The sequence below is a fragment of the Mycolicibacterium pyrenivorans genome, from assembly GCF_025821625.1.
In the GTDB taxonomy this organism is placed as follows: domain Bacteria; phylum Actinomycetota; class Actinomycetes; order Mycobacteriales; family Mycobacteriaceae; genus Mycobacterium; species Mycobacterium pyrenivorans.
This window is the reverse complement of record NZ_JACKSH010000023.1, coordinates 1-56,904: the sequence shown is the minus strand read 5'-3', so window position 1 is coordinate 56,904 and position 56,904 is coordinate 1. Positions and strand designations below refer to the sequence as shown.

Sequence of the window (56,904 nt, the reverse complement as noted above, 5' to 3'; positions counted from 1 at the left end):
AGGCGACGGGCTCGGCGCCGGCTGCTGCGGGAACGGGCGCGGCTGGGGCGCGGCGGGCTCGTCGGCGGGAGGCGCCGCCGGAACCGCGTCGGGAGATGACCCCGGAACCGCGCCAGGAGGCATCCCCGGGATTGCACCGGGAGGCAATTCACCGGGCGGCATCCCCGGGATCGCTCCGGGCGGCAGTCCGGGAATCGCACCCGCAGGCCCGCCCGGCTGCGGCCCTTCCTCCGCAGGCGCAGCACCCTGGGCGGGGATCGCGTGGATCACCGGCCGGATGTACAGCCGCGCGGTCTGCCCGAGGTTGCGGGCCTCACTGCCGTCGTTGCCGGGGACGGTGATCACGAGGTTGTCGCCGTCGATGATGACCTCGGACCCCGAAACGCCCAGGCCGTCGACGCGGGCGCTGATGATCTGTTGAGCCTGGTTCAGCGCGTCCCTGGTAGGCGGGGTGCCGTCCGGTGTGCGCGCGGTCAGTGTGACGCGGGTGCCGCCCTGCAGGTCGATGCCGAGCTTGGGGTCGGGCTGCTTGTCCCCGGTGAGGAACACCAGCAAGAACGCGCCGGTGAGCAACACCAGGAACAGGGCCAGGTAGCGGGCAGGGTGCACCGGCGTCGAAGACGATGCCACGTGTCAGATTCTCCTCGAGATTTCAGTTCGTCAGTACCGCTCAGGGCGCAAAGGGTACGTGCTGTTGCTGAGATCTCAGCTGTCAGTCCTTGGTGTTGGGGCTGTCGGCGATCTCGGTGGCCTTCGAACGTGGCTCGGAGGCCTCGGACTGCGACTCCTCGAAGTCGGCGTCGTCGTCCTCGACCTCGACCCCGTCGACGTCGTCGACTACGCGGTCCCGCACCGCCAACTTCATCCACGTGGTGACCACGCCGGGCGCGATCTCCAGGTCGACGTAGTCGTCGCCGATGCCGGTGATCGTCCCCTGCAGACCCGATGTGGTGTGGATCCGGTCACCGACCTGCAGGGAGTTGTGCAGGTCGATGGTGGCCTGCATCGCTTTCTTCTGACGCCGCGATGCGAAGAACATGAACGCGCCCATGACGATGAGCAGTGGGAGGAAGATGACCAGATCCATGGCAGCAGTGTCTCTCTTGAATCATTCGTATCGGTTCGCGGTCACGGCTCCCGAACCCGCACGCGGGGGCCGCATCTGTGAAGAAGTTGATGACCAGTGTGCCATTGCGGCCGATCGTGACCGTCCCCCCGGGTGGGCTACCGCGGCGATCGGCCGGCCAAAGCCTCCGCTACCGGGCTCATTTCAACGGAATCCGTTGCCGCCACCGTCTGCCACCGATGATCCCGGCCCGAACTGCCCCGTTAGTCGAGCGGATCGGTGCTCTCAGCGGCTAGGCTCGAACCGCGGCGCCGGCAGTCGCATTCTCCGTCTCGTCACGGGCATGTAGGAGGTCTTTCGTTGAGCACCGTCGAGCAGAGCCGCCACCTCGCCACCGCCATCCCCGGCCCGCGGTCCTCGGAACTGATGGCGCGCAAGAACGCCGCGGTGGCGCGCGGGGTCGGCACCACCGTGCCCGCCTACGCGGTACGGGCATCCGGCGGCATCGTCGAGGACGCCGACGGCAACCGGCTCATCGACCTCGGATCGGGCATCGCCGTCACCACGATCGGCAACTCCGCGCCCAGGGTCGTCGAAGCGGTCGCCGCGCAGGCTGCCGAGTTCACCCACACCTGTTTCATGGTCACCCCGTACGAGAAGTACGTCGCCGTCGCCGAGGCGCTCAACAGGCTGACTCCCGGTACCGGGGAAAAACGTTCCGCACTGTTCAACTCCGGTTCGGAGGCCGTCGAGAACGCCGTCAAGATCGCCCGGTCCTACACCCACAAGCAGGCGGTCGTCTCGTTCGATCACGCCTACCACGGCCGCACCAACCTGACGATGGCGCTGACCGCGAAGTCGATGCCCTACAAGCACGGGTTCGGCCCCTTCGCGCCCGAGATCTACCGCGCACCGCTGTCCTACCCGTTCCGCGACGCCGAGTTCGGCGGCAAGGAGATGGCCACCGACGGTGAACTCGCCGCCCGACGGGCGATCACCGTGATCGACAAGCAGGTCGGCGCCGAGAACCTGGCCGCCGTCATCATCGAGCCGATCCAGGGAGAGGGCGGGTTCATCGTCCCCGCCGAGGGGTTCCTGCCCGCGCTGCTGGACTGGTGTCGCGCGAACGACGTGGTGTTCATCGCCGACGAGGTGCAGACGGGCTTCGCGCGCACCGGCGCGATGTTCGCCTGCGAGCACGAAGGGATCGTGCCGGACCTGATCGTCACCGCGAAGGGCATCGCAGGCGGCATGCCGTTGTCGGCGGTCACGGGCCGCGTCGAGATCATGGACGCCCCACACGTCAGCGGTCTGGGCGGCACCTACGGCGGCAACCCGACGGCGTGCGCCGCCGCGCTGGCGACCATCGAGACCATCGAGGCCGACGGGCTGGTCGAGCGCGCCGCGCACCTCGAGTCGCTGATGAAGAACAAGCTGGGCCGCATCCAGGCCGAGGACGACCGCGTGGGCGACGTCCGCGGGCGGGGCGCGATGATCGCCGTCGAGCTGGTCAAGTCCGGCACGACCGAACCCGATGCCGAACTGACGAAGGCGCTGTGTGCGGCCGCGCACCGGGCGGGCGTGATCGTGCTGTCCTGCGGCACTTTCGGCAACGTGCTGCGATTCCTGCCACCGCTGTCCATCAGCGACGAGCTTCTACTCGAGGGCCTCGACGTGATCGCCCGCATCCTGGCCGACCTGTGAGCCGACTCCGATCGACCCCGACCAACAAGGGAGCGCACTGATATGACCACCGTCCAGAACTTCATCGGGGGCGAGCTCGTCGACTCGGTGAGCGGAGCGACCATGCCGCTCGTCGACCCGAGCACCGGGGAGCGGTACGGCACCGCGCCGGTCTCCAACGAACAGGACATCGACAACGCGTACGAGGCGGCGGCCAAGGCATTCAAGGACTGGAAGCGCACCACTCCGTCGCACCGGCAGAAGGCCCTGCTCGGCTTCGCCGACGAGGTCGAGCAGGCCGCCGAGGATCTCGTCGCCGCCGAGGGTCGCAATACGGGCAAGCCGAATCACGTGACCATGGCCGAGGAAATCCCGCCGATGGTCGACCAGATCCGGTTCTTCGCCGGCGCGGCAAGGATTCTGGAGGGCAAGTCGGCCGGCGAGTACATGGCCGACCACACGTCGTGGATCCGCCGTGAGCCCGTCGGCGTGATCGGGCAGGTGGCACCGTGGAACTACCCGATGATGATGGCCATCTGGAAGATCTGCCCGGCCATCGCGGCGGGCAACACCGTGGTGATCAAGCCGAGCGACACCACACCCGTCACGACGGTGATGCTCGCCGAGTTGGCGGCCAGACACCTGCCGCCGGGCGTGCTCAACGTCGTCACCGGGGACCGCGTCACCGGCGCCAACCTGGTGGCCCACCCGACGCCCGAGATGGTGGCGATCACCGGATCGGTGGCGGCGGGCAAGGCCGTCGCGGTCAGCGCGGGCGGCAACCTCAAGCGCACCCACCTCGAACTGGGCGGCAAGGCGCCGGTAATCGTGTTCGACGACGCAGATGTGGCCGCGGCGGCCGAGGGCATCGCGACCGCCGGCTATTTCAACGCCGGACAGGACTGCACGGCGGCCACCCGTGTGCTGGCGTCGGCGTCGATCGCCGCGGACCTGACGGCCGCGCTCGCCGAGCAGGCCAAGGGGGCGACGACGACGTTCGGCCGGGCCGCCGACGACGAGGACGCCTGGGTGCCGCCGGTCAACAACGTCAACCAGATGGAGCGGGTGCTGTCGTTCTTCTCCGATGTGCCGTCGCACGCCACCGTCGCCGTCGGCGGTGGTCGCCAGGGCGACACGGGTTTCTACGTCGCGCCGACGGTGGTCGGCGGGCTGCGGCAGGACGACCGGCTGATTCAGCAGGAGGTCTTCGGACCGGTCATCACGGTGCAGTCGTTCTCCGACGAGGAGCAGGCGATCACCTGGGCCAACGGTGTCGAGTACGGGCTGGCCTCGTCGGTGTGGACCAAGGACGTGTCGCGGGCGCTGCGGGTGTCCAACGCGCTGGACTTCGGATGCGTCTGGATCAACACCCACATCCCACTGGTCGCCGAGATGCCGCACGGCGGGTTCAAGTCATCCGGGCACGGCAAGGACCTGTCGATGTACGGGCTCGAGGATTACACCCGCATCAAGCACGTGATGGCCTACACCGGCTGACGCGTTTCCCGTCAGCGGCTCAGCGGTGAGCCAACGTGTCGTGGCGTCCGCCACGACGGAACTTGTCGCGCCAGCTGCGTTTGGCGGGCTGCTGCGGCTCGATCTCCTCGGTGGGCGCATTGCCAGCCGGTGCGGCAACGGGCTGCGCGCCGGTATGCGCGGGAGCCACCGTCTGCTGCGGTCCCGTGTGCACTACCGTCGCGTGCTCGTCGACAGCCAGCGGGCGGGTGGCGTACTCGACGTCGCGGACACTGCGCACGGAGAGGCGACCCAGCGCCAGCGCGCCGAGGAAGACGATCAACGCGCCGAGGCCGTAGAAGTAGGTCAGCTCGAGCCACACCCGCTTCGTGTCCGTCGTCGCGACCGGTGATCCGGCGCTACCCAGTCCCAGCGGACCGGCCAGTGCGCGGCCCACCACGAACCATGCACCCGCGGCCACGGTCAACCAGCTTCCGAGCATTGCGGTCGCACGGTTGCGCGACGTCAGCAGCAGCAGTCCGCCGAGGACGGTGACCGCGCCGGGCAGCACTTCCAGCCAGCCTCTGGCGTTGGTCCACGTCCACGCTTGATCCGGACTGAACGCGAAGTCGAAATTGGGGCCGACGAACGGGATGAGCGCACCCCAGACGCCGAGCAGTATCAGCAGGAAACCGCTGGCCGCGCCGCGGCTGCGGGCAATTTTCATCCGGCCGCCACGAGGGCGTTCCGGGTGCTCCGATCCGATCATGTCGCCTCCTTGATGGTGCGCAGGGGGTACCCCGGCGGCGTACCGTCGTAACCCGAATCCCCTGGGTAGTTATGGGGTCGAGACCTACCGCCTCTCCGCCTTCCCTGCGCCGAACGTGCATTCCCTGTCGCTGCGCGGCGGCGTCAGCGACAGGGAATGCACGTTCGCGGTGGGTCAGCCGCGGTCAGCGCACCTGTTCGACGACACCGGAGACGTTGTCCGCCAACACTTTCGGCTGGTAGAGCATCATGTTGTGGCCGCTACCGGGAACCACGGTGTTGGTCGTGCCCAGCGCGGCGGCGAGCAGGTCGTTGGCGTGGTGGATCTGCGCCTGCGTGTAGTTGTCCGGGGTGAGCTGATCGGGTGGCGGGAACCGGTCGCCGCTGAGCACCAGAGCGGGAACTCGGGGAAGCGGCGGGGCCGACGTCACCGTCGCGAACGCGTCGCCGAACCACACGCCCTCGGCGCCCGGCCCCTTGCCGTCGCGGCCACTGGCGAAGAAGGCGGCGTTCTGCGCCGGGCTCCCGACCGACGGCAGGAACTCCGACGTCGGCTCCACGAACACCAGCCCCGCCACCAGCTCGGGGTGCCGCCGCGCCAGGAGGTCGAGGACGAGTCCGCCGTAGGAGTGCGCCACGAAGACCAACGGGCCGGTGAGCCCGGCCGCGGCGATCACCGCGACCACGTCATCGACGTCTTGTTCGATGTGGTGGGGTTGCGCCACCGGGGAGGATCGTTGCTCTCCGTCGGGTCGGGTATCGGGGCGGTCGTACGCGCACACCCGCGTCGTGCGCGCGATGGTCGGCTGGGCCGCCTCGGGGCTCGGTACGAGGTTGGCCTGGTCGATGACGTCGTAGGGCGACGACCAGATCGGGTCGTCGGGCGCGATGACGTAGTTCCACACCTCGGCGTAGCTCCCCAGACCGGGGATGACGAACACCGTCGGCGATCCGCTCCCCTGACAGTCCAGGAACAGCGTGCGCCCGGCGCCGATGTCGACGGCGCCCGGCGCGCCGGTCCCGGGACCGGCCGCACTTCGGGCGCACCCCGCCACGACGACCAGCACCGCCATCCACACGCCGACCCGGCGCCACCTCACCTCGGCGACGCTACAACGCCAGCCCGAGCACCAGAAGCACAACGGCGATCAGCGGGAGAAGTCCCTGGATGACCGCCGCGCGCGCCTTGTCCGGAGCCGAGGCGAGCAACACCACCGCGGCGGCCAGCATCGACCCCACCCCGGTGAACACCAGGGCAGCACCGACCGCCGTTGCGCCCCTGGCCATCACGGCCACCCCGACGACCGTGACGATCGCCAGGAACAGGTTGTAGAAACCCTGGTTGAAGGCCAGTAGCCTGGTGGTCTGGGCCTCCTCTTCGGTGGTACCGAACACCGCGCGGGTTCGCGGCGACGTCCAGGTGAGCGACTCCATCACGAAGATGTAGACGTGCAGCAGCGCCGCCAGCGCAGCGACGATCAGCCCGGCGGTCACCATCGCGCACAGCCCTTCGGCATCCCCGTCATTCGAACAGACCCGCCTGGCCCAGGCCGCCGACCCCGCTGGGTGGCGACATCCCCAGGTGCGTCCAGGCCAGGGCGGTGGCGACGCGCCCTCGCGGGGTGCGCGCGATCATCCCGGCACGTACCAGGAACGGCTCGCACACCTCCTCGACGGTGGCGGCTTCCTCCCCCACCGCCACGGCGAGCGTCGACACGCCGACCGGGCCGCCGGCGAAGCTGCGCGTCAGCGCCGAGAGCACCGCGCGGTCGAGCCGGTCCAGGCCGAATTCGTCGACGTCGTACACCGCAAGTGCGTACTTGGCGATGTCGCGGGTGATGACGCCGTCGGCGCGCACCTCGGCATAGTCGCGGACCCTGCGCAGCAGGCGATTGGCGATACGCGGGGTTCCCCGGGAGCGGCGGGCGATCTCGGCGCCGGCGTCGGCACCCAACTCGATGCCGAGGATGCCGGCCGAACGGGCCAGCACCCGCTCCAGTTCGGCGGGTTCGTAGAAGTCCATGTGCGCGGTGAAGCCGAAGCGGTCACGCAGCGGGCCGGTCAGCGCACCCGACCGGGTGGTCGCACCGACCAGGGTGAACGGCGCGACCTCCAACGGGATGGACGTGGCGCCGGGCCCTTTGCCGACGACGACGTCGACGCGGAAGTCCTCCATCGCCAGGTAGAGCATCTCCTCGGCGGGCCGCGCGATCCGGTGGATCTCGTCGATGAACAGGACGTCGTGCTCGACCAGGTTGGACAGCATCGCCGCGAGGTCGCCGGCACGCTCCAGCGCCGGTCCGGAGGTGACGCGAAGCGAGGTGCCCAGCTCCGCGGCGATGATCATGGCCAGCGACGTCTTGCCCAGACCCGGCGGACCGGACAGCAGGATGTGGTCGGGGGTGCCGCCACGGTTCTTGGCTCCCTCGAGCACCAGCTGAAGCTGCTCGCGGACGCGGGGCTGGCCGATGAACTCGCCGAGCGAACGCGGCCGCAGGCTCGCGTCGATGTCCCCCTCACCCACCGTCAACGCCGCCGACACCTCACGATCGGTGGTGTCCTCGTGGTCTTCCTCGTCGAACCGGCCCATCACTTCCTACCCAGCATCGACAGCGCGGCCCGCAGCGCACTCGACTGGTTGGCGTCGGGGTCGTCGGCGAGCACCTTGTCGGTGGCCTCCTCGGCCTGCTTGAGCGCGAAGCCGAGCCCGACGAGCGCTTCGACGACGGGTCCGCGCACGCTGTGGCCGCCGGTGGCGGCGAAGCCCGTCGAGGCCACCGCCCCCACCTTGTCCCGCAACGTCAGCACCAGCAGCTCGGCCGTCTTCTTGCCGACCTTGGGGATGCGGGTCAGCGCGGTCAGGTCGCCGTCGCCGATGGCCTGGCGCAGCGTCGGGCCGTCGTACATCGCCAGAGCACCGAGCGCGATGCTCGGCCCGATTCCGGAAACCCCGATCAGGGTCAGAAACAGGTTGCGGGCGTCGGAATCGGCGAAGCCGTACAGCGTCATCGAGTCCTCGCGCACGATCATCGCGGTGATCAGCCGGGCCTCGGCGCCACGCCGCAGCGTGGCCAGCGTCGCGGGGGTGGCCATCACCTTGTAGCCGACGCCGGCCGCGTCGATGACGGCGTGGTCGAGGGCGATGTCGAGGACCTCGCCCCGAACGGCGGCGATCACGGCGCGCTCCGCGACATCCGAGCCGGGGCCGACTTCGCCTTCGATTGCGCCTTGAGGGTGGCCTGATACTTGCGCCGCTGCTCGGCCGCCATGGCCTCCGCCGCCGCCATCCGGGCGATCATCGGCGCCCGCCAGCAGTGACAGATCGCCAGCGCAAGGGCGTCGGCCGCATCGGCGGGTGTCGGTTTCTGTTGCAGCGCAAGGATTCTCGTGACCATCTCGGTGACCTGCGCTTTGCCTGCGCGCCCGTTGCCGGTGACGGCGGCCTTGACCTCGCTCGGGGTGTGGAAGTGGACGTCGATGTCGCGACGCGCCGCGGCCAGCGCGATCACCCCGCCGGCCTGGGCGGTGCCCATCGCCGTGGACGCATTCTGGTGGGAGAACACCCGCTCGATCGCGATGACGTCGGGCAGGTGGGTGTCCATCCAGTGCTCGACGGCAGTGCTGATGGTCAGCAGTCGCTGACCCAGCGGCTCCTCAGCCGGGGTGCGCACCACATCGACGTCGAGCGCGATCACCCTGCGACCCTGAGCACTCTGGATGACGGACAGCCCGCATCTCGTCAGTCCGGGGTCGACTCCCATCACCCGCACGCCTGCCCCTTCTCCAGAACATTTGTTCGAGAGCTTAGCTTCTGCCGCTGACAGTCGAGGGCAGGGACACGCGGCGGGTTCCACTGGGACGGCCGTTCAGATGGCGTAGTGACCGGACTGCCAGCCCTGGGACAGTGCCAGCGCATTCTCGGCCATCCGCCCGCCGGACCGGCGCCAGTCGCGCACCCGTTCGCGCCGCACCTCTTTTTTGTCGTTGCGCTGGACGACGACGACCCGGCGCACGCCCAGCGGGTCCGTCACGACTGGCATGCGCAGAGCATAGGGGCCGGCACCGCGGTTCGGCGTCAGGTCATCGCGGGAGTCGCTGCCTGCGTGCGCAATTCGACCCCGCGGTACTGGGGCGCCAATGTCCGTCCCGCCGCGAGCAGTGGTTCTGTGCTGCGTAATGCCCGGGCGAGCAGGAATCCGCCCTCCAGCGCGCCGATCAGCGACAGTGTCACGTCACGCGCGAGGGAGGTGTCGAGCCCCCTTGCGATGAAGTAGGCGGTGCCGCCGACGATCCATCCGTCGAAGATCGACTGGACGACCTGCCTGAGTTCCTCGACGGTGTCCGCGACTTCCGCGGACACGCTGGCGACAGGACACATGTTGGCGAATCCGGTGGCCGTCATGTCCTCGGCGGCCTGGGTGAACACCCCATCGACCGCCGCCCCGAGGTCGCTGTGGCTGTCGACGATCGTCGGGATCAGCAGGCCGTACGCGGCGCCCGCGTTGACCAGCGCCTCACGCGCGATCTGGACCTTTCCGCCGCGGAAGTGGTGATAGAGCGAGCCGTTGGGGGCGCCCGAGGCGTCTGCGATGTCCTTCATGCTCACGCCGGCGTACCCCTTGTGCCGCATCAATTCGGCGGCCGCGGTGAGTATCGATTCCCTGGTGGACCTTGCCATCGTCGCCTCCTGATGTCAGGCTAGAGCATACATTCTAGAACGTTGATTCTAATGGGAGAGAACATGCAAACTGTCGACGTCACCGCGGGCACCCTCGAGTACCGCGAGGAGGGCGATCCCGCAGGGCCGCCGGTGGTCCTGCTGCACGGTCTGCTGATGAACGATGCGCAGTGGGACCTTGCGCTCTCCCACCTGCCACCGGGGTTCCGCTACCTGTTGCCGGTGCTGCCCATGGGTGGCCACCGCGTGCCGATGCGCCCCGACGCCGACCTGACGTTGTCGGCGATGGTCGAGATCGTCGCAGATTTTCTCGATGCGCTGGACCTGACCGACGTCGCCCTGGTCGTCACCGACTGGGGCGGTCCGTTGTTCCTCACCGACATCGGCCGCGACAAGCGGGTGTCGCGGCTGGTGATCTGCCCGTCCGAGGCTTTCGACAACTTTCCACCGGGCTTACCGGGAAAGGTCGCATGGCTGGCGAGCCGTACGACCGGCACGGTGTGGCTGGCGATGCGCCAGCTCAAGATCGGTTGGCTTCGCCGGCAACGGCTGATGTTCGGGATGATGTCGAAAAAGCCTGTTCCACAAGAGATCTTCGACAAGTGGGCGGCGGCGGGGCTGGCCGACAGGGCAGTTCGGCGCGATCTCGTCAAATACTGCCGCACCAGGTTCGACGCCGACGACCTGATCCGGGCGACCCACCGGCTCACCGAGTTCGACAGGCCCGCACTGGTGCTCTGGTCCGACAACCCGGTGATGCCCGCCGAACACGGTCGCCGGCTGGCCGAGCTGCTACCTCAGGGGCGGCTGCAGATCATCGACGACGCCTACGTTCTGGTGATGCTCGACCAGCCCGAGCGGACCGCGCAGGCGATCGGCGAGTTCCTGGCCGCTCACTGAGGCTCGGTCGGTTCCAGCGTCAGTCCTCGTCGAGCTGTGCGGCGACGTCGTCGGGGATGTCGATGTTGGTGTAGACGTCCTGCACGTCGTCGCTGTCTTCGAGCGCGTCGACGAGCTTGAGCACCTTGCGGGCGCCGTCGAGGTCGACGGGCACCGTCACCGAGGGCTGGAAGCTGGCCTCCGCGGAGTCGTAGTCGATGCCCGCGTCCTGCAACGCGGTACGCACCGCAACCAGATCCGTTGGCTCCGAGATGATCTCGAAGCTCTCACCCAGATCGGTGACGTCCTCTGCGCCCGCTTCGAGCACCGCGGTCAACACATCGTCCTCGGTGAGCCCGTTCTTCTCCAGGGTGATCACGCCCTTGCGGGAGAACAGGTAGGACACCGATCCGGGATCGGCCATGCTGCCGCCGTTGCGCGTCATCGCGACACGGACCTCACCCGCGGCGCGATTGCGGTTGTCGGTCAGGCACTCGACCAGCACGGCCACGCCGTTGGGTCCGTATCCCTCGTAGGTGATGTTCTGCCAGTCGGCGCCGCCGGCTTCCTCGCCGCTGCCGCGCTTGCGGGCCCGTTCGATGTTGTCGTTGGGCACCGAGCTCTTCTTGGCCTTCTGGATGGCGTCGTAAAGCGTCGGGTTGCCTGCCGGGTCACCGCCGCCGGTGCGTGCGGCAACCTCGATGTTCTTGATCAACTTCGCGAACATCTTGCCGCGACGCGCATCGACCACGGCCTTCTTGTGCTTGGTGGTGGCCCACTTGGAATGGCCGCTCATGCAGGTACTACCTTCTCTTTCGCTGACGACAGAGTCCGATCGCCCAGTTTACGTGGGAGTTCGACGAGCCCTGAACCGCGTCGGCGCACCGAGGTCACCGAGGGGCCGGCGTCGGAAACGGCCGCTCTGCACCCCGACGGGTGTTAGGTGAGCCACAAAGCGATCCTGTAGATATTACTCCAAAGTAAGATCGCTGCTCATGACGTTTTCCCTCGAGCTGTCCCCGGACCTGATCCACGTCCGGGACTGGGTTCATGAGTTCGCCGCCGACGTGGTCCGCCCCGCAGCTGCCGAATGGGACGAACGCGAAGAGACGCCGTGGCCGATCATCCAGGAGGCGGCCAAGGTGGGCCTCTACTCCATGGAGCTCTTCGCCGAGCAGGTCGCCGAACCCTCCGGCCTCGGCATGATCGTCGTGTTCGAGGAGATGTTCTGGGGTGACGCCGGCATCGCCCTGGCGATCCTCGGCACCGGCCTGGCCGCAGCGTCGCTCGCCGCCAACGGGACCCCCGAACAGGTCGGCGAATGGGTGCCGCAGATGTTCGGCACCATCGATGAACCCAAGGTGGCGGCGTTCTGCTCGTCCGAACCGGGCGCCGGGTCTGATGTCGGGGCGATCCTCACCAGGGCCCGCTACGACGAGGCGACCGACGAGTGGGTGCTCAGCGGGACCAAGACATGGGCCACCAACGGCGGCATCGCCAACGTCCACGTCGTCGTCGCATCGGTGTACCCGGACCTCGGCACCCGCGGCCAGGCGTCGTTCATCATCCCGCCGGGCACTCCCGGGCTGAGCCAGGGCCAGAAGTTCCTCAAGCACGGCATCCGTGCGTCTCACACCGCCGAGGTGGTACTCCAGGACGTACGCATCCCGGGCCGCATGATCGTCGGCGGCAAGGAGAAGTTCGACGCGCGAATCGCGAAGGTGCGCGAAGGCAAGCGAGCCGCCGGGCAGGCCGCGATGGCGACGTTCGAGCGCACCCGGCCCACCGTAGGCGCGATGGCCGTCGGGGTGGCCAGGGCCGCATATGAATACGCCCGGGACTACGCCTGCGAGCGCGAACAATTCGGGCGCAAGATCGGCGAGTTCCAGGCCGTCGCGTTCAAGCTGGCCGACATGAAGGCACGCATCGACGCCGCCCGGCTGCTCGTCTATCGCGCCGGGTGGATGGCCCGCAACGGCAAGGAATTCACCTCCGCCGAGGGGTCGATGGCCAAGCTGGTGGCCAGCGAGACCGCCGTCTACGTCACCGACGAGGCGATCCAGATCCTCGGCGGCAACGGCTATACCCGCGACTACCCCGTGGAGCGCATGCACCGCGACGCCAAGATCTTCACGATCTTCGAGGGCACCAGCGAGATCCAGCGCCTGGTGATGGGACGAGCCATCACCGGCCTTCCCATCCGCTGACTCCTCCGCGGGGGCGCCGGGTTCAGGCGCGGCCGGACACCATGTCGACGAACAGCGCGTGCACCCGGCGGTCGCCGGTCATCTCCGGATGGAACGCCGTCGCGAGGGTGCGGCCCTGCCGGACGGCGACGACGTGATCTGCTGCCCGCGCCAACACCTGCACCTCGGGTCCCACCCGCTCGACCCAGGGCGCGCGGATGAACACGGCGTGGACCGGACCGTCGAGCCCATCGAACACGACGTCCTCCTCGAACGAATCGATCTGACGCCCGAAAGCGTTGCGGCGCACGGTCATATCGATCGCCTTCAGCGGTGTGGCATCGCGGCCGGGCACGCCGGCGTCGAGGATTTCGGTGGCCAGCAGGATCATCCCCGCACACGACCCGTAGGCCGGCATGCCGTCGGCCAGGCGCGCCCGAAGCGGGTCGAGGAGTTCGAACTCACGCAGCAGGTGGCTCATCGTGGTGGACTCGCCGCCAGGGATCACCAGCGCGTCCACGGAGTCCAGTTCACCCACCCGGCGCACGGTGATCGCCTCGGCGCCGGCCGACCGCAGCGCGGCGAGGTGCTCGCGCGTGTCCCCCTGCAGCGCGAGGACGCCGATGCGGACGCTCACTTGCGCCCGGGCGTGAAGTCGCGGGCGTAGCGCGTCAGACCTTCCTGCATCACCGCTGCGACCATCTCGCCGTACCGGTTGTAGATCTTGCCCTGGGTCAGCGATCGGGCCCCGCAGGCCGACGGCGACGACTGGTCATAGAGCAGCCATTCGTCGGCGCGGAACGCCCGCATGAACCACATCGCGTGATCCAGCGACGCCACCATCAGGTGTTTGCGCTCCTCGACATGGTTGACCTGGGCAGAACCCAGCAGCGTCAGGTCGCTCATGTAGGCCAGCGCGCAGATGTGCAGTACGTGGTCGTCGGGCAGCGGATCGCGGTGCCGGAACCAGACCTGCTGCTGGGAGGCTTTGCCCTCGCGGACACCGAGGTGTTCGCGCGGCACGATCCGCACGTCCCACTCGTCGAACTGCCGGAAGCTGGCGTCGTCGAACACCTTGCTGACCGACTTGAAGTCCGGGATGTCGTCGGGCGGGACGGCGTGCGGCATGGCGTCCTGGTGTTCGATGCCGCTCTGGTCGGTCTGGAACGACGCCGACATCGAGAAGATCGTCTCGCCGTGCTGGATGGCGCTGACCCGTCGCGTGCAGAACGAGCCGCCGTCGCGCAGCCGCTCGACCGTGTAGACCGACGGCGACCGGGCGTCACCGGCGCGCAGGAAATAGCCGTGCAGCGAATGCACCTGGAACTTCGGGTCGACGGTGCGCACCGCAGACACCAGTGACTGGCCGGCCACGTGGCCGCCGAAGGTGCGCTGCAGGAAGCCGGACTCCGGGCTGAACACGCCACCGCGATAGATGTTGACCTCGATCTGCTCCAGATCGAGGATCTCTTCGATCGCCACTAGTCAGTCTGCTCTTCGCGCAAGCGGCTCATCATCACCAGCCGCGTTCGGCGAGGCGGTGAGGCTGTGCGATGTCCTCCACGTTGATGCCGACCATCGCCTCGCCGAGCCCGCGGGACACCTTCGCCAGCACGTCGGGGTCGTCGTAGAAGGTGGTGGCCTTGACGATCGCCGCGGCACGGTCGGCCGGGTTGCCCGCCTTGAAGATGCCCGAGCCGACGAACACACCCTCCGCGCCGAGCTGCATCATCATGGCCGCGTCGGCCGGCGTGGCGATGCCGCCCGCGGTGAACAGCGTTACCGGCAACTTACCGGCCCGCGCGACCTCGGCGACCAGATCGTAGGGAGCCTGCAATTCCTTTGCGGCAACGTACAGTTCGTCTTCCGACAGTGAGGTGAGGCGACGGATCTCGCCTCCGATCTTGCGCATGTGGGTGGTGGCGTTGGACACGTCTCCGGTGCCGGCCTCGCCCTTGGAGCGGATCATCGCCGCGCCCTCGGTGATGCGGCGCAGTGCCTCGCCCAGGTTGGTGGCCCCGCACACGAACGGGACGGTGAACTTCCACTTGTCGATGTGGTGGGCGTAGTCGGCCGGGGTGAGCACCTCTGACTCGTCGACGTAGTCGACGCCGAGGCTCTGCAGGATCTGCGCCTCGACGAAGTGCCCGATACGCGCCTTGGCCATCACGGGGATCGTGACGGCGTCGATGATGCCTTCGATCATGTCGGGATCGCTCATCCGCGACACCCCGCCCTGCGCCCTGATGTCCGCCGGGACGCGTTCGAGCGCCATCACGGCCACCGCACCCGCGGCTTCGGCGATGCGGGCCTGCTCGGGGGTGACGACGTCCATGATGACGCCGCCCTTGAGCATCTCGGCCATGCCGCGCTTGACCCGCGCGGTCCCGCGAGCGGGCGACGCCCCCAGGCCTGCCCCAGGCGTATCGGATTCCACCGTAATCTCCTTCAATCGCTACTGATCCAGTCTAGGGGCGGCGGCAAATCCTATTGAATTCGCACGTCACCTGATCGACTGCAGCGGCCGCTGGGATGCCGCATCCGGTGCGTCGGCCAGCGCGTTCGCCTCTTCGAGGAGCTCGCCCAACTGCAGCGGATAAACGGTCTCTCCGTTGGCGACCAGCTCGTCGATCATTGTCGCATCGCACCATCGGTGACCGTGAATGTAGGTCCGCTCCAGGCCGGTGCGGCCCGAGTCCGAGGGTTCGAAACGCTCGGTCCGGTGCACGAAGTACATCTCGTCGCTGCGGATCACCGATCCGTTGAAGTCGATGACTGAGTCCCGGTGCCAGATCGGTCCGACCACCGCATCGGGATCCACCCGCAGCCCGGTCTCCTCTTCCAGCTCGCGCACGGCGGTCTGCGTCAGCGACTCCCCCACCTGGGCTGCGCCGCCGATCGTGAACCACCAGTGCGGAGCGGACGCCGCTCCGCCCGACGCCGCCGGATCCGAACCACACAGCAACAGCACGGCGCCGTCGTGGTCGAGCAGGACGACGCGCGCCGACGTGCGTCGCCGCGCCGGGACCTCCTCGCGAGCGGAGACCTCTCCGCCTTCGGCGATCTCGAAATAGGTTGGCAGAGCCGCTGTTCCACCCAGCCGCAGGATGCGCACCGACGGACGTTCCCGCAGCGCGAGGGTGTCGCGGACCGCGTCGTTGTGGAAGCGGCGCGCCAGCAGCACACGCGCTTCCGCGTCGGCCAGCTCGGCGACCAGGGCCAGCGGCAGCGATGCCGGGTCCACCTGGGCCAGCGCCGCCGACAGTTCGTTCTCGGCGGCCTCGCGGCCCGATCGCGGCGCCCGCTCGGCCGCGCCCGCCACGGCGGCCAACCGCTTACCCTCGGGCCCTCCGCCATAGGCCTCGACAGCCACGGCGCGCGCTACCACCGCTCGCCTGGCCAGCGCACCGTCGAGAGCCTGCCAGGACAGGTCGTAGCGCACGTGCAACCGGTCCAGACGATTGGCGGTCTGATACGCCCACGCGGCCACCAGCAGGATCGTCGCGACGACCACGGTGATCGCCGCCGCGGTGACCCAAGGGATCACGAATCCACCCGCACCTTCACGCCCGCCCCCGCGACGGTCTCGTACACCCGCATGATCTGCTTGGCGACCACCGACCAGTCATAGCGCTGTACCGACTCCGTCCCGCAGTCGATGTAGCGCTGACGCAGGGCGTCGTCGGCGAGCACCTCGATCAGGCCCGTCGCCAGCGCGGCCGGGTCGTCGACGGGCACCAGCCGCCCGGCATTGCCGTCGTCGAGTACCCGCCGGAACGCGTCGAGGTCGCTGGCCACGACCGCGGTGCACGAGGCCATCGCCTCGACGAGCACGATGCCGAAACTCTCCCCACCGGTGTTGGGGGCGCAGTAGACATCGGCGCTGCGCATCGCGGCGGCCTTCTCGGTGTCGTCGACCTGGCCCAGGAGCCGCAGATGCCGGGCCAGCGGTCCGGCGGTGGCGCGCAGCTGGTCCTCGTCACCGCGGCCCACGACCAGGACCTCGAGGTCGGGAAACCGATCCACGAGGGCGGGCAGCGCGCCCAGCAGCACCGCCATGCCCTTTCGGGGTTCGTCGAAGCGACCGAGGAACAGCACTGTCTTGCCGGGTCGCGGGTAGCCGTCGAGTGGCCGCGCCGAGGCGAACGACGGGACGTCGACGCCGTTGGGTATCTCCACGGCATCGCTGCCCAGCGCCTCCATCTGCCAGCGCCGGGCCAGGTCGGACACCGCGATCCGCCCCACGATCTTCTCGTGCATCGGCCGCAGGATGGGCTCGAACACCGACAGGGTCAGCGATTTCGTCGTCGACGTGTGGAAGGTCGCGACGATCGGGCCCTCGGCGATGTTCAGCGCCAACATGGACAGGCTGGGGGCGTTCGGCTCGTGCAGATGCAGCACATCGAAGTCGCCCTGCTGGAGCCACCTCTTGACTCTGCGGTGGGTGGCCGGGCCGAACCGCAGCCGGGCGACCGAACCGTTGTAGGGAATCGGGACGGCCTTGCCGCCGGAGACCACATAGTCGGGCAGGGAGCCGTGGGCGTGTGGCGAGGCCGGCGCGAGCACGCTGACCTCATGGCCGTGACGGTGCATCACTTCGGCGAGCTGCAGCACATGGGACTGCACCCCGCCGGGAACGTCGAACGAGTACGGGCAGACCATGCCGATGCGCATCAGCGGCCGCCCATCAGGTCGCCTCCAGGCGGGCCCTGCGCTCATCGGAGAGGTCGGCCAGCCACTGCGGCTGCAGCATGTGCCAGTCGGCGGGGTGAGCGGCGATGTTGGCTGCGAACCGGTCCGCCAGGGCCTGCGTGATGACGGTGACGTCACCCGAGGACGTGTCGAGCTGCGGATAGACCCGGATGCCCCAGCCGTCGCCTTCATACCAGCAGTGCGCCGGAAACAGCGGGGCTCCGGTGCTGAGGGCGAGTTTGGCCGGTCCTGCGGGCAGTCGCGTCGGCTCGCCGAAGAAGTCGACCTGCACGCCGCTGCGTGTGAGGTCGCGGTCGGCCATCAGGCACACCACGCCGTTGTCCCGCAGCCGGTCGCACAGCACGTCGAACGGCGGTCGCTCGCCACCGGAAAGCGGCACCACCTCGAACCCGAGGCTTTCCCGGTACGCGAGAAACCGGTTGTAGAGCGACTCGGGCTTGAGGCGCTCGGCGACCGTGGCGAACCGTCCGTGGTTCTGCACCATCCACACGCCGGCCATGTCCCAGTTGCCGCTGTGGGGCAGCGCCAGCACCGCCCCGCGGCCGTGCTTCTCCATCGAAGTCCACACCATCTCGATGTCCTGCACACTCAATCGCCTGCCCAGCTCGGCATGATCCATCGACGGCAACCGGAAGGCCTCCCGCCAGTATCGCGCGTATGAGGCAAGCGAAGCACGGATCAGCTCGTCCGGCACCCTCTCGGGCGTCTCCCCGATCACCCGGGCAAGGTTCCTGCGCAGCTGTTCGGGCCCTCCGTTGCGCGCGAAGAAGTGTGCGCCGGCACCGAATGCGTTGCGCGCCACGAGTTCCGGAACGGAACGCACCACCTGCCAACCGGCGGCATATCCCCAGTCGCTGAGCTGGGCGCCCAGCGAGCCAGTGGTGGGAAGCCAACTGCCGCGATCGGATTTCGGCCCGGCCGGGTGCTGTGTCATTGTTCGGTGGTCTCGGGCTTCTCGGTGTCGGTCACCGTCTGCGGGCCCCTCCCGCTTCCGGGGGAAGGCTCCATCGCCCCGGCCGAGGTCCGCACACTGTGCAGCCGCTGGCCCACGGTCACCACACTGGCCACCGCCAGCACCCACATCGCCACGTCGAGCACCCACGGCAGCGGCACGAACGGCAGGTCGGACAGGTTCGCGCCGGCCAGGACGATGACCAGCCGTTCCGGGCGCTCGATCAGCCCGCCATCACCGGACAGACCGCTGGCCTCCGCACGGGCCTTGATGTAGGAGATGACCTGCGAGGACACCAGGCAGATCATCGTCGCGACCACCAGCTCGGCGCTGTCGCGCCCGAACGCGGCCCACCAGAGCAGCCCGCAGAACACCGCGCCGTCACTGATGCGGTCGCAGGTGGCGTCGAGGACAGCCCCGAAGCGGGTACCGCCGCCGCGTTCCCGCGCCATCGCGCCGTCGAGCATGTCGGCGAGCACGAAGACGCACACGGCGATCGCACCCCAGAACAACTGGCCGGTGGGAAACAGCGTGAGGGCGGCCAGCACCGAACCCGCGGTGCCCAGGATGGTGACGCTGTCCGGCGTCAGACCCAGGCGCAGCGCTCCCTTTGCCACCGGCTTCGACAGCTTCGCGTAGGCCGCGCGGGTCATCAGGTAGAAGTCGCTCACGGCCGCTTTTCCCACTCGGTGGCCAGCAGCTGCCGGGTGTCTCTGAGCAACTGCGGGATCACTTTGGAGTCCCCGATCACGGTGATGAAGTTGGCATCGCCGCCCCAGCGCGGCACGACGTGCATGTGCAGATGCTCCGACAGCGAGCCGCCGGCGGACGTTCCCAGGTTCAGGCCGACGTTGAAACCGTGCGGCCGCGAGACGGCCTTCATCACGCGAATCGCCTTCTGTGTGAACGCCATCAGCTCGGCGCTCTCCGCCTCGGTGAGGTTCTCGAGTTCAGCCACCCGCCGGTAGGGCACCACCATCAGGTGGCCGGGATTGTACGGGTAGAGATTGAGCACCGCATACACGAGTTCGCCCCGGGCGACGACCAGTCCGTCCTCGTCCGACATGTTCGGGATGTCGCTGAACGGCTCGGTCGAGGCAGCCGCGCCGGCCTTCACGGCGTCGGCGATGTAGGTCATCCGATGTGGCGTCCACAGCCGCTGCAGGTGGTCCGGGTCGCCGACGCCGCGGTCTACGATCGTGTCCTCCGGGTCCACGTCACCCCTCGTCTGCTGCGTCGACGACGACGAGTTCCGCTGTCGGCGTGGCGTTTTCCCGCCGCTCAACCCAGTTCACGATGGCGTCGACCGCCTTGTCGCGCGGAACTCCATTGATCTGCGTACGATCACCGAACCGGAATGACACGGCCCCTGCATCCACGTCACGGTCGCCCGCGAGCAGCATGAACGGAACCTTCTGGTTGGTGTGGTTGACGATCTTCTTGGCCATCCGGTCGTCGCTGGTGTCGACCTCGGCGCGGATGCCGCGCATCCGCAGGTGCGTCACCAACCCGTTCAGATAGTCGATGTGACCGTCGGCCACCGGGATGCCGACGACCTGCACCGGCGCGAGCCATGCCGGGAAGGCGCCCGCGTAGTGCTCGGTGAGCACGCCGAAGAACCGCTCGATCGACCCGAACAGCGCGCGGTGGATCAGCACCGGGCGCTGGCGGGAGCCGTCGGCGGCGGTGTATTCGAGCTCGAAGCGGTCGGGCATGTTGAAGTCGAGTTGGATCGTCGACATCTGCCAGCTTCGTCCCAGGGCGTCGCGCACCTGTACCGAGATCTTCGGTCCGTAGAACGCGGCGCCGCCCGGGTCGGGCACCAGTTCGAGACCGGACGACTCGCCGACTTCGCGCAGCGTGTCGGTGGCCTCGTCCCAGGTCTCGTCGGAGCCGACGTACTTCTCCGGATCCTTGGTGGACAACTCCAGGAAGAAGTCGTCGAGGCCGTAGTCGGCGAGCAGGTCGAGCACGAACTGCAGCAGCGACGCCAGTTCGTCGCGCATCTGTTCGCGGGTGGTGTAGATGTGTGCGTCGTCCTGGGTGAACCCCCTGGCCCGGGTGAGCCCGTGGACCACACCGGACTTCTCGTACCGGTAGACGGTGCCGAACTCGAACAGCCGCAACGGAAGTTCCCGATAGGACCGTCCGCGCGACCTGTAGATCAGGTGGTGCATGGGGCAGTTCATCGGTTTGAGGTAGTAGTTCTGCCCCGGCTTGCGCACCGTGCCGTCGTCGTTGAGCTCGGCATCGATGTGCATCGCCGGGAACATGCCCTCGGCGTACCACTCCAGGTGACCGGAGGTGACGTAGAGATTCTCCTTGGTCAGGTGGGGGGTGTTGACGAACTGGTACCCGGCTTCGATGTGCTTACGGCGCGAGTAATCTTCCATCTCGTTGCGGACGATGCCGCCCTTGGGGTGGAAAACCGGTAGGCCCGAACCCAATTCGTCGGGGAAGCTGAACAGGTCGAGCTCAGAACCGAGTTTGCGATGATCGCGGCGCTGGGCCTCCTCGAGGAGTTCGAGGTGGCGGTCGAGGGCCTCCTGTGACTCCCAGGCCGTGCCGTAGATGCGCTGCAGACTCGCGTTCTTCTGGTCGCCGCGCCAGTAGGCGGCCGAGCTGCGGGTCAGTTTGAACGCCGGGATGTAGCGCGTGGTCGGGATGTGCGGCCCGCGGCAGAGGTCGCCCCATTCGCGTTCGCGGGTGCGGGGGTTGAGGTTGTCGTAGGCGGTCAGCTCGTCGCCACCGACCTCCATGACGTCGGGATCGCCGGACTTGTCGTCGATGAGTTCGAGTTTGTAGGGCTCACCGGCCAGCTCCTCGCGGGCCTGGTCCTTGGACTCGAAGACCCGGCGGGAGAACAGCTGGCCCTCCTTGACGATCTGGCGCATCCGCTTCTCGAGGGCCTCGAGGTCCTCTGGGGTGAACGGTTCGGCGACGTCGAAGTCGTAGTAGAAGCCGTCGGTGATGGGCGGGCCGATGCCCAGCTTGGCGTCGGGGAACAAGCCCTGTACCGCCTGGGCGAGGACATGGGCGGCCGAATGGCGGATGACGCTGCGTCCGTCGTCGGTGTCGGCGGCAACGGGCGTGACCTCGGCGTCGGCGGCGGGCACCCACGACAGGTCACGCAACCGCCCCTCGGCGTCGCGGACGACGACGACGGCGTCGACGGCTCCCCGGGTCGGCAATCCGGCGTCGCGCACCGCCTGCCCCGCGGTCGTCCCGGCAGCGACCCGGATCGGGGCTGCTGGGGCGGTGCTGGCGGCGGCGCTCATCGGGGGCTCTCCAAACGTTGGGTGGTTCTGGGGTCGCTGACCGCGACCATGCTATCGGGGCGAACCCTCACGTCCCGATACCAATGGGGCTATCCAGCCAGTGGTGCTCGACGCCGACCAGCTCCCCCGCCCAGGCGAGAGCGCCGAGCATCCACAACGTGACCACCACCACCGCCGCGGTGAACACCGCGCCCAGCGCCTGCACCGCCACGTGTTGCTGCTTGAACCACTCCATCGCCGCGTCGTAGCGGGTGCGCGCGTATGCCAGCAGTCTGCGTGCCCAGTCGAATTCAGTCGCCAGGATCGCCAGGCCGACGAACACGATCGCCCAGCCTGGGCCCGGGTAGGGAATGGCGAGGATGCCGACACCGAGGACCAGCAGTCCGACGACCCCGACGGCGATGCGGTAACCGAGGTCGAGGACCCGCCGTTCGCGAACCTTGTCGCGCCAGCGCGCCCATCGGCGGATGATCACCGGACGGTTGTCCTCGCTCACGGTAGACCCGGCTTCAGCTTGACGAACAGGGCGTGTGCCTCCGCGACCACGTCGTCTCCGTCGAGGATCCGGCCGGAGACGAAGATCTTGCGACCCTCGATCGAGTCGATGCCGGCGTCGACCCGGAGCTGCTTCTGCACCGGGGCGATCCTGCGGTAGTCGACGTGCAGGAACGCGGTGCGCTGCGCTCGGCTGCGACTGAGCTTGAACGCGGTGAACCCGAGCAGCGAATCGAACAGCAGTGCCACGGCGCCACCGTGGGCCGCTCCGTTGCGACCCAGGTAATAGCGGCGGAAATGCGCGGTGCCTACGACGCGGCCGTCTTCGGTGACGTGCAGATCCAGCGGCACCTGCAGGATGTTGCCGCCGTTGGGCAGGTCCATCCTGCGGCCAGACGGCGACGACCACTCGTCGGCGTCGTAGGGCGCAAGCAGCTGCGAGGCCTTCTCGAGGAGGTCGGCGGCTTCGGTGATCACGTCATCGGGCGCGTCGGCGGCACGCGCGTGGTCCTGCAGCGAACGCACCGCCTCGACGAAACGCCCGTAGTCCGGTCCGCCGCTGCGGGTGGGTTCCGGCGGATTGAATCCCCCACCTGCGTGTGCATCGACGGATTCATGGGCGGCCACCCGCTTACCGTATTGGTTGTCTCATGCGTCGGCCGCCCCGGCGTTGCTCAACGTGTCGAATTCGGCGTCGGTGAGCTCGATCTGCGCGGCGGCGACGTTCTCCTCCAGATGGGCGACCTTGGAGGTTCCCGGGATGGGCAGCATCACCGGTGAGCGCCTGAGCAACCAGGCCAACGCCAGCTGCGAGGGGGTGGCGCCGTGGTCGGCGGCGATGCTCTGCAACGGTCCGTCGGCGGCCGCGAGCGGCCCCGCGGCCAGCGGAAACCACGGGATGAAGGCGATGCCTGCGGTTTCGCACGCGTCGAGGACGGGTTCGGCGGTGCGAACCGTCAGGTTGTACATGTTCTGCACCGAGACGATCGGGGCGACCGAGCGCGCCGCGTCGAGTTGTTCGGCGGTGACCTCGGACAGTCCGATGTGCCGGATCTTGCCTTCGCGCTGCAACGCTGCCAGCTCACCGATCTGGTCCTCGGCGGGGAACTTGGTGTCGATGCGATGCAGTTGGAACAGGTCGATGGTGTCCACGCCCAGACGGCGCAGGCTCATCTCGCACTCCTGGCGCAGGTAAGCCGGATAACCCAATACGGGCCACTGGTCCGGACCGGTGCGCAGCAGACCCGCCTTCGTCGCGATGACGACCCCGTCGTAGGGGTGCAGCGCCTCGCGGATCAGTTCTTCGGACACGTACGGGCCGTAGGAGTTCGCGGTGTCGATGAAGTCGACTCCGAGTTCTGCTGCCCTGCGCAGGACTCTGATGCACTCGTCGCGGTCGGCCGGTGGGCCCCAGACGCCGTCACCCGTCAGGCGCATCGCGCCGAAGCCGAGACGATTGACGGTGAGGTCGCCACCGAGGGTCAAGGTCGAGGTCACGGTGACGACGGTACGCCGGCGATGACAAGCTGACATCCGTGAAGTTGAGCGCCCTGTCGGGCAAGCCGCTGACCTACACCGAGGTCGGGGCGACTGCGGGGCCGATGCCTCCCGGGTACCACCACCTGCGAAAGTCGTCGGTGATCGGCCGGGGACGCGACCGGTTCGACGAGGCTGCGGCAAACGGGATGCGCTGGGGGATGCTGCGCGGGGCGGGTCTGCGGGTGGAGGCGGCCACGCCGGTCGCCGAGGTCGGCGCCGAGGTGTTGGTCCACCTCGGGCCGGTGGTCGCCCCGTGCCGAGTGGTCTACGTCGTCGACGAGCCCGACCGTCGCGGCTTCGCTTACGGGACGCTGCCCGGGCACGCCGAATCCGGTGAGGAGCTCTTCCTGGTCCGCTACGACCCGGCCACCGAAGACGTGATCGCCGAGGTGGTCGCGTTCTCCCGGCATGCGACGTGGTGGAGCCGGCTCGGCTCTCCGGTGACGTCGCTGCTGCAGCGGCTGATCACCGATCGCTATCTGAGGGCGCTCTGACGGTTCGGCCAGGGCGCCGCGTTGTCACAAACGCGATATCGCCCGTGCGTGAGCCGTTTGCGGTGGTCAACGGTAACCTGAAGACCCATAATTGACGCTCGACTAAACGGACGGTGACGGTGAACGATCAAGCCGGCGTGGAGACTGCGCATCTGCGCGTCGCGGAACTGGTGCGGGGACTGCACAACAGGTCCGACACCGATTCCGACACCGTGGTGGCGGAGCTTGCCGAGCACGCCGCCGTCGAGATCCCCGGCGCGCAGTACGCAGGCATCACTCTGAGCCGCAACGCCAAGCAGATCGAGACTCCGGCGGCGACGCATCACTGGCCGCTGCTGCTCGACAAGATTCAGCAGCGTCATCTTGAGGGCCCGTGCCTGTCGGCGGCGTGGGACGAGAAGACCGTCCATGTCGCCGATCTGGAAACCGAGGAACGGTTCCCCAACTATCGTCGGGACGCGCTGTCCGAGACGCCGATCCGGTCGATCATGGCTTTTCAGATGTTCATCGCGGGCGAGACCATAGGCGCCCTGAACGTCTACTCCGAGCAACCGGGGGCGTTCGGGTCGGAGTCGCGCAACCTGGGTTTGATCTTCGCGGCGCACACGTCGGTCGCGTGGAATTCGGCGCGCCGCGACGAACAGTTCCGCCGCGCCCTGTCCAGTCGCGACATGATCGGACAGGCCAAGGGCATGATCATGGAACGCTACGGCGTCGACGCGGTTCAGGCGTTCGAGCTGCTGCGCAAGTTGTCGCAGGATTCGAACGTGCCGCTGATCCAGGTCGCCACCGATCTGGTCTCTCAGGCCCAATCCCCGGCCAAGTAAGCCACACCACCGCGTTCACCGGCGCGGGACGGATGGGCTCGGGTCGCGGCCGCGCAGCGCGGAAGCGTGACTTCGAAACCTGGGTCTCGAAGTACACGCTCCGCGCCTCGAGCAGGTGACCTATGTTCCCGCCCGATGCGTGCTGCGCGTCGCTCTACCGGTTGTCCCAGCGGTCGCGGCCCAGCGGCTCCGTTCCGGTGACCAACGCCCTGGGGATGTCAGCGTTGGCCGCGGGTGCGGCGGCCTGATCCCCTTGGGAGGCTGACCAATCGGTGCCGATACAGAGCAGATCGGACGGCACGGGGATCTCATTGGGCAGCGGCACCGGCAGGCCGGGGATCGACGGGATGTTCAGCGGCGGGGGCGCGATCAGGTTGGACAGACCGGTCGCCGCAAGCGGGGTCAGCGGATCCGGCGGCGCCGGAACACCCACACTGGCAGCTCCTGCCGCGCCCGGTGCCGGTGCAGGCGGCGGCGGCATCACCCCGGCTACCGAGGAAGCCGCGTCCTGCACGGTGCGCATCACACCGGGTGGCGTCAGCAGGTCGGCGACCGTCACCGAACTGCCCGGGGTTCCCGGAATCGGCGGTTGCGGCGTGCCGGTGTTGACGCCCACCGAAGATGGCGGGGTCGGCGGGAACGGTGGAACCGGGTTGTTGACGGCGACGCTCGACGAGCCGGGCGGCACGGGCGGCGCCGGCGGCGCCACCGCGTTGACCGGGGTGTTCGTCGACGACGGTGGGACAGGCGGTGCAGGCGGCGTCACTGCGGGGACCGAAGCTCCCGCCGGGACACCGGGAACCGGCGGCGCCGGTGGCGTCACGACTCCCGCTGGGACTGCGGCATTTCCACCCGGGGCGGGAGGGAGGGGCGGCGCGGCCACTCCAGCGTCACCGAAGATCGGTGCGGCCGGTGCCGGCGGAGCCGGCGGAGTCCCTCCGGGGACGGCCGCGGCCGCGGGAGCAGCAGGAGCAGGCGGACCCCCGGGACCAGTGGCACCTGCGGCACCTGCGGCACCTTCGACTGGAGCGCCGCCGGGTAGTCCGGCGGGAGCCGCGACGCCCGCATCACCGAAGATCGGTGCAGCCGGCGCTGCCGGTCCAGCGGGCGCGACGTTGGCGGCGGCGGCATCGATCGGAGCACCGGAGGCAGGCGGCGCGGGGGGCGTCACCAGACCGGCCTCACCGACAACCGGAGCACCCGGGGCGTCCGGCGCAGGCGGCGTCACCACACCAGCCTCACCAACCACCGGAGCACCCGGGGCGCCCGGCGCAGGCGGCGTCACCACACCAGCCTCACCAACCACCGGAGCACCCGGCGCACCCGGCGCAGGCGGCGTCACCACACCAGCCTCACCAACCACCGGAGCACCCGGCGCGCCCGGCGCAGGCGGCGTCACCACACCAGCCTCACCAACCACCGGAGCACCCGGCACACCCGGCGCAGGCGGCGTCACCACCTCAACCGACGAACCCGAAGGCGTCGCAGGCACGGGCGGAGCAGGCGGCGTCACCACACCAGCCTCACCAACAACCGGAGCACCCGGCACACCCGGCGCAGGCGGCGTCACCACACTCGACGAACCCTCCACCGGCACACCCGGACCACCCGGAGCCGGCGGCGTCACCACACTCGACGAACCCTCCACCGGCACACCCGGACCACCCGGAGCCGGCGGCGTCACCACCTCAACCGACGAACCCGCAGGCGTCGCAGGCACCGGCGNTGCAGGCGGCGTCACCACACTCGACGAACCCTCCACCGGCACACCCGGACCACCCGGAGCCGGCGNCGTCACCACCTCAACCGACGAACCCGCAGGCGTCGCAGGCACCGGCGGTGCAGGCGGCGAGAAGGTTTCCACTGTGGTCGCCGCCGGTGTCGCCGGGGCGGGAGGTGCTGGCGGCGAGAAGGTTTCGACCGTATTCGCGACGGGCGTGCCGGGAGCGGGCGGCGCCGGCGGTGTCACCACACCCGACGAACCCTCCACCGGCACACCCGGACCACCCGGAGCAGGCGGCGCCACGATGCCCGCCTCACCGACAACCGGCACACCCGGTGCGGGCGGCGCCGGCGGCGTCACCACACCAGCCTCACCAACAACCGGAGCACCCGGTGCGGGCGGCGCCGGCGGCGCCACCACGCCAGCCTCACCAACAACCGGAGCACCCGGCGCAGGCGGCGCCGGCGGCGCCACCACACCAGCCTCACCAACAACCGGCACACCCGGCGCAGGCGGCGCCGGCGGCGCCACCACACCAGCCTCACCAACAACCGGAGCCCCGGGTACCCCCGGACCACCGGNGGCCGCGTTACCGGCGGCCGCAGCAACCGGTGCACCCGGCGCANGGACACCGTCGGCAGGCACCGCACCGGCGGCACCCTCGACCGGCGCCCCGGGAACCCCCGGACCACCCGGGGCCGCGTTACCGGCGGCCGCAGCANCCGGTGCACCGGGTGCGGGCACACCCGGAGGCGGTACCACGCCGGCGTCGCCGATGATCGGGGCACCCGGTGCCGGCGGCGCGGGAGGCGTGCCCACTCCGGCGGGTATCGCCGCGGCACCGCCAGGTACCGGTGGAGCCGGCGGTGTCGCCACCCCGGCTTCACCGATGATCGGAGCGCCCGGGACCGGCGGCGTCGGCGGACCGACGTTGGTCACGGGCGTGCCGACGGGCGCGCCCGGAACCGGCGGCAGCGGAGGCGTACCGGCGCCCCCGGAGTTCACCGCGGGAACCCCCGGAACCGGAGGTGCGGGAGGCGTCGCTCCCGACGACGGGATGGACACCGAGGCCGGTGGGCGCGGTGGAACCGGGGGCGTGCCCGCACCGGTCGCACTCGCCGCCGGGACCGCCGGCGACGGCGGGACCGGAGGCGTGGCACCCGATGACGACCGCGATACCGAGGCCGGCGGGCGCGGCGGCACGGGCGGTGTGCCCACCGAGGAGGAACTTGCCGGCGGCACGACCACCGGAGGGGCGGGTTGTCCAGGACCGCCGGTGAACGACGACGCCGCCCGCTGCAGCGACTGGGGAATGTCGGCGGGGTTGGAGACGATTTGCTGCAGGATCCCCACACACGGCACGCCTCCCCGCGTCGGGTCAGCGGTCGCCACCGGGCTGAGCAAGGGGGCGCTCAAGAACATCCCCGCGCTGCCCATCATGACAACGACGATGCCCTTCTTGGTCCGTGACATGTGCTCCCCAGTCTTTCTGCGTCCGTGCCGCGCGAATTACATCCGCGTAGTTACCGGGCTTACTGAACCGACAATTTCTAAATTCGCCGCCGCGACAATTCTGGCGTTACGGAACCGTTGCGAAGGAGAAGCGGTCCCGTCACCTTGGACCGCCGTGACCTGCACGAACAAAACGTCGACCGCACCACACCAATCGCACCCGTCTGGGAATTGAAACGCCTTCCGCGGCGTCGGTGCCGATCCGGCACCCGACCTATGCTCACGCGAAGGACAGGACGTGCCGACGCGAAGGCACCGCTCAGCACGACGGCACCCGCATCGCAAGCCGTGTTGCTGGGAACAGCGCGGCGCTCGTGCGGGGCCCGAGGACCCGGCCGAGTACCGCGGGCCCAAAATGGTTGCTGCACTGCACCAGACCGGGTGGCGTCACCGTTCCGTTGCGCCCCCGATGAGCATCATCGCGAACCACCGCACCGACCACCGTCATGGGGTTGAGGACCATTGGCCCTGTCTGTGAGAGTCGGACGCGAGCAGTGTTGGTAATGAACCGAACGGAGGTCACGATGCGCGCGCCACAGGTTCAGCTGGCGGTGATCGTCGATGCGCTGCAACTGGCCTGCCGGGCGCCTTCGCTGCACAACAGCCAGCCGTGGCGCTGGGTGGCCACCGACCACACCGTCGAGTTGTTCGCTGACATGGCGCGACTGGTCCGATCCGCCGACACCGCCGGGCGTGAAGCCCTGATCAGTTGCGGCGCGGTTCTGGACCACTTCCGGGTGGCGATGGCCGCGGCAGGCTGGGCAGCCACCGTGCACCGCTTCCCCAACCCGAACGATCCCCACCACGTCGCGACGCTCGAGTTCACCGCGGCGCCGGTCTCCGACGCGCACAGACGTCGTGCCGATGCGATCCTTTTGCGGCGCACCGACCGGCTGCCCCTGACTGCGCCACCGGACTGGGATGAACTGGCGAGCATCCTCGGCGAGGATGCGGGCACCGACGCGGTGCGGGTGGACGTCGTCGCCGACGAATCGCGGGACGCGCTCGCCGAGGCCTCTCACCTCATCGAGGTGCTCCGCCTCTACGACTCCGACTACCACGCCGAATTACATTGGTGGACAGCTGACTTCGTTGCCACTGACGGAGTTCCCCGGAGCTCACTGATCTCGGCGGCCGAAAGTGAGCGTGTCGACGTCGGGCGCGCATTCCCGGTTGTCCCGCAGGCCGAACGGCGTAGCCACGTCGAGGAAGACCGCTCGAGAATCCTCGTCCTGTCGACCGAGGAAGACAGCAGGGAAAGCGTATTGCGTTGCGGCGAAAACCTTTCCGTCGTGCTACTGAACGCCACCATGGCGGGGTTGTCGACCTGTACGCTGACCCATATCACCGAGGTGCCAGCAGGTAGGGAGGTCGTCGCCTCGCTCATCCCCGGTGACACCATCCCCCAGGTGATCGTGCGGGTGGGTCTGGCCCCGGCGTTGGAGGCCTCTCCCCCGCCGACACCGCGCCGGCCGATCGACGAGATCCTTCAAATACGAAGGGGGTCAGCATGTTAGACCGCACCCCGACACCTTGCATCGTGGTCGGAATCGACGGCTCGCCGTCCGCGGTCGATGCCGCGCTGTGGGCGATCGACGAAGCGGTCGAGCGCGACATCCCGTTGCGGTTGGTGTACGTCATCGAGCCGACCGAAGAGGCACAGATCGATCCGCAGGACGAGGCGCGCCGCATCGCCACTGCCGAGGTGGCGGTGCGTTACGCCCTCACCGCGGTGGAGTCCACGGAGCGGCCCGTCAAGATCGAGATCGAGATCCTTCAAGCTCGCCCGGTCCAGGCACTGCTGGAGGCGTCACAGCCTGCTGCACTGCTCTGCGTCGGGGCGCGGGGACTCAAGCACGCCACCCAGGGCCGCATCGGCTCGACCGCGGCCGCCGTGGCGTCCGCGGCGCGTTGTCCCGTGGCGATCGTGCGCGCCCACCGTCCCCACCGCAATCACAGCCGCGCGGTGGTGATCGAGATCCACGACACCGCCGGCGGCGGCGCGGTGCTGCAACGCGGACTCGACGAGGCCAGGCGCCGGGGCTCCCCGGTTCGGGTGCTGACACCCGCACGGATGTACCCTGAGGTCCACGCCCAATGGGAGCGCAGACTGGCGGAGTGGCAGCGCCGCTACCCCGATCTCGACATCACCTCGGTGCGCACGCAGGGAGACACCCTGGACTACGTCACCGCGAACGCCGACTCGATTCAGCTCCTGGTGGCCGGCCGCGGACGGCCGGGCGGCGTCGGCGCGCTCGTCGGCGCGCCGGGCAACGCCGCGCTGCGAGACACGGACTGTTCGATACTGGTGTGCGAACCGCACAACGCACTGTGACGGTGCCGATCCACAGGGGGTATGACGTCGCATCATGGTGAAGGTTTTCCTGGTGGACGACCACGAAGTCGTCCGGCGCGGCCTGATCGATCTGCTCGGCAGCGATCCGGAACTCGATGTCGTCGGCGAGGCCGGGTCCGCGGCCGAAGCGCTGGCGCGCATTCCAGCGCTGCGGCCCGATGTCGCCGTCCTCGATGTTCGACTTCCCGACGGCAACGGCATCGAACTGTGTCGCGATCTGCTCTCCCGGCTCCCCGATCTGCGCTGCCTCATGCTGACCTCGTTCACTTCGGATGAGGCCATGCTCGATGCGATCCTCGCCGGCGCGAGCGGCTACGTGGTCAAGGACATCAAGGGAATGGAGCTGGCCAAGGCCATCAAGGAGGTCGGCTCGGGCCGGTCCCTGCTCGACACCAGGGCGGCGGCGGCGCTGATGTCCAAGCTGCGCGGCGAGGGCGAACACCCTGATCCGCTCTCCGGCCTGACCGACCAGGAGCGCGTGCTGCTCGACCTGCTCGGCGAGGGGCTGACCAACAAGCAGATCGCCGCGCGGATGTTCCTGGCCGAGAAAACCGTCAAGAACTACGTTTCGCGTCTGCTGGCCAAGCTCGGCATGGAGCGACGCACCCAGGCGGCGGTGTTCGTGTCCAGGCTCGACCGGCACCACCGGCCCGGCCAGCCCTAGGCGCCACCGGGCCTACCTCCCTCACGTCAGCGGGTAGCCGTCTTGCTGCACAACGACTTCCGACAGGGCGCGGCGCGGCGTCGGGGGTAACGGGTCGGCGTTGACCGGTGCCCAGCCGATCCGCAGCATCATCTGCGGGTGCCCTTCGTCACCGAACACGTCGTCACGTACCGCCTCCCGGGTGTCGGCGAACTCCAGCGGCTCGGTGATCGGGCAGCTCGCCAGACCCAACGCCGTCGCAGTCAGCAGCACCACGCTGGTCGCCTCACCCGCGCGCAGCCGCGACAATGGGTCGTCCTCGACCGTGCCCAGCGCGAGAACGACGGCGTTCTCCTGGGCGGGCTCGGTGTTCGGCGCCTGCGCCAGCACGCCACCGGCGAACGTCCGCACCGGGATCGGGCCCGTCCCGTCGGCACCGGGAACACTCCGCGCCGGCACGCCCGCTGTCGAGGCGTATCGGCCGCTCCAGGTGGCCAGTTCGGCCAGGTACTCCTTGTCCTTTCCGTGCCGATACGCCGCTTCGGTGACCAGCCGCTTGAGATTCTCCAGATCATCGATCCGGCGCAGGGTCACTCCGGCGCGGGCTGCCCGGGCGCCCATCAGTGCGATGTCCCCACGGGGCACCGGCCACGAACTGTAGTGCCGGCGATCGGTACGCCTGCGTGGAATCGCGGCGGCCAGCGCCACATCGAGTTCCGCCGCCGGATAGCTGTGCAGGTCGAGTGCGGCGAGGTGGTTCGGCTCGGCGGGGTTGGGGAAACGATGGACCTTCGACTGCCAGCCGAGCGCGGCCAGCGCCACTACGCAGTGGTTCAGCGCCGCCCCGCAGCTGAGCATGAGGTCGCGGCCGTCGGGGTCGGTACTGGGCAGGAGCAGTTCAGGGTTGGCATACAGGTGCACGCCATGGTCAGCCAACCGCCATTGCCACGGTTGGGAGTTGTGCACCGACGGGGCACGGACAGCCAGCGACAGCGCCGACCGGATGGTCTCGGAATCTGGAACCTGCGCACTCATCGCGCCACCCTTCAGCCAGTGTCGACATCCAGGGTGCGCTGTGTGACGGGGCAAGCGAGAGGGCACAAAGACCTCTCATGGGTCAGCTAATTCGCCGACTGTGTGAGCCACACCGCGGTGTCCGGAGGCAGAGTTCGGTCGACGCCCGGCGCCGACGACAGTGCCACCGTCGCCACCTCCGGCAGCGGCACCGGGGTATCACCGGTGTTCACCCAACACTGCGCTCCGCCACGTTCGAACGCTGCGACATCGGGGGCGACGGTCAGCCACTTGACGTCTCCGGCGTCGCGCCACATCGAGGGCCGGAGACGCAGTGCCGCCCGGTAGAGGTTCAGCGTCGAATCGGGATCGCGGTCCTGTGCCTCCACGCTGTGCTCGGCCCAGTGTTCCGGCTGCGGCAACCAGGTGACGGTGCCGTCGTCCGGCCCGAATCCGTAGGGTACCGATGTCGCGGTCCACGGCAACGGGATTCGGCATCCGTCACGACCGACGTCGGTGAAGCCCGACTGCGCCCATGTCGGGTCCTGGCGCACTTCGCCGGGCAGGTCCTCGATCTCCTCGAGCGCCAATTCCTCGCCCTGGTACACGTAGGCGGTACCGGGCAACGCCAACTGCACGAGCGCCGCGGCACGGGCGCGGCGGCGCCCCAACGCGTGGTCGGCGTCCTCGTCAGCCCAGCGCCCGCGCTCCCAGTCCGTGCCGACCAGGTGCGGCGGTTGCGACCGGGCGAACCGGGTCACCGTGCGGGTGACGTCGTGGTTGGACAGCACCCAGGTCGGAGGTGCCCCGACGGTGGCAGCGGCACTGATGGCGTCGTCGACCACGGCGCGCAGGATCTCGGCGCGCCAGGGCGTGCGCAGGAAGTCGAACTGGAACGCCGTGTGCAGTTCGTCGGGCCGCAGATACCGGGCCAGGCGCTCGTTGCTGGACACCCATGCTTCGGCGATGAAGATCCGTTCGGGGGCGTAGCGGTCGGCCACCGACCGCCATCCGCGGTAGACGTCGTGCACGCCGTCCTGGTCCCAGGCCGGATGACCGGCGCGACTCTCCACGAGGGCCTGCGAAGCGTCGTTCCCGTCGTCGGCGTCGGGCAACCCAAATGCCTTGACCAGACCGTGTGCCACGTCGATGCGGAAGCCGTCGACGCCACGGTCGAACCAGAAAGCCAGGATGTCCTCGAACTCGCCGCGCACCTCATCGTGGTCCCAGTTGAGGTCGGGCTGACCGGGGGCGAACAGATGCAGATACCACAGGGAGCCCGGGTCGTCGCCGATCCTTGTCCACGCCGGACCGCCGAAAACGCTCTGCCAGTTGTTGGGCGGCAGCGCACCGTCGGCACCGCGACCGGGCCGGAAGTGGTAACGCTGCCGCGCAGCGGGATCACCGGCGAGCGCGGCACGGAACCACGGGTGCCCGTCGGAGGTGTGGTTGGGCACGATGTCGAGGATCACGCGGATGCCGAGGGCATGCGCCTCGGTGATCAACGCCTGCGCCTCGTCGAGGGTGCCGTACGCCGGTTCGATGTCGCGGTAGTCGGCCACGTCGTAGCCCGCGTCGGCCATCGGCGAGGGATACCACGGATTGATCCAGATGGCGTCGACGCCCAACTTCGCCAGGTACGGGAGCCGGGCGCGCATGCCCTGGACATCGCCGATGCCGTCGCCGTTGCCGTCAGCGAAGCTGCGGATGTAGACCTGGTAGACGACGGCGGTCTGCCACCAGGACGGAACTGCGGAAGGCACGGCACTCCTCGAACATCGCGTAAGCGTTTACGTCACCAGATTCCCGATATACCGAGGGTCTGTCAATCGGAGACCCAGAGACGTAAATAGTTACGGTGCGCTACGTTCCGGTGCGATGATCCCGAAGCAGACGGTCAACATGACCGATGTGGCGCGGCGGTCGGGTGTCTCGATCGCCTCGGTGTCGCGCGCGCTGCGCGGTGAGAGCGGCGTCTCCCCCGCCACCCGGAGCCGAATACTGTCGGCGGCGCGCGAACTGGCCTACGTGGTCTCACCCGAGGCGTCGCGACTCTCCGGCGGCACCACCGGCCGCGTCGGTGTCGTCGTGCCCCGCGTGGACGCGTGGTTCTACTCGACGATGCTCGCCGGCATCGCCGGCGAATTCGACGCCGTAGGTGTCGATCTGGTCCTCTGCGCGCTACCGGACGCTCCGGCACGGCACCGGTTCTTCGAGGCGCTTCCGTTGCGCCGCAAGGTGGATGCCGTGATCGTCGTCTCCGTCCCGCTGACCACCCGGGAGCACACCCGCCTCGACCAGTTGGGGCTGCCCACCGTGTTCGTGGGGGGCCATCATCCGCGGGCGGACCAACCGTGGGTCGGCATCGACGACGAACGTGCCGCACAGCAGGCCGTCGGGCATCTGCTGCGCATCGGTCACCGTGACATCGCGATGATCCAGGCCGGCGACGACGGCGGGACACCTTGGGCCACCAACGAGGCCCGCATCCGCGGATTCCACCGACAGATCGGCGGGGCGGGCCTCGCCGAGCCGATCGTGGAGACCGTCGAGTGGGGCATCGACGGCGGTGCGCGGGGCATGGAGCTGCTGCTGAGTCGCCCGCAACTGCCCACCGCGGTGTTCTGCCATTCCGACGAGATCGCCCTCGGTGCCCTGCGCACGCTACGACGATCAGGAATCTCTGTCCCGCAGCAAATCTCGGTGATCGGTGTCGACGATCACCCGTCGGCCGAGATCGCCGAGCTGACGACGGTCGCTCAGCCGGTTCGGGAACAGGGGCGCATCGCGGCGGGGCTGGCGCTCGCGCACCTCGACCCCGAGAGGCCGCAGGCCGCACCCACGGTGACGACACTTCCGACCCGGCTGGTCATCCGCGGCTCGACCGCCCCGCCACGGTGACACCACTACCCCAACGAGGCTGTGAACTGTGACACACTCATCGGCGTACCGAATGTGCTGCCCGGGGCCCTCATCCGGACCCGGGCGTCGTTGCAGGCTTCTTGGACGAGGACGTGATGAGACGAAATCAGTTCGCCCGCGGGCGGTGCCGCCGCGCAATCGCGCTGGCCAGCGCGCCTCTGGTCGCGGCAACACTGTTGTCCGGCTGCGGCAGTCAGGGGGGTCCCCCGACATTGACGTGGTACATCCTGCCCGACAACGGCGGCTCGGCCGCTCGCGCCCAGGAATGCGCGGACGCCTCAGGCGGGGCCTACCAGGTGCGAATCGAGTCGCTGCCCAGCACCGCCACTGCCCAGCGCGAGCAGATGGTCCGCCGACTGGCGGCCGGGGACACCTCGATCGACGTCGTGAGTCTCGACGTGGTGTTCACCGCGGAGTTCGCCAACGCCGGCTTCCTCCGCCCCTACACCGCTGAGGAGACCACTCGGCTGACGGCCGGGATGTTGCCGTCACCGGTAGAGACAGGTATGTGGGACGACCAACTCTTCGGAGCGCCTTACAAGTCCAACGCCCAGCTGCTGTGGTACCGCAAATCAGAGGCGGCCGCGGCAGGAGTGGATCCCACCAGCCCGACCTTCACGTGGGATGAGATGCTCAAAGCCGCTGTGGGTCAAGGCAAGAAGATCTCCACCCAAGGGCAGCGATACGAGGGCTACATGGTGTGGATCAACGCCCTGGTGTTGTCCGCCGGCGGCGAGGTGCTGCAGGACGTGGAGGCCGGTCGCAACGCCAAACCGTCGTTGGCCAGCCCCGCAGGGGACAAGGCCGCCGAGATCGTCGGCAACCTCGCGCGCTCCAGCGCCGCACCTGTCGATCTGTCGAACGCCGCCGAGGAGCAGGCCCGCGCGACGTTCCAGTCGCAGGAGGGCATGTTCATGCTCAACTGGCCGTATGTGCTCGCGGCGGCACGCAGCGCCGCCGAAGAGGGCACGCTCCCCCAGGAAGTGGTCGACGACATCGGCTGGGCCCGCTACCCGAGGGTGCTCCCCGACCGCCCCAGCGCACCGCCGCTCGGCGGCGCCAACCTGGGTATCGGCGCGTACTCAGAGCACCCCGACGAGGCGGTCGCGCTGGTCGAGTGCATCAACGCCGAGCCGAAGGCCACCCAGTACATGCTCGACGAGAGCGAACCGTCGCCCTACGCCGCGTCCTATGACGATCCGGCCATCCGCGCCGAATACGCCAACGCCGACCTGATTCGGGAATCCATCGCCGAGGGCGGTCCCCGCCCGCTGACCCCGTTCTACACCGACGTGGCAGGGGCGGTCACCCAGACCTGGCACCCCCCGGCCTCGGTGACCGCGGAAACCCCGGAAAGGACAGACCAATTCATGGCTGACGTGCTGGCGGGAAGGCGACTGCTGTGACCACCGTCGAGAAACCACCGCCCATCCAGAAGGATCCCGGTAAACCGGCCGTCAGCGAGCGGATCCGCGGCGAGCGACGCCTCGGCCTGTACCTGACGCTTCCGTCGTACCTGGTGATGCTGCTCGTCACCGCCTACCCGCTCGGGTATGCGTTGGTGTTGTCGCTGTACAACTTCCGGCTCACCGACCCAGGAGGACGCACGTTCGTCGGACTGAGCAACTTCGGCGTCATCCTCACCGACCCGGTGTGGTGGAACGACTTCGTCACCACGCTTGCGATCACCGTGGTCACGGTCGCCATCGAGTTGGTCCTCGGGTTCTGGTTCGCGTTCGTGATGCTGCGGATCATCCGGGGCCGTGGCCCACTGCGCACCGCGATCCTGATCCCCTACGGCATCGTCACCGTGGTGTCGGCGTTCATCTGGCGCTACGCGTTCGCCATCGACTCCGGATTCGTCAATCAGTGGCTCAACCTCACCGACTTCGACTGGTTCGGCGGTCGCTGGTCGGCGATCTTCGTCATCTGTCTCTCCGAGATCTGGAAGACCACGCCGTTCATCTCGCTGCTGCTGCTCGCCGGGTTGGTGCAGGTGCCCGAGGACATGCAGGAGGCGGCCAAGGTCGACGGCGCCACGGCATGGCAGCGACTGTGGAAGATCACGTTGCCGAACATGAAGGCCGCCATCATGGTCGCGCTGTTGTTCCGCACCCTCGACGCGTGGCGCATCTTCGACAACCCGTACGTGATGACGGCAGGCGCCAACAACACCGAGACGATCTCCTTCCTGGCCTACCGGCAGAACGTCACGCTGGTGAACCTCGGGATGGGTTCGGCGGTCTCGGTCCTGCTGTTCCTGACCGTCGTCGCGATCGCATGGATCTTCATCAAGGTCTTCAAAACCGACCTCTCGCAAGTCAGGGGTGACCAGTGACCAGCGCCAAGAGCACCCGATGGTGGACGATCGCGGGCATCGTCATCGTGATCTACAGCTTCGTTCCGCTGCTGTGGATGATCAGCCTCGCGCTGAAACCGCCGTCCGACATCGTCTCCCGTAATCCACAGTTCCTGCCGAGCACGTTCACTCTTGACAACTTCGTGCAGATCTTCAGCCAGCCGCTGTTCATCCGGGCGCTGATCAACTCGATCGGCATCGCGGTGATCGCGACGGTCATCTCGGTGATCATCGCGATGTTCGCCGCGTATGCCATTGCGCGGCTGGAGTTCCCGGGCAAGAAGCTGCTGCTCTCGCTGGCGCTGGGGATCGCGATGTTCCCGCAGGCGGCACTGGTGGGTCCGCTGTTCGACATGTGGCGGGGGCTGGGCATCTACGACACGTGGATCGGCCTGATCATCCCCTACCTGACATTCGCACTGCCGCTGTCGATCTGGACGATGTCGGCGTTCTTCCGTCAGATCCCCTGGGAGATGGAACATGCCGCCCAGGTGGACGGGGCGACGCAGTGGCAGGCGTTCCGCAAGGTGATCGTGCCGTTGGCGGCACCCGGGGTGTTCACCACGGCGATCCTGACATTCTTCTTCTGCTGGAACGACTTCCTGTTCGCCATCTCGCTGACGTCCACCGACAGCGCCCGCACGGTGCCCGCGGCGCTGGCGTTCTTCCAGGGCGCGTCGTACTTCGAGTCACCGGTGCCCTACATCATGGCGGCGTCGGTGATCGTGACGATCCCCGTCGTCATCTTGGTCCTCATCTTTCAGCGGCGCATCGTCGCCGGTCTGACCTCCGGAGCAGTGAAGGGATAACCCCATGGCAGCAATAACGATGCGCAACATCGTCAAGAAGTACGGCGACGGCTTCCCCGCCGTCAACGATGTGAGCCTCGACATCGCCGACGGCGAGTTCGTCATCCTCGTCGGCCCGTCGGGCTGCGGGAAGTCGACCCTGCTGCGGATGATCGTCGGCCTCGAGGACATCACCTCAGGTGACATGCTGATCGGCGACGAGCGGGTCAACGACAAGCAGCCTCGTGACCGCAACCTGGCGATGGTCTTCCAGAACTACGCGCTGTACCCGCATCTGACCGTGTTCGAGAACATCGCGTTCCCGCTTCGGCTGTCCGGCAAGCACTCCGACGAGGAGATCCGCAAGCTCGTCACCGAAGCTGCGGACACCCTGGAACTCGGTGAGCACCTCGACCGCAAGCCGGCCAATCTCTCCGGCGGGCAGCGCCAGCGGGTGGCGATGGGGCGTGCGATCGTGCGCAATGCCGACGCGTTCCTGTTCGACGAGCCATTGAGCAACCTCGACGCCAAGCTGCGCGGGCAGATGCGCACCGAGATCCTGCGGCTGCAACGACGTTTGGGCGTCACCACCGTCTACGTCACCCACGACCAGACCGAGGCCATGACCCTCGGTGATCGGGTCGCCGTGCTGAAGAAGGGGATGCTGCAGCAGGTCGCCAGCCCGCGCGAGCTCTATGACCAGCCGGTGAACCTCTTCGTCGCGGGTTTCATCGGATCCCCGCCGATGAACTTCGTGCCCGCGCGGGTCAACGGCAACGAAATCGAGCTTCCGTTCGTGACGGTCCCGCTGCGCGACGAGTGGCGCGGCGCGGTCGAGGACGGGGAGTTGTACATCGCCGGGATCCGTCCGGGCGCGTTCGAGGACGCCGAGTTCGTCGACACCGACAAGGCCTCGCGCGGAGTCACCTTCGATGTCGAGATCGACGTCACCGAATGGCTGGGCAACGAGCAGTACGCGTTCGTGCCCTTCGAGGCGACACCGGAGATCTCCGCGCAGCTGGCAGAGCTGGCCAACGAGCTTGACAGTGAGCAGCTGCGCCATCAACTCTGCGTCGAGCTCGATCCGCTGAGCCGGGTGCGGTCCGGCGACAAGGCCACCCTGTGGCTGGACGCCGAGCGCCTTCATCTGTTCGATCCGCACTCCGGCGACAACCTCACACGCGTCGTCCCCGAGCGCTCGCGCGAGGAGCGCGGTCCGGAGTCCGGCGGGCGCCACGCAGCGACCACCGGCTGAGCTGCGGATCCCGAACCAGGATGGCAGCTCCCGAGCTGCGACTTCGGGCCCCGCGCCCGGGACTGCTTGCGCTGCCCTGGGATCGCCCGCTGGCCGACTGGCTGGTGCCCGAGGTGCCGCTGCGCGACATCGCCGTCGGGCCCAGCAGGCACCTGGTGAAGTTCGTCGAGTCGGACGGTGAACTGTGGGCGCTCAAAGAGTTACCGCCACGGGTCGCGGGGCGCGAATACGGCGTCCTGAGCCGTCTGGAGGAGATGTACCTCAACGCGGTCCGGCCCGCCGGGCTGGTGTTCCAACCGAACTTCGACACCGCGATCCTGCTGACGCAGTTCCTGGTGGGTTCGTGGCAGTACCGGCGGTTGTTCATGCGTTTGCCTCCCGATGCGCCCAAACATCGCGCCCGGCTTTTCGACGCGATGGCCACCCTGCTGGTCGAACTGCACCGGCACGGAGTGTTCTGGGGTGACTGCTCACTGGCCAACACGCTGTTTTCCCGCGACGGCCAGGTGCTGCAGGCCTTTCTCGTCGACGCCGAGACCAGCGAGATCCACCCTCGCCTGTCCGATGGACAGCGCACCCACGACATCGACATCACCGTCGAGAACGTCGCCGCCGGCCTGCTCGATGTGGCGGCCAAGCTCGAGAAGCCGGAACTGGAACCCGGATTCATCGCCGAGGCGCTGAGCATCAGAGACCGCTACGAACGCCTGTGGGAGCTGCTGCACGCCGAGCCGACATTCGGATTCGCCGACCGGTACCGGGTGGAGGGCACCATCCGCAAGCTCAACGAGCTCGGCTTCGCCGTCGACGAGGTGTCGATGCAGCCCGTCAAGGAGGACCCCGCAGGTGCGACCGACCAGGTACGCCTGCACGTCGCGGTCGGCGACCGGCGCTACCACGCCACGCAGCTGCAGCGGTTGACCGGACTCGATGTCGGCGAAGGCCAGGCGCGCATCCTGCTCGGCGACCTGCAGGCCTATCAGGGTCAGCTGTGCCGGGAGGCCGGCCACGACGTCGACGAACGCACCGCCGCGCAGCTGTGGGTGATGGAGGTGGCCACCCCGACGATGCACCGCGCGCACGCCGCCGTCGGGGGTACCGGGACGCCGATCCAGGCGTACTGCGACCTGCTCGAGGTGCGGTGGCTGCTCTCCGAGCAGGCCGGCCGCGACGTCGGCACCGAACGGGCGTTGCAGGCCCTGGCGCGCCGCGTGGTGCCGTCGGAGTCCGCCGCTCAGCTGATCGCGGTGGAGACGCCGACCGAGCCGTTCTCGGTGCTCGACGACGACGAGTAACCACCCCCGATCCGCGCGTTGCTTACGCAGCTGCGGATATGATCGGCTATTCTCTCCGCATCCACGGAAACCGACCCCGGGGGGTTACGAGTGCCGGCGATTCGCATCAAGGACGCCGCCGCCCTACTGGGGGTCAGCGACGACACGGTGCGTCGCTGGATCGACGGCGGCAGCCTGGCGTCGTTCAAAGACGAGTCCGGACGCAAGGTGATCGCCGGCGACGTACTCGCCGAGTTCGCCCGCGACAATGCGTCACCGCCACCGAATCCCCTCGGCATCGCCAGCTCCGCGCGCAACAGGCTCGTCGGCCTCGTCACGAAGGTGACAGCGGATCGGGTGATGGCCGAAGTGCAGATGCAGTGCGGCCCTTTCACCGTCGTCTCGCTGATGAGTACGGAGTCGGTCAACCAGCTGGGCCTCGAGCCGGGGGTGGTCGCGGTGGCGGTGGTCAAGGCCACGACCGTGATCGTCGAAACACCGGCGGGCACATCGTGAGACCGGTCTTCGGCATCGTTACGGTGGCCGGCGTCGCCACGCTGGTCGCGGCTTGCTCGACGCACCGGACCGACGCGGCCGGATCCGTCACCGTGTTCGCGGCGGCGTCACTCACGTCGACCTTCACCGAACTGGGCTCCCGGTTCGAGCAGGACCACCCCGGAACGTCGGTGAGGTTCAACTTCGCGGGCTCGGCCGATCTGGTGTCCCAACTCGCCCAGGGCGCCCCTGCGGACGTGTTCGCGTCCGCCGACAAGGACACCATGGCCAGGGCCGCCCGTGCGGGCCTCCTCGCCGGCCAGCCGGCCGACTTGGCCACGAACACGCTGACCATCGTCACCACGCCCGGAAACCCCACCGGCATCGAGACATTCGCCGATCTGGCCAGGCCCGGTGCTCAGGTCGTGGTGTGCGCGCCCCAGGTGCCGTGCGGGGCGGCCACCGAGAAGGCGGAAAGGGCCGCAGGCGTGACCCTGGCCCCGGTGAGTGAGGAGTCCGCCGTCACCGACGTTCTCGGCAAGATCACCTCGGGCCAGGCCGACGCGGGTCTCGTGTACGTCACCGACGCCACAGGCGCCGGCAGCGACGTCACCGCGATCCCGTTTCCGGAGTCCAGCGGCGCGGCGAACCGCTACCCCATCGCGGTCCTCGACGGATCGGCGAACTCCGGCGCGGCACGCGAGTTCGTCGACCTCGTCACCGGGCCGCAGGGCCGAGAAGTATTGGCCGCGGCGGGTTTCGCCGCACCGTGACCGCCCAGCGCCGAGCCGCTGCCCTGATCCAGGTGGGGCTGCCCGCCTGGATCTATCTGCCGGCGACACTGGGCGCGTTGTTCGTCATCGCGCCACTGGTGGCCATCCTGCTCGAGATCGACTGGACGCGGTTCATTCCCCTGATCAGCTCCGAATCATCGTGGGCCGCACTGACTTTGAGCGTGCAGACCGCGTCGGCGAGCACGGCGGTCTGCATCCTGCTCGGTGTCCCGATGGCGCTGGTCCTGGCCCGCGGCCGGTTCCGGGGCCGGTCAGTGCTGCGCGCCCTGGTGCTGCTGCCTTTGGTGCTGCCTCCGGTGGTCGGCGGGATCGCACTGCTGTACACGTTCGGCAGGCAGGGGCTGATCGGCCAGCAACTCGACGTACTGGGTATTCGAATCGCGTTCTCCACCACCGCGGTGGTGCTCGCGCAGTCGTTCGTGTCCCTGCCGTTCCTCGTGGTCAGCCTCGAAGGTGCCCTGCGCTCGGCGGAGGCGGGCTACGAACACGTCGCCGCCACCCTGGGGGCCCGGCCCACCACGGTGCTTCGGACGGTGACGATGCCGCTGGTGGCGCCCGGGCTGATGTCGGGTGCGGTGCTGGCGTTCGCCCGCGCGCTCGGCGAGTTCGGGGCGACGCTGACGTTCGCCGGCTCGCTGCAGGGCGTCACCCGGACACTTCCGCTGGAGATCTACCTGCAGCGTGAGACCGACGCAGAGTCCGCTGTCGCGCTGTCCCTGTTGCTCATCGTGGTCGCCGCGATCATCGTCATCGCCTCGGGGAGCCGACGACTGTCAGGACCGCTGTGAGTGCCGTACGTGTCCAGGCCCGTCTGAAGGATCGCGGTGTCGACTTCGACGTCGCGCTCGACAGCGGCGAGGTGCTCGCCGTGCTGGGACCCAACGGGGCCGGGAAGTCCACGCTGCTGATGATGATCGCCGGACTGCTCCGACCCGATGAGGGGCGCATAGCGCTCGGTGACACCGTTCTGACCGATACCGGCACCGGCACGTTTGTTCCCCCGCACGCGCGCGGCGTGGCGATGCTGAGCCAGCGACCGATGCTGTTCCCGCACATGAGCGTCGCCGCCAACGTCGGCTACGCACCGCGCTGCAGGGGTGAGTCCCGGGCGGCGGCCCGGGCAGCGGCCCGACGCTGGCTCGAGGCCGTCGACGCCGCGCAGCTGGCCGACCGGCGCCCTGGGCAGCTGTCCGGCGGCCAGGCTCAGCGCGTCGCCGTCGCCCGGGCGCTGGCCGCCGAACCCCGACTGCTCCTACTCGACGAACCCATGTCCGCCCTCGACGTCACCGCCGCCCCGGCGCTGCGCAGACTGCTGCGCGAAATTCTCCGCGGCGACGGCCGCACCGCGATCATCGTCACGCACGACCTGCTCGACGCTCTCGCCATCGCCGATAAGCTCGTCGTCGTCGAGGGCGGCCACGTGGTGGAGAGCGGTCCCGTCCGCCGGATCCTCACCGCCCCGCGCAGCGACTTCGCCGCCCGGATCGCGGGCATCAACCTGGTCCTCGGCGTGGCCTCGGAACCGGGAGTCCTCCGGACCGCCTGGGGCGCGGATGTCTCCGGGGTCGGGGAACTCGATCCGGGCACCGCGGCGGTCGCCCTGTTCCGGCCTTCCGCCGTGGCCGTGCACCTGAACCCGCCGCACGCCAGCCCACGCAACGTCATCCCCGTGACGATCGCCGAAATGGACATCCACGGCAGCACCGTCCGGATCCGCGGGGTCGAGCAACCCGACGGCGGCACCGGCCTGGCAGCCGACATCACCGCCGGAGCGACCGCCGACCTCGATCTACAGCCCGGCCGGCAGGTGTACTTCGTGGTCAAGACCCAGGAGGTCGGTTTGCATGCGGCCCTGCCGACGCCGCGAACGGCAGCGCAGTAGCTGAGAGGCGGATTACTGCGCCTGGACACACCCGGGCGTGCACACCGACTAGCTTTGGGTTAGCGTCAACACCTCGTCGCGCCCGACACCTCCGCAGATTTGCTGGCGGGGGTCGGCGCGAGTGGACAGAGTCGTCGTAGGAGCGTCGTGGGTAAGAGCCGACAGCCGCGGTATGTGAGGCTGTCGATTGCGGTGTCGATGCTTCTGGTCCTCGCGTTGGCAGCGATGCTCGTCGTGGACGGCGACAGCTATCGCACGCGCGTCATCGACGACCTGATCGCGGTGGGACTATCCGCATACGCCACCGTGTGCGCGGTGCTGGCGACCCGATCGGCGGGCACGCGCATGCGGCGGGCCTGGGCGACGTTGGCGGCCGCGCTCATCGCCTGGATGATGGGGGATGCCACCTGGCTGGTGTATGACCTGTTCGTCGAGCAGTCGCCGACCCCGTCGCCCGCGGACCTCTTCTACGTCGCGTTCGCGGTGCTCGCCGCGGTGGCGCTGGCCCACTTCCCCATTGTGTCGATGGGCCAGTCCCGGCTGCGCATCGTGCTCGACGCGATCACCGTGGCCCTGTGCCTGTTCCTCCTTTCCTGGATTTTCTTCCTGGACAGCGTCTTTGCCACCTACAGCGAAGACTGGCTCGCGCTCGGCGTCGCTGTGGTCTATCCGGTGCTCGATTTGGTGGTTCTGACGATCGCGGTCGTGGTGCTGGCCCGCGCCGAACCGCGCCAGCGCCTGGTGCTGTCGGTGCTCGCCGTCGCCGTCGGTTTGATGACGGTCGCCGACACGGCGTTCGCCTACCTGACCGCCGGTGATCAGTACGACACCGGCAACCTCGTCGACATCCTCTGGGCGGCGTCCCTGGCCACGTTCGCCGCGGCCGCACTTCTCAGCCGCCGGTCGCCCGCGCCCTCCAGGCCGGCGGTGTCGGTGCCGTCTACTTCCTCGCTCTGGCTGCCCTACGTTCCGCTGTTGCTGGCCGGAACCCTGGGCCCGCTGGCGGTCATGTCGGGGCTGGAGCGATTCATCGTGCCGATCGTCGTGGTTGCCGTGTGTGCGCGACAAATGGTGTCCGCCTGGGAGAACCGGCGCTTGTTGACGGCAGCGGCGGATCAGGCGTTGAGGGATCCGCTGACAGGACTGGCCAACCGCACGCTCTTTCACGACCGGTTGACGCACGCGATGATGCTGCGCGCGCGTGACGACCGCTCGGTGACGGTGGTGTCGCTGGATCTCGACCACTTCAAGTTGGTCAACGACAGCCTGGGCCATCCGGCCGCGGACAGCTTGCTGGTCCACGTCGGTCAACGGCTGACGGAGAGTGTGCGACCCGGCGACACGGTGGCCCGGGCAGGTGGCGACGAGTTCGCCCTACTGCTCGAGGGCGGCGCCGACGACTCGCACCTGGTCGCCCAGCAGGTCGCCGAGGCGTTCAACAAACCGTTCGTCGTCGACGGCCAGGAGATGCTGGTACGTCCGAGCGTCGGCGTGGCCGTCGCGTCCGAGAACGAGCCGGATCTGGCACCTGAAACTCTCATCAAGCGCGCCGATATCGCGATGTACGCCGCCAAACGGTCGCGTTCCCCCGAAGTGCAAATCTTCCACGCCGAGATGATCCTGAGCGAACCCGATGTGGCGGAGTTCGCCGACGGCGCGTCCAGCCGAACCGCGGACGGCGGTGCGGCGAAGGTGCGCCTACTGGGCGAATTGCGGCACGCCATCGACGGGGGTCGGCTGGACATGGTCTACCAGCCCAAGCTGGCGCTGGATACCGACCGGGTCGTCGGAGTCGAGGCGCTGCTGCGGTGGCCCCATCCCCAGTTGGGGATCCTGCGTCCGGATGCGTTCATGTCGCTGGTGCGCCAGCACGGGTTGATGCGACCGGTGACGGATCTGGTCCTCGACAAGGTGCTCGATGACGCGGCCCGGTGGATCTCCCTAGGAGTGCGGGTGCCTGTTGCGGTGAACCTGTTCGCGCCGTTCCTGCGCGACACCCGGTTGCCCGAAACCCTGTTCCGCGCTATGGACCGTCGCGGGCTGCCGGCCGAACTGCTCACCGTCGAGATCACCGAGGACCTGGTCCTCAGCGAGGTCGCGCTGGTGACCACGGTGCTGCGGCGGCTGCGCGGACACGGCATCAGGGTGGCGATCGACGACTTCGGCAGCGGCTACTCGGCGCTGTCCTACCTCCGCGACCTGCCCATCGACGAAGTGAAGATGGATCGTCACTTCATCGCCTCGGTCGCCACCAACACCCGCGCCGCGGCCGTGGTGCGCGCGGTGATCGAGTTGACGCAGAACCTCGGCATCACCGTCGTGGCCGAGGGGATCGAGGATGCCGAGACGGCCGACTGGCTGCGCCGGCACGGGTGCGACATCGGGCAGGGCTACCACTTCGGCAGGCCGATGGACCCCGATCAGATCCCCCTGCTGGTCGCCGGCAACGCCCAACTGGCCACCTGAGGCCGAGGGGCACGCCGTGACGTGCGGCGGTCACTCCGCGTCGACATCCGGTGCGGCCAGCCCGGACACGATCGCCTGCATGAGTCGCTCGAGATGCTCGGCGCTGGTGGCGGTTCGGTCGCCGGCGGCGAAGCGGGTGAACATTCCGGCGATGAACGTCATGAGCGCGGTGGCCTGGGCCTCGAGCACGGCTTTGTCTGATTCTGGCCGAAGTTCGGCGATGGCGTCGCGTGCCATGTCATTCACGCGCGCGATGAAGTCCCGGGACGTGTCGGCCAGCGCGGGGTCGCGGGTGGCGGCCAACATCAGTTCGAGGCGGGCCTTGTTGAGATGCAGCCCTTGGCCATCGGCCTGCAGCATGACCAGATGCGCCAGCCGACCGAATGGAGTCTCGCTTCGCGTCGCATCGTCGGTGATGGATCGCAGGTTCTCGGTGTCGATGTCGGCGACCCGTCCGCCCACGCCGCGCAGCAGCGCTTCCCGGGTGCGGTAGTAGTACGACGTGGTGCCGTCGGGCACACCGGCGCAGCGATCCACCTGCTGGTGGGTCAGGCCCCTGGATCCCTGCTCGGCCAGCACCTGGATCGCCGCGTCGCAGAGTTCACGACGACGTTGCCGACCGTCTCGTTTGCGTTGTCCACCAGGCTGATTCATCTCAAGATGGTTCCGCCGTCGATGTTGATGACCTGGCCGTTGATCCACGCGCCCTCCTCCGACAGCAGGAACGCCACCAGCGATGCGACGTCATCGGTGTCCCCGACGCGTGGGCTGCGGATGCGCTTCAGCGCGGCGGCCTCGAGATCGGGCCACTGGGGTGCGGCGCGGATCGCCTCGGTGGCGGTGAACCCGGGAGCGACGGCATTGCAGCGGATTCCCTCCTTCCCCCACCGGGCGGCGACATGCCTTGTCAGCGCGCCGATCCCGGCCTTGGCGGTGGCGTAGGCCGGCCGGGTCGGTTCACCCTGAAACGCTGCCGCCGAGGACATGTTGACGATAACGCCACCGCCGCGCTCGAGCATCTTGGGAATCGCGTACTTCATGGCGGCGACGTATCCGCGGAGATTCACCGTCATCACGCGATCCCACACGTCGAGGTCGATGTCGACCACATCGGTATCCGAGCGCAGCGCCGCCATGTCGGCGCCCACGGTGAACAAAGCGTCGAGGCCGCCGTACCTCGCCACCGCGGTCGTCATCAGATCGGCGACCGACGCGGGGTCGGCGAGGTCGAACGCGGCCGCACACGCCGACCCACCGTCTGCGGTGATGCGTGCGGCGGTCCGTTGGGCACCGTCGGCGGCGACGTCACCGATCACCAACCGGGCCCCCTCAACACCCAGGCGGGCGGCGGTGGCCGCACCGATGCCCGTCGCGCCGCCGGCGACCACGATCACTTTGTCCGCCAAGCCGCGAAGGCTCATGCGCGCGTCCTCTCGAATTGCCCTCTTCCCACGCCCACACGTTACCTCTAGATTCCTAGAGGTAACAGGCGTCGACCCATCAAGGATGAGGATGACCAGGACACCGACGTCGTGACGGCAGCGCTGTCGACCGCAGAGCTCTATCACACCGGCCTTGTCGTACCCGGCCCGAACCGGCCGCCGTGCGATGTACGCGGCTGGGTTCACGCCCGTGAGATCTTGTCGAGCGGGTTGGAACGCTCGAGCATCCCGTAGGTCTGCTCGCCGTCCCATCGGTAACGCACACCGGCCTGCTGAAGCGCCGGAAAGCTCGGCATCTCCTGCTTGAGCGCATGCATGGAGTACATGTCGTCGTCATGGTGGATGTCGTGGGTCGAGAACACCGTCTCCCCCTCGATCCGCACGGTGCCGTCAGCGGTCGCCAGCACCAAGGACACGTCCTCACCGAGCGCCTGCAGTCGAGTCAGCCACGGCGCCTCCACCACCCGGGCCGGGATCAGTGCGCCGTCGCCGCTGAACAGGTATCCCTCGTTGTAGGTCGGCTGACCGTCGGGCCTCGGCGGATAGGCGATGTAGCCGAACGCCTTGCCGCTCGGGAACACCGCCGACTGCCAGGTGTGGCCCCAGAAACCCGCGAGCTTGCGGACCCCCTGGCGGCGGATCCGCAGCCCGGTGCCGGTGAAGTCCTGGCGCCGCCGCCCGTCGATGGCCAACCAGCCCGTCGCCCGGTACAGCTGTTCATAGCGGGGGCCGCCCATCAGGCTGCCCTCGATCGAGGTCTTGAGCCGCTCTCCCGCATCGGCCCGTAGCGATCCCTGAACCCAGGGTGGCACAGCCATTTTCGCCTCCACCGCGAACGACACATCGACGACGGGACCGTCCTTGCGGCCCGCCACCAGATCCGCCGACGACGTCTGAACGGCCGTCCCGTCATAGGTCATCGTCCAGGTGTCGAACGGTCGGACACAGCGGAACACCAGTCCTCCGGCCCCGAGAATCGTCGGATGCCCCTCCGGCCCCTCGGGCGCCAGGGACGGTCCGTTGCCGCGAAACCGGTAGACGCGGCCGTCGGGGAAGGCGACATTGACCTGGATGTCGTGGCTGTCCCAGTTGGCCGCGACCGCCTCGATGCCGATGCGGGGCAGCCCGACCTCGCCGCGATCGTCCATGGTCCAGAAGCTCACCGAGTCACGCATCTCGGGATCGTCGGGGCGCTCGGCGAACACGTGCTCGCGAGACGGGTTGATCCCTCCGGTCAGATCGATGCTCACTGCTCCCCCTCACGGGCCGTCCACCGACGCGCCTTCGCCACGTACTGCGCGAAGCGTGGCCGGAGCCGTCGCACGTCGATGCCGAACTCGGCGGGGTCCGCGCGCTGACTCGGCTCCCGCTCGGCGGCAGCCTGCGACCACCAACTCCGCATGCGCGCCTCGAACTCGTCACCCACCGGTTCCCCCAGCCACGCGTAGAGACCCTTGACCTCTCCGATGGGATCGGCCTGCATCGCCCGGAAGTCGATGTCGTAGAACCGGTCGTCGGCGCCACCCGCCCGGAACTGCACCGCCCGGTCCATGCCCAGCGACCAGTGCTCGACGTTGAGCCGGCCGATCTCGTGGCGGTCCATCTCGTCGGTGAAGGAGCCGATGATGTCGGCGTAGAGTTCTGCCACCGAGAGGATCACGTCGGTCGGATCACGATGCGTCATCACGTATCTCGCCTCGGGGAACGTGGCGTCCAGTTGTTCCAGCCACAACACGTGCGACGGACACTTCAGTCGCCATGGCCTTCTCGGCTCACCCCACTGCAGAAGCTTCATCACCCGCCGCTGGTACGCCAGGGCGGCTTCCAGGTCGGCGTCGTCGATCAACCACGCCGAGTACGTCGGCACCTGCGCCAACGACTGGAACAGATGCGACGCGAAGCTCAGCGCCATCAGATCGTGGCACTCCATCGGCCCGTGGGCGTCGCCCGGGATGTGATAGCGGGTGCCCAGCATCTCGCCCCTGTCCGGCGGGATACGCGGATCGACGCCCCGCACCGTGGACGGCGGCGGGCACGGCTGCGAGGACTCCCACCGCCGCAGGTACCGCACACCCGGATCCTGGGCGAGCAGCATCGACAGTGCCGTCGACCCGGTGCGGGGCAGACCCAGCCCGATCAGCGGCGCGCCGATCGGTTCGTCGGCGATCTCGGGGTGCCGGCGGTACCAGTCCTCCACCTGCAGCCGTTGGCCGAGGTAGCCGACGATGCGCTGATGGATGAACGCCTCGCCGCGGGCGTTGAGCCGCGCTTCCTCCCGCAGCGACCCCAACAGGATCGACAGACCCTCACGGTAGGAGTCGTCCCCGAAGTCCTCGAACCCTGTCTGCGCGACGGCGGCATCCTCGACGCCGTTGACGGACAGCACTTTCAGCCCATCCACTGGCCATCGGCCACGGCGTGGTCGTCCGCCTCTGTCATGGGCCACCCCTCGGATCGCGGACTCGGTCATCTGCGAGCCGACACTATGGCGCTCGACGGGGCGCGAGGTAATACCGATTCCGGCGATCAGTCATGCCTGTTTTGTATGACTGTTATACCTGAACGACCATGGATACGCACCGGCTGAAGTACTTCCTGCGCGTCGCCGAGGAAGGCTCCATCAGTCAAGCCGCTAAGGTGCTCGGCATCGCCCAGCCCGCGCTCAGCCGCCAGGTCCAACTGCTCGAAGAGGATCTCGGCGTCGCCCTGTTCCGCCGGACACGGCGCGGCGTGGAGATCACCGAGGCGGGCGAGCGACTGCGCTCGGCGACCGCTGCCCCGCTGCGTCAGTTGGAGCTTGCCGTCCAGCACGTGGGCTCGCCGCTGGCACGGCTGGAGCGAGGCATCCGTCTGGGCATCCCCGAAAGCGCCGCCGGCGTTCTGGCAGCACCCCTGATCGGCGGCCTGCAAACAGTGTTCCCGCGGGTGAATTTGTCTGTGGCAGTGGGTAGTACCGACGTGCTGGTGGAGGCGATGCTCAAGGGGGCGGTGGACGTCGCGCTCATCAACCCGGTGCCCGACGACCGCGTCTTCTACCGTGGTCTGCTTTCCGAAGAACTCGTCGTGATGGGCGGCCCCCACACCGACCTCGATCCGAGCCGAGAGGTCGCCTTCGCGGAGTTCGTCGAGATGCCGCTGGTGATCCCACGCTCCCCGACCGGGATCGGCCACGCACTCGAAAATGCCGCGCTGCGAACGAAGGTCACGATCCAGTATCACACCGCGACGGATTCCCTTCAGGTCACGAAGAGCCTCATCGAAGCCGGCCTGGCGTACGCCGCGTTGCCCCTCTCGGCCTGTGTCCGCGAGGTTGACGACGACCGCATCAGATACGCCCCGCTGAGCGGGCCCGCTCTCACCCAGCACCTCGGCGTCGCCGCGACCGCGCAGTTGGACCTCCCGCGGGAGTTCACGGCCAAGGTGGGAGAGACGCTGCGCGGGGAGACCTCCCGCCTGATCGAGTCCGGCCGCTGGCCGGCGCGGCTGCTCACCCGTGAGCCATGGGATCCGAACACCGCCTGACACCCCCTGTGCCGACTTTCGGGGCCGATGGTCCCTACAGCCGAACGACCGCATGTCCTATCGTCGTCTTCGAAGGCGGATGCCCTACATCGGAATCCGCCCAGAAGGGACTTCACGATGACCAGTACCCAATCCGCCTCGGGAATCGTTGTGGGCGTTGATGACTCACCGCTATCGCAGCCCGCCCTTCAGTGGGCCGCAGCCGAAGCGGCGTTGCGCGAGTGCCCGCTGGAGATCATGTACGCCGTCACACCGGCGGTGAACAGCTGGACTGCCGTACCCGCGCCGACCGGCCTGATGGATTGGCAGTGCCACATCGGACAAGAGGTTCTTCAGGACGCCGAGGAGGTCGCCAAACGCGCCTCGGGCGGCACAGTGCCGATCTCGACGCAGCTCGTCATGTCCACGCCGGCGAGCGCGCTCGTCGAGAGGTCGAAGAGTGCGCAGATGGTGGTCGTGGGCAGCCGCGGACGCGGAGCGCTGGCACGCACCGTGCTCGGCTCGGTCAGCACGGCGCTGGTGCACCGCGCCCACTGCCCGGTGGCGGTCATCCATGACGAGAGCCCGTCGGCGCCCGACCCTCAGGCACCCGTGCTGCTCGGATTCGACGGATCACCCGCATCCGAGCCGGCGACCGCGCTGGCTTTTGAGGAGGCCGCTCGACGCGGGGTCGGGCTGACCGTCATGCACGCGTGGTGGTCGCCGGGGGCGTTCGAACTGCCCGGCGCCGACTGGACCGAGCTGCGGCCAGACGTAGAGCGTGAGCTGGCCGGACTGTTGGCAGGCTGGGAGGAGCGCTACCCCGGCGTGCCCGTTGAGCGCGTGGTGGTGACCGATCAGCCGGCACGCCGACTGATCGAACACTCCGAATCCGCCCAGTTGATCGTCGTGGGCAGCCGCGGTTACGGCGCGATCGCGAGCGCCCTGCTGGGTTCGGTGAGCGGCGCGGTGGTGCAGGCGGCGCGGATCCCCGTCGTCATCGCGCGGCCACGGGACAACGACTGACGGTGATCGGCGGTTATCGACGCCGGGGCGCTGTTCCATTTCTGGTCGCAGTTGAGACGATTCGGTCGACAAGTGGGCCGTGCCGCGACTGTTACACCCACTTAATAACATAACTGGGTGTAACATCGGGGAATGGACCCACTTGCCGGCACCGCCGTCGAGTACGAAACGCTGCCCTGGGACATCTCTCCTGTCGCAGCGTACGTACGCGCGGCGCAACGGCAGCAGGGAAACTATCAGGCGGCGGTTAGCGCAAAAATCGCCGACCTGACTGTCAATCTGCCCTCCGACGTGCTCGCAGATGCCGAGGACGCCAGCCGCGAGGTCACCCGATTCGACGCCGAGCTCGGCGGCGAGATCGCACCCTTTTCGTCGGTGTTGTTGCGCACCGAGTCTGCCGCCAGCTCCAACATCGAGAACCTGACGGCATCGGCGCGAGCAATTGCCGAGGCCGAGTTGCCGGGGGCCAACACGACCGCCAACGCCAAGTTCATCGTCGCCAACACAGCGGCGATGATCGCCGCGATCAACCTCGCGGGAAGCATCGACGCTGACGCGATCCTGGCGATGCACAAGGCGCTGATGGGCGACGTCGACGCGAGTTCCGCCGGCACGTGGCGCGGAGAGCAAGTGTGGATCGGAGGTGGCACTCATGGTCCGCGGGGTGCCATGTTCGTGCCACCGCACCACAGCCGCGTTGTAGCAGCCATCGACGACTTGCTCCTCTTCGCGCAGCGCGACAACATCCCAGTCCTGCCTCAGATCTCGTTGGCACACGCGCAATTCGAGACGATTCACCCGTTCACCGACGGCAACGGTCGCACAGGCCGGGCGCTGATCCAGGCGATGTTGCGCCACAAGGGATTGACTCGAAACGTCACCGTCCCAGTATCGGCTGGGCTGTTGACCGACACCGACTCGTACTTCGCCGCATTGACGGCATACCGCGACGGCGACCCCGCCCCGATCGTGCGGCGGGTATCGGAGGCGGCTGTCGCTGCGGTCTTCAACGGTCGCGAGCTGGTTAGTGAATTGCATGCCGTCCGCACAGAGTGGAACGACAAGATCACCGCACGTCGCGATTCAGCCGTGTGGCAGATCGCCGATCTTCTCTTGCGCCGCCCTGTCGTCAATACGGCACTGCTGACCGAGGAGTTGGGCATCGAGTCGAAGCACGCCCGCCGCTACCTGGAACCCTTGTCCGGGGCAGGCATCATCATCGAAACCAGCTCGGGCCCGCGCAGCCGCGTCTGGCGCTCACCCGAGGTCATCGCAGCACTCGACGCCTTTGCCGATCGCGCGCGCCGGGGCGGGCTGGGATGATGACCTCAATTTGGCGCCATGGCCACGCAGCGCATACACCCGAAATGCCCTGAATGGGCGGGAATCTACCTCTGAACTCAGCTCTGAATGGTGGTCCCGGCTGGTATCGAACCAGCGACCTTCCGCGTGTGAGGCGGACGCTCTCCCACTGAGCTACGAGACCGAGTTCCCGACGAATCGAACGAGGCAGAAGACTAGCACGCGGCCGGGTTCACCTCTGAATCCGCTGGGCGACAATTCTGGCCTTCAGGCCGCCTAGCAGCAAGTATGCCGGTATGGTCGCCACAAAGGCGGAGGGGTCTTTCGATGAAGCAACTCTTTGTGGTGGCCGCGCTGGCCGGATGTGCGCTACTCGGGGCCCCGGGTGCCGCGGCCGACATCGTCGGGTTCACCTCCCCGAGCGGCAATATCGGCTGCATGCTCTCCGAGGACCTGCTGCGCTGCGACATCGCAGAGCGGGACTGGTCTCCCCCGCCGCGCCCCGCCGACTGCCCGGATTTCACCGGTTACGGGCAGGGCATCATGCTGCGCCCGACGGGGTCCGCGAGTTTCGTCTGCGCCGGCGACACGGCTCTCGGCGGCGGTCCGGCCCTGCCCTACGGCCAGTTCCAGGCCGGCGGCGGCATGAGCTGCAACAGCGAGCCGTCAGGGATGCGGTGCTCGAACTCCGACGGGCACGGATTCACCATCTCCCGGCAGGCATACACGTTGTTTTGATCGTCGTCGCGCCAAGGCGAGCAAGGGATTTGTGTACGCCCAAGCAGGTGGACTATCGTTCTGCTTCGCGACGGGCGACGATCTCGCCCGTGGCGCGCGGATGTAGCGCAGTTGGTAGCGCATCACCTTGCCAAGGTGAGGGTCGCGGGTTCGAATCCCGTCATCCGCTCGAAGGTGCAGTGGCATCAACCCCAGCGGTGGAGTGGCCGAGTGGTGAGGCAACGGCCTGCAAAGCCGTGCACACGGGTTCGATTCCCGTCTCCACCTCCGAAGTTGTCCCGGCGCGATTAGCTCAGCGGGAGAGCGCTTCCCTGACACGGAAGAGGTCACTGGTTCAATCCCAGTATCGCGCACCAGAGTTTTGCGAGGTCAGGCCCGGTTTTACCGGGCCTTCGTCGTCTCCGCGCAATAGACGCGCAATAGGGCTCCGGTGGAGGACGCAACTCCAGAGGGAAAACCAATGACGCAAGCCACCGAACCGCATTCCGGCTCTCTCAACCACCGCTGCCCTTCGGTCACGCCGATCCTGGCCAGGCCTTCCGCACCCATCGAGGCCGCAGGTCTGAGCTCGAATTTCCGCACTCTCGGCGGCTGGCCATCATGGACAGCTGGAAGCGTCGTGAGCGTCCTACTGAGCAGGCCCTGTGCTGGCCAGTGCGGCAACCTGCGTGACTGCAAGCGGGCGCGCCACCATCTGTCCGAACAGATGGACAAGCAGACGTGGCATCGGTGACCGCCGACCTCAAGTGCGCTGTTTGTGGGCGGGTCACCCGCCACGCGATCCTCCGCTCCGGCGAGTACCGCGACTCGGCCGAGAAGCTCCAGCGCATCGCCCTCGGCGCCAAGCCGGAGCCAGGCGACCACACCGATGCTGAGCCTCTCCGCGCCGAGAACCGGCAGGGGCTCTCCCGAACCCGTACCTCCACCACCGTCACTGGATAGCGCAAGCACGGGCTGCTTGGGCGGCCGGCCACCGGGAAGTTGTTGGCCTATGCGGGGACCAATGGAATTGGACTACGGCCCCGAAGGGTCGGACCACGACCAGCGGGACCCTAACGACCTAATCGAACCCGCGAAGGTTCGCGAAGACCAGGAGTATGAGGACCCCGACACCGGTCTTTGGTGGATTGAGATGGACTTCGTCGACTGTCTCCGCAAGGCTGATGACTTTCGCCACGAACGACAGGTTCTAGCGAATATCAAGCGCATCGAGCAACTGTTCGACACCATCCCCTCGGACCGCCTTACGCTGGAAGACACTCCCACACCACGGGACATCCTCGAGCAAATCACCACAGGAGGTGGTTTTCAGGACTAACCTGGGAAAATACTACGATGGCACCTCTTCAGAAACCCTGAACCCTCGGCCCCGTCGCCCATTCCCCCCGGGCGGCGGGGCCGAGTCGCACCTTGGGGTTCACGCTACGACAGTTGGATAGTTGGTCTCTCGAGACAGATCCAGCAATTCACTGATGCACTTCCGTCGCTTTCACTACGGTGGCGAAATGGAGGGTCGCCCACACGCCTACGTGCTGGTTGCCTTCTGCAATAACAATGCTCGCTGCCAGTGCGGATGGGCCGGCCGGCGACGCCTGCTTCGTGGACGGGCGGTACTGGATGTCATAGAGCACTCTCAGACGACGGGGCACATGCCGATCGGGGAGCCGCCCTACATTCGCGAGGGCGCCCACCGCCAAGCGCAGTAGTTCGTGCGTCCAACGCCCCGGTGAGGGCTCAGCCTCGGTAGGGCTCCGCCAGTTGCGCCCCGGCCGTCGAGAAACCGCGCCGAGGCGCACTGCTGTTCACTGATGGACCAGCCGCGAGCGCTTAGGACCAGCAGTCCACCAACGTGGCGGCTCGTCGGCCCCGTTGAAGCTTCCCGGATCTCGGACGCGAGGTCATCCGGGAACGGAACTCAGCTCTCTCCGGCGTCCCCACCGTTTGTGCTGGTGTCGTTCGACGTGGTCGACGTCGTGTTGGACGGCTCCGTGTCCTGCGTCTCAGCCTGCTTGGGTTCGTCGTCGTTCTTCTTGGTGTCGCTGGTCGTTTCGGCGTCCTTCTTCTTGAACCACTTCTTGAACGGCTTGGGGCCTTCGTCGTCCTTAACCTTCTTGGTGACGACGTTCTCCGTGAGTCGATGCTGCCCGCTGTACTCCGTCGTACTTGTCGCCGCACTACTAGTCGCCGCGAGCGTGGTGGTGGCGCTACTCATCAGGCCACTAGCCGGCGGATTGACTTCCGCCGGTGCGGGCGTTGCCGCTGCCGGCAGCGGAATGTTGACGATCCCGTCGCTCCACTTGCTCCTCTGGAAGACGCGGTTGCGCTTGTACGCCGAGTCGATGATCGGCTTCAGGAACGCGCTCAGCTTCGCCAATGCCACCGGATCACCACCAGCGTCC

At 68.2% G+C, this 56,904-nt stretch carries 55 protein-coding genes, 4 tRNA genes and 1 pseudogene; 29 read left to right on the top strand and 31 right to left on the bottom strand.

From position 1 onward, the window contains the following. Nucleotides 1-630, bottom strand: a pseudogene (locus tag H7I57_RS03075) (protein translocase subunit SecD); the annotation flags it as partial. Between the two features lie 82 nt (nt 631-712). Further along, the gene (yajC, locus tag H7I57_RS03070) at nt 713-1,087 is read right to left on the bottom strand and encodes a preprotein translocase subunit YajC (protein WP_264021817.1); all 375 of its coding nucleotides are present in this window, start codon (nt 1,085-1,087) and stop codon (nt 713-715) included. 339 nt (nt 1,088-1,426) lie between these two features. On the opposite strand from yajC, the gene gabT reads away from it, so the two are divergent. After that, entirely contained in the window at nt 1,427-2,770 is a 1,344-nt protein-coding gene (gene gabT / locus H7I57_RS03065) for a 4-aminobutyrate--2-oxoglutarate transaminase (protein WP_264021815.1), read from the top strand. Between the two features lie 42 nt (nt 2,771-2,812). After that, nucleotides 2,813-4,246, top strand: a complete 1,434-nt coding sequence (locus tag H7I57_RS03060; RefSeq protein WP_264021814.1) for a gamma-aminobutyraldehyde dehydrogenase — start codon at nt 2,813-2,815, stop codon at nt 4,244-4,246. Nucleotides 4,247-4,265: 19 nt separating this feature from the next. Here the strand turns inward: H7I57_RS03060 and H7I57_RS03055 are convergent, their stop codons facing one another. From H7I57_RS03055 to H7I57_RS03020, 8 genes are all read right to left on the bottom strand, one after another. After that, nucleotides 4,266-4,973 carry a hypothetical protein gene (locus H7I57_RS03055; RefSeq protein WP_264021812.1) on the bottom strand — a complete coding sequence of 236 codons (708 nt, stop codon included), beginning with the start codon at nt 4,971-4,973 and terminating at the stop codon, nt 4,266-4,268. A 184-nt stretch (nt 4,974-5,157) separates the two neighbouring features. Then, nucleotides 5,158-6,072, bottom strand: coding sequence for an alpha/beta fold hydrolase (locus H7I57_RS03050; protein ID WP_264021811.1), 915 nt, complete (start codon nt 6,070-6,072; stop codon nt 5,158-5,160). Nucleotides 6,073-6,082: 10 nt separating this feature from the next. Then, on the bottom strand, nt 6,083-6,469 hold the full coding sequence (locus H7I57_RS03045) for a DUF1304 domain-containing protein (RefSeq protein WP_264021810.1): 387 nt from the start codon (nt 6,467-6,469) through the stop codon (nt 6,083-6,085). Nucleotides 6,470-6,494: 25 nt separating this feature from the next. Then, on the bottom strand, nt 6,495-7,562 hold the full coding sequence (gene ruvB, locus H7I57_RS03040) for a Holliday junction branch migration DNA helicase RuvB (RefSeq protein ID WP_264021809.1): 1,068 nt from the start codon (nt 7,560-7,562) through the stop codon (nt 6,495-6,497). Beyond that, the gene (gene ruvA / locus H7I57_RS03035) at nt 7,562-8,149 is read right to left on the bottom strand and encodes a Holliday junction branch migration protein RuvA (protein WP_264021808.1); all 588 of its coding nucleotides are present in this window, start codon (nt 8,147-8,149) and stop codon (nt 7,562-7,564) included. The genes ruvB and ruvA overlap by 1 nt, the downstream gene beginning before the upstream one ends. Continuing rightward, nucleotides 8,146-8,742: a crossover junction endodeoxyribonuclease RuvC gene (gene ruvC / locus H7I57_RS03030; protein ID WP_264021807.1), complete on the bottom strand. Its 597-nt coding sequence runs from the start codon at nt 8,740-8,742 to the stop codon at nt 8,146-8,148. Before ruvC ends, ruvA begins: the two co-directional genes overlap by 4 nt. Before the next feature lie 96 nt (nt 8,743-8,838). Beyond that, nucleotides 8,839-9,012: a hypothetical protein gene (locus tag H7I57_RS03025; protein WP_264021806.1), complete on the bottom strand. Its 174-nt coding sequence runs from the start codon at nt 9,010-9,012 to the stop codon at nt 8,839-8,841. 35 nt (nt 9,013-9,047) lie between these two features. Then, complete coding sequence (locus H7I57_RS03020; protein WP_264021804.1) at nt 9,048-9,650, bottom strand: TetR/AcrR family transcriptional regulator; 603 nt, start codon at nt 9,648-9,650, stop codon at nt 9,048-9,050. A gap of 63 nt (nt 9,651-9,713) precedes the next feature. Here H7I57_RS03020 and H7I57_RS03015 point away from each other — a divergent pair, with 63 nt between their 5' ends. Continuing rightward, nucleotides 9,714-10,550, top strand: a complete 837-nt coding sequence (locus H7I57_RS03015) for an alpha/beta fold hydrolase (RefSeq protein WP_264021803.1) — start codon at nt 9,714-9,716, stop codon at nt 10,548-10,550. A 19-nt stretch (nt 10,551-10,569) separates the two neighbouring features. On the opposite strand, the gene H7I57_RS03010 is transcribed toward H7I57_RS03015, so the two are convergent. After that, nucleotides 10,570-11,325 carry a YebC/PmpR family DNA-binding transcriptional regulator gene (locus tag H7I57_RS03010; RefSeq protein WP_264021802.1) on the bottom strand — a complete coding sequence of 252 codons (756 nt, stop codon included), beginning with the start codon at nt 11,323-11,325 and terminating at the stop codon, nt 10,570-10,572. A gap of 199 nt (nt 11,326-11,524) precedes the next feature. Here H7I57_RS03010 and H7I57_RS03005 point away from each other — a divergent pair, with 199 nt between their 5' ends. Then, entirely contained in the window at nt 11,525-12,736 is a 1,212-nt protein-coding gene (locus tag H7I57_RS03005; protein WP_264021801.1) for an acyl-CoA dehydrogenase family protein, read from the top strand. Between the two features lie 22 nt (nt 12,737-12,758). Here the strand turns inward: H7I57_RS03005 and pdxT are convergent, their stop codons facing one another. From pdxT to H7I57_RS02945, 12 genes are all read right to left on the bottom strand, one after another. Beyond that, complete coding sequence (pdxT, locus tag H7I57_RS03000) at nt 12,759-13,352, bottom strand: pyridoxal 5'-phosphate synthase glutaminase subunit PdxT (RefSeq protein ID WP_264021799.1); 594 nt, start codon at nt 13,350-13,352, stop codon at nt 12,759-12,761. Next, entirely contained in the window at nt 13,349-14,197 is an 849-nt protein-coding gene (gene tesB, locus H7I57_RS02995) for an acyl-CoA thioesterase II (protein ID WP_264021798.1), read from the bottom strand. Before tesB ends, pdxT begins: the two co-directional genes overlap by 4 nt. A gap of 34 nt (nt 14,198-14,231) precedes the next feature. Next, nucleotides 14,232-15,080, bottom strand: coding sequence for a pyridoxal 5'-phosphate synthase lyase subunit PdxS (pdxS, locus tag H7I57_RS02990; protein WP_264021823.1), 849 nt, complete (start codon nt 15,078-15,080; stop codon nt 14,232-14,234). Between the two features lie 138 nt (nt 15,081-15,218). After that, nucleotides 15,219-16,262, bottom strand: a complete 1,044-nt coding sequence (locus H7I57_RS02985) for an NUDIX hydrolase (RefSeq protein ID WP_264021797.1) — start codon at nt 16,260-16,262, stop codon at nt 15,219-15,221. Beyond that, the gene (locus H7I57_RS02980) at nt 16,259-17,389 is read right to left on the bottom strand and encodes a glycosyltransferase family 4 protein (RefSeq protein WP_264021796.1); all 1,131 of its coding nucleotides are present in this window, start codon (nt 17,387-17,389) and stop codon (nt 16,259-16,261) included. The genes H7I57_RS02985 and H7I57_RS02980 overlap by 4 nt, the downstream gene beginning before the upstream one ends. 13 nt (nt 17,390-17,402) lie before the next feature. Beyond that, entirely contained in the window at nt 17,403-18,362 is a 960-nt protein-coding gene (locus H7I57_RS02975) for a phosphatidylinositol mannoside acyltransferase (RefSeq protein WP_264021795.1), read from the bottom strand. Continuing rightward, complete coding sequence (gene pgsA / locus H7I57_RS02970; protein WP_308204306.1) at nt 18,359-19,051, bottom strand: phosphatidylinositol phosphate synthase; 693 nt, start codon at nt 19,049-19,051, stop codon at nt 18,359-18,361. Before pgsA ends, H7I57_RS02975 begins: the two co-directional genes overlap by 4 nt. Next, complete coding sequence (locus H7I57_RS02965; RefSeq protein WP_264021794.1) at nt 19,048-19,596, bottom strand: ATP adenylyltransferase; 549 nt, start codon at nt 19,594-19,596, stop codon at nt 19,048-19,050. The genes pgsA and H7I57_RS02965 overlap by 4 nt, the downstream gene beginning before the upstream one ends. A 1-nt stretch (nt 19,597) precedes the next feature. Continuing rightward, nucleotides 19,598-21,658, bottom strand: a complete 2,061-nt coding sequence (thrS, locus tag H7I57_RS02960; protein WP_264021793.1) for a threonine--tRNA ligase — start codon at nt 21,656-21,658, stop codon at nt 19,598-19,600. A 67-nt stretch (nt 21,659-21,725) separates the two neighbouring features. Further along, the gene (locus tag H7I57_RS02955; RefSeq protein ID WP_264021792.1) at nt 21,726-22,154 is read right to left on the bottom strand and encodes a TIGR02611 family protein; all 429 of its coding nucleotides are present in this window, start codon (nt 22,152-22,154) and stop codon (nt 21,726-21,728) included. Then, entirely contained in the window at nt 22,151-22,780 is a 630-nt protein-coding gene (locus H7I57_RS02950) for a PaaI family thioesterase (RefSeq protein WP_264021791.1), read from the bottom strand. The genes H7I57_RS02955 and H7I57_RS02950 overlap by 4 nt, the downstream gene beginning before the upstream one ends. Nucleotides 22,781-22,801: 21 nt before the next feature. Then, nucleotides 22,802-23,650: an aldo/keto reductase gene (locus tag H7I57_RS02945; protein ID WP_264021790.1), complete on the bottom strand. Its 849-nt coding sequence runs from the start codon at nt 23,648-23,650 to the stop codon at nt 22,802-22,804. A gap of 38 nt (nt 23,651-23,688) precedes the next feature. Here H7I57_RS02945 and H7I57_RS02940 point away from each other — a divergent pair, with 38 nt between their 5' ends. The 5 genes from H7I57_RS02940 (at nt 23,689) to dosR (ending at nt 31,268) form a co-directional block, all read left to right on the top strand. After that, complete coding sequence (locus H7I57_RS02940; protein ID WP_264021789.1) at nt 23,689-24,186, top strand: DUF1990 domain-containing protein; 498 nt, start codon at nt 23,689-23,691, stop codon at nt 24,184-24,186. Between the two features lie 119 nt (nt 24,187-24,305). Continuing rightward, on the top strand, nt 24,306-25,013 hold the full coding sequence (locus tag H7I57_RS02935; protein WP_264021788.1) for a GAF and ANTAR domain-containing protein: 708 nt from the start codon (nt 24,306-24,308) through the stop codon (nt 25,011-25,013). Nucleotides 25,014-28,772: 3,759 nt separating this feature from the next. After that, nucleotides 28,773-29,765, top strand: a complete 993-nt coding sequence (locus H7I57_RS02925; protein ID WP_264021821.1) for an Acg family FMN-binding oxidoreductase — start codon at nt 28,773-28,775, stop codon at nt 29,763-29,765. After that, complete coding sequence (locus H7I57_RS02920) at nt 29,759-30,583, top strand: universal stress protein (protein ID WP_264021786.1); 825 nt, start codon at nt 29,759-29,761, stop codon at nt 30,581-30,583. Before H7I57_RS02925 ends, H7I57_RS02920 begins: the two co-directional genes overlap by 7 nt. 34 nt (nt 30,584-30,617) lie before the next feature. Next, on the top strand, nt 30,618-31,268 hold the full coding sequence (gene dosR, locus H7I57_RS02915) for a hypoxia response regulator transcription factor DosR/DevR (RefSeq protein ID WP_264021785.1): 651 nt from the start codon (nt 30,618-30,620) through the stop codon (nt 31,266-31,268). Nucleotides 31,269-31,289: 21 nt separating this feature from the next. Here the strand turns inward: dosR and H7I57_RS02910 are convergent, their stop codons facing one another. Beyond that, nucleotides 31,290-32,282, bottom strand: coding sequence for an Acg family FMN-binding oxidoreductase (locus H7I57_RS02910; RefSeq protein ID WP_264021784.1), 993 nt, complete (start codon nt 32,280-32,282; stop codon nt 31,290-31,292). Between the two features lie 86 nt (nt 32,283-32,368). After that, nucleotides 32,369-34,024, bottom strand: a complete 1,656-nt coding sequence (locus tag H7I57_RS02905) for a glycoside hydrolase family 13 protein (protein ID WP_264021783.1) — start codon at nt 34,022-34,024, stop codon at nt 32,369-32,371. 115 nt (nt 34,025-34,139) lie between these two features. On the opposite strand from H7I57_RS02905, the gene H7I57_RS02900 reads away from it, so the two are divergent. The 11 genes from H7I57_RS02900 (at nt 34,140) to H7I57_RS02850 (ending at nt 46,496) form a co-directional block, all read left to right on the top strand. Further along, a complete protein-coding gene (locus H7I57_RS02900; RefSeq protein WP_264021782.1) occupies nt 34,140-35,162 on the top strand; it encodes a LacI family DNA-binding transcriptional regulator in 1,023 nt (340 codons plus the stop codon). 116 nt (nt 35,163-35,278) lie between these two features. Continuing rightward, the gene (locus H7I57_RS02895) at nt 35,279-36,589 is read left to right on the top strand and encodes an extracellular solute-binding protein (protein ID WP_264021781.1); all 1,311 of its coding nucleotides are present in this window, start codon (nt 35,279-35,281) and stop codon (nt 36,587-36,589) included. Continuing rightward, nucleotides 36,586-37,521 carry a carbohydrate ABC transporter permease gene (locus tag H7I57_RS02890; protein ID WP_264021780.1) on the top strand — a complete coding sequence of 312 codons (936 nt, stop codon included), beginning with the start codon at nt 36,586-36,588 and terminating at the stop codon, nt 37,519-37,521. Before H7I57_RS02895 ends, H7I57_RS02890 begins: the two co-directional genes overlap by 4 nt. Then, the gene (locus tag H7I57_RS02885) at nt 37,518-38,351 is read left to right on the top strand and encodes a carbohydrate ABC transporter permease (protein WP_264021779.1); all 834 of its coding nucleotides are present in this window, start codon (nt 37,518-37,520) and stop codon (nt 38,349-38,351) included. Before H7I57_RS02890 ends, H7I57_RS02885 begins: the two co-directional genes overlap by 4 nt. 4 nt (nt 38,352-38,355) lie before the next feature. Next, complete coding sequence (locus H7I57_RS02880; protein WP_264021778.1) at nt 38,356-39,585, top strand: ABC transporter ATP-binding protein; 1,230 nt, start codon at nt 38,356-38,358, stop codon at nt 39,583-39,585. A 20-nt stretch (nt 39,586-39,605) separates the two neighbouring features. Further along, nucleotides 39,606-40,880: a DUF4032 domain-containing protein gene (locus tag H7I57_RS02875; RefSeq protein ID WP_264021777.1), complete on the top strand. Its 1,275-nt coding sequence runs from the start codon at nt 39,606-39,608 to the stop codon at nt 40,878-40,880. 90 nt (nt 40,881-40,970) lie between these two features. Then, a complete protein-coding gene (locus H7I57_RS02870) occupies nt 40,971-41,375 on the top strand; it encodes a TOBE domain-containing protein (protein WP_264021775.1) in 405 nt (134 codons plus the stop codon). Beyond that, nucleotides 41,372-42,127, top strand: coding sequence for a molybdate ABC transporter substrate-binding protein (gene modA / locus H7I57_RS02865; protein ID WP_372510111.1), 756 nt, complete (start codon nt 41,372-41,374; stop codon nt 42,125-42,127). Before H7I57_RS02870 ends, modA begins: the two co-directional genes overlap by 4 nt. Then, entirely contained in the window at nt 42,124-42,936 is an 813-nt protein-coding gene (locus tag H7I57_RS02860) for an ABC transporter permease (protein ID WP_264021774.1), read from the top strand. Before modA ends, H7I57_RS02860 begins: the two co-directional genes overlap by 4 nt. Further along, nucleotides 42,933-44,030 carry a sulfate/molybdate ABC transporter ATP-binding protein gene (locus H7I57_RS02855; protein WP_264021773.1) on the top strand — a complete coding sequence of 366 codons (1,098 nt, stop codon included), beginning with the start codon at nt 42,933-42,935 and terminating at the stop codon, nt 44,028-44,030. The genes H7I57_RS02860 and H7I57_RS02855 overlap by 4 nt, the downstream gene beginning before the upstream one ends. A 147-nt stretch (nt 44,031-44,177) precedes the next feature. Continuing rightward, complete coding sequence (locus H7I57_RS02850; protein ID WP_308204305.1) at nt 44,178-46,496, top strand: putative bifunctional diguanylate cyclase/phosphodiesterase; 2,319 nt, start codon at nt 44,178-44,180, stop codon at nt 46,494-46,496. A gap of 30 nt (nt 46,497-46,526) precedes the next feature. On the opposite strand, the gene H7I57_RS02845 is transcribed toward H7I57_RS02850, so the two are convergent. The 4 genes from H7I57_RS02845 to H7I57_RS02830 all read right to left on the bottom strand — a co-directional run bounded on the left by H7I57_RS02845 (nt 46,527) and on the right by H7I57_RS02830 (nt 50,324). Next, the gene (locus tag H7I57_RS02845) at nt 46,527-47,150 is read right to left on the bottom strand and encodes a TetR/AcrR family transcriptional regulator (RefSeq protein ID WP_264021772.1); all 624 of its coding nucleotides are present in this window, start codon (nt 47,148-47,150) and stop codon (nt 46,527-46,529) included. Further along, nucleotides 47,147-47,917: an SDR family NAD(P)-dependent oxidoreductase gene (locus H7I57_RS02840; protein WP_264021770.1), complete on the bottom strand. Its 771-nt coding sequence runs from the start codon at nt 47,915-47,917 to the stop codon at nt 47,147-47,149. Before H7I57_RS02840 ends, H7I57_RS02845 begins: the two co-directional genes overlap by 4 nt. A gap of 203 nt (nt 47,918-48,120) precedes the next feature. Next, nucleotides 48,121-49,188 (bottom strand): DUF7064 domain-containing protein, encoded by a 1,068-nt coding sequence (locus tag H7I57_RS02835; protein ID WP_264021769.1) that lies wholly within the window; start codon nt 49,186-49,188, stop codon nt 48,121-48,123. Continuing rightward, the gene (locus H7I57_RS02830; protein WP_264021818.1) at nt 49,185-50,324 is read right to left on the bottom strand and encodes a sulfotransferase family protein; all 1,140 of its coding nucleotides are present in this window, start codon (nt 50,322-50,324) and stop codon (nt 49,185-49,187) included. The genes H7I57_RS02835 and H7I57_RS02830 overlap by 4 nt, the downstream gene beginning before the upstream one ends. Before the next feature lie 182 nt (nt 50,325-50,506). On the opposite strand from H7I57_RS02830, the gene H7I57_RS02825 reads away from it, so the two are divergent. The 3 genes from H7I57_RS02825 (at nt 50,507) to H7I57_RS02815 (ending at nt 53,788) form a co-directional block, all read left to right on the top strand. Continuing rightward, complete coding sequence (locus H7I57_RS02825) at nt 50,507-51,460, top strand: LysR family transcriptional regulator (RefSeq protein ID WP_264021768.1); 954 nt, start codon at nt 50,507-50,509, stop codon at nt 51,458-51,460. 117 nt (nt 51,461-51,577) lie between these two features. Continuing rightward, a complete protein-coding gene (locus H7I57_RS02820) occupies nt 51,578-52,465 on the top strand; it encodes a universal stress protein (protein ID WP_264021767.1) in 888 nt (295 codons plus the stop codon). A 132-nt stretch (nt 52,466-52,597) separates the two neighbouring features. Further along, nucleotides 52,598-53,788 carry a Fic family protein gene (locus H7I57_RS02815; protein ID WP_264021766.1) on the top strand — a complete coding sequence of 397 codons (1,191 nt, stop codon included), beginning with the start codon at nt 52,598-52,600 and terminating at the stop codon, nt 53,786-53,788. Between the two features lie 88 nt (nt 53,789-53,876). Here the strand turns inward: H7I57_RS02815 and H7I57_RS02810 are convergent. After that, nucleotides 53,877-53,951 (bottom strand) — tRNA-Val (locus tag H7I57_RS02810). A 143-nt stretch (nt 53,952-54,094) separates the two neighbouring features. Here H7I57_RS02810 and H7I57_RS02805 point away from each other — a divergent pair. From H7I57_RS02805 to H7I57_RS02780, 6 genes are all read left to right on the top strand, one after another. Next, nucleotides 54,095-54,505 (top strand): DUF6636 domain-containing protein, encoded by a 411-nt coding sequence (locus H7I57_RS02805; protein WP_264021765.1) that lies wholly within the window; start codon nt 54,095-54,097, stop codon nt 54,503-54,505. Between the two features lie 96 nt (nt 54,506-54,601). Further along, nucleotides 54,602-54,674: transfer RNA gene (locus H7I57_RS02800), tRNA-Gly, on the top strand. A 27-nt stretch (nt 54,675-54,701) separates the two neighbouring features. After that, a tRNA-Cys gene (locus H7I57_RS02795) sits at nt 54,702-54,772 on the top strand. Nucleotides 54,773-54,786: 14 nt separating this feature from the next. Next, nucleotides 54,787-54,861 (top strand) — tRNA-Val (locus tag H7I57_RS02790). Between the two features lie 364 nt (nt 54,862-55,225). After that, nucleotides 55,226-55,447: a hypothetical protein gene (locus tag H7I57_RS02785; RefSeq protein ID WP_264021764.1), complete on the top strand. Its 222-nt coding sequence runs from the start codon at nt 55,226-55,228 to the stop codon at nt 55,445-55,447. A 61-nt stretch (nt 55,448-55,508) separates the two neighbouring features. Next, the gene (locus H7I57_RS02780; RefSeq protein ID WP_264021763.1) at nt 55,509-55,823 is read left to right on the top strand and encodes a hypothetical protein; all 315 of its coding nucleotides are present in this window, start codon (nt 55,509-55,511) and stop codon (nt 55,821-55,823) included. 597 nt (nt 55,824-56,420) lie between these two features. On the opposite strand, the gene H7I57_RS02775 is transcribed toward H7I57_RS02780, so the two are convergent. Next, on the bottom strand, nt 56,421-56,904 hold a 484-nt coding region (locus H7I57_RS02775; protein WP_264021762.1), incomplete at its 5' end, for a hypothetical protein.

What these genes read in the sequence shown, in the direction of transcription:
- yajC (WP_264021817.1), bottom strand. Translation starts at nt 1,087, where the DNA reads ATGGATCTGGTCATCTTCCTCCCACTGCTCATCGTCATGGGCGCGTTC.
- H7I57_RS03060 (WP_264021814.1), top strand. Translation starts at nt 2,813, where the DNA reads ATGACCACCGTCCAGAACTTCATCGGGGGCGAGCTCGTCGACTCGGTG.
- H7I57_RS03055 (WP_264021812.1), bottom strand. Translation starts at nt 4,973, where the DNA reads ATGATCGGATCGGAGCACCCGGAACGCCCTCGTGGCGGCCGGATGAAA.
- H7I57_RS03045 (WP_264021810.1), bottom strand. Translation starts at nt 6,469, where the DNA reads ATGGTGACCGCCGGGCTGATCGTCGCTGCGCTGGCGGCGCTGCTGCAC.
- ruvB (WP_264021809.1), bottom strand. Translation starts at nt 7,562, where the DNA reads ATGGGCCGGTTCGACGAGGAAGACCACGAGGACACCACCGATCGTGAG.
- H7I57_RS03025 (WP_264021806.1), bottom strand. Translation starts at nt 9,012, where the DNA reads ATGCCAGTCGTGACGGACCCGCTGGGCGTGCGCCGGGTCGTCGTCGTC.
- H7I57_RS03020 (WP_264021804.1), bottom strand. Translation starts at nt 9,650, where the DNA reads ATGGCAAGGTCCACCAGGGAATCGATACTCACCGCGGCCGCCGAATTG.
- H7I57_RS03015 (WP_264021803.1), top strand. Translation starts at nt 9,714, where the DNA reads ATGCAAACTGTCGACGTCACCGCGGGCACCCTCGAGTACCGCGAGGAG.
- H7I57_RS03010 (WP_264021802.1), bottom strand. Translation starts at nt 11,325, where the DNA reads ATGAGCGGCCATTCCAAGTGGGCCACCACCAAGCACAAGAAGGCCGTG.
- H7I57_RS03005 (WP_264021801.1), top strand. Translation starts at nt 11,525, where the DNA reads ATGACGTTTTCCCTCGAGCTGTCCCCGGACCTGATCCACGTCCGGGAC.
- pdxS (WP_264021823.1), bottom strand. Translation starts at nt 15,080, where the DNA reads ATGGCCGAGATGCTCAAGGGCGGCGTCATCATGGACGTCGTCACCCCC.
- H7I57_RS02980 (WP_264021796.1), bottom strand. Translation starts at nt 17,389, where the DNA reads ATGCGCATCGGCATGGTCTGCCCGTACTCGTTCGACGTTCCCGGCGGG.
- H7I57_RS02975 (WP_264021795.1), bottom strand. Translation starts at nt 18,362, where the DNA reads ATGACACAGCACCCGGCCGGGCCGAAATCCGATCGCGGCAGTTGGCTT.
- thrS (WP_264021793.1), bottom strand. Translation starts at nt 21,658, where the DNA reads ATGAGCGCCGCCGCCAGCACCGCCCCAGCAGCCCCGATCCGGGTCGCT.
- H7I57_RS02925 (WP_264021821.1), top strand. Translation starts at nt 28,773, where the DNA reads ATGCGCGCGCCACAGGTTCAGCTGGCGGTGATCGTCGATGCGCTGCAA.
- H7I57_RS02920 (WP_264021786.1), top strand. Translation starts at nt 29,759, where the DNA reads ATGTTAGACCGCACCCCGACACCTTGCATCGTGGTCGGAATCGACGGC.
- dosR (WP_264021785.1), top strand. Translation starts at nt 30,618, where the DNA reads ATGGTGAAGGTTTTCCTGGTGGACGACCACGAAGTCGTCCGGCGCGGC.
- H7I57_RS02910 (WP_264021784.1), bottom strand. Translation starts at nt 32,282, where the DNA reads ATGAGTGCGCAGGTTCCAGATTCCGAGACCATCCGGTCGGCGCTGTCG.
- H7I57_RS02900 (WP_264021782.1), top strand. Translation starts at nt 34,140, where the DNA reads ATGATCCCGAAGCAGACGGTCAACATGACCGATGTGGCGCGGCGGTCG.
- H7I57_RS02895 (WP_264021781.1), top strand. Translation starts at nt 35,279, where the DNA reads ATGAGACGAAATCAGTTCGCCCGCGGGCGGTGCCGCCGCGCAATCGCG.
- H7I57_RS02880 (WP_264021778.1), top strand. Translation starts at nt 38,356, where the DNA reads ATGGCAGCAATAACGATGCGCAACATCGTCAAGAAGTACGGCGACGGC.
- H7I57_RS02875 (WP_264021777.1), top strand. Translation starts at nt 39,606, where the DNA reads ATGGCAGCTCCCGAGCTGCGACTTCGGGCCCCGCGCCCGGGACTGCTT.
- H7I57_RS02845 (WP_264021772.1), bottom strand. Translation starts at nt 47,150, where the DNA reads ATGAATCAGCCTGGTGGACAACGCAAACGAGACGGTCGGCAACGTCGT.
- H7I57_RS02840 (WP_264021770.1), bottom strand. Translation starts at nt 47,917, where the DNA reads ATGAGCCTTCGCGGCTTGGCGGACAAAGTGATCGTGGTCGCCGGCGGC.
- H7I57_RS02825 (WP_264021768.1), top strand. Translation starts at nt 50,507, where the DNA reads ATGGATACGCACCGGCTGAAGTACTTCCTGCGCGTCGCCGAGGAAGGC.
- H7I57_RS02820 (WP_264021767.1), top strand. Translation starts at nt 51,578, where the DNA reads ATGACCAGTACCCAATCCGCCTCGGGAATCGTTGTGGGCGTTGATGAC.
- H7I57_RS02815 (WP_264021766.1), top strand. Translation starts at nt 52,598, where the DNA reads ATGGACCCACTTGCCGGCACCGCCGTCGAGTACGAAACGCTGCCCTGG.
- H7I57_RS02805 (WP_264021765.1), top strand. Translation starts at nt 54,095, where the DNA reads ATGAAGCAACTCTTTGTGGTGGCCGCGCTGGCCGGATGTGCGCTACTC.
- H7I57_RS02780 (WP_264021763.1), top strand. Translation starts at nt 55,509, where the DNA reads ATGGAATTGGACTACGGCCCCGAAGGGTCGGACCACGACCAGCGGGAC.